This window comes from Rhodococcus sp. T7 (assembly GCF_009872365.1).
Taxonomy (GTDB): Bacteria; Actinomycetota; Actinomycetes; order Mycobacteriales; family Mycobacteriaceae; genus Rhodococcus_F.
Genome location: NZ_WXYH01000099.1, coordinates 1 through 53108, shown reverse-complemented (window position 1 = coordinate 53108; position 53108 = coordinate 1). Strand labels below are relative to the sequence as shown.

The 53108-nt window shown below is 67.8% G+C and carries 63 protein-coding genes, 5 pseudogenes and 1 riboswitch (1 of these 69 running past the window's edge); of the genes and pseudogenes, 33 read left to right on the top strand and 35 right to left on the bottom strand.

What is annotated here, in order from left to right:
- Positions 1–603 carry the 5' portion of a TioE family transcriptional regulator gene (locus tag MLGJGCBP_RS12165; RefSeq protein WP_160095840.1) on the bottom strand. The gene continues 147 nt to the left of window position 1, outside the view, so only the first 603 of its 750 coding nucleotides appear in the window; it begins with the start codon at positions 601–603; the stop codon falls past the left edge of the window.
- 77 nt (positions 604–680) lie between these two features.
- Between MLGJGCBP_RS12165 and MLGJGCBP_RS12160 the strand changes: the two genes are divergently transcribed.
- Positions 681–1163: a DUF6194 family protein gene (locus MLGJGCBP_RS12160; RefSeq protein ID WP_160095838.1), complete on the top strand. Its 483-nt coding sequence runs from the start codon at positions 681–683 to the stop codon at positions 1161–1163.
- Here the strand turns inward: MLGJGCBP_RS12160 and MLGJGCBP_RS12155 are convergent.
- The gene (locus MLGJGCBP_RS12155; RefSeq protein ID WP_236581046.1) at positions 1154–1438 is read right to left on the bottom strand and encodes a hypothetical protein; all 285 of its coding nucleotides are present in this window, start codon (positions 1436–1438) and stop codon (positions 1154–1156) included. The two genes, MLGJGCBP_RS12160 and MLGJGCBP_RS12155, sit on opposite strands and share 10 nt — an antisense overlap.
- A gap of 309 nt (positions 1439–1747) precedes the next feature.
- On the opposite strand from MLGJGCBP_RS12155, the gene MLGJGCBP_RS12150 reads away from it, so the two are divergent.
- Positions 1748–2557, top strand: a complete 810-nt coding sequence (locus tag MLGJGCBP_RS12150) for an alpha/beta fold hydrolase (RefSeq protein ID WP_160095834.1) — start codon at positions 1748–1750, stop codon at positions 2555–2557.
- A 14-nt stretch (positions 2558–2571) separates the two neighbouring features.
- Here the strand turns inward: MLGJGCBP_RS12150 and MLGJGCBP_RS12145 are convergent, their stop codons facing one another.
- Positions 2572–3606: a Gfo/Idh/MocA family oxidoreductase gene (locus MLGJGCBP_RS12145; protein ID WP_160095832.1), complete on the bottom strand. Its 1035-nt coding sequence runs from the start codon at positions 3604–3606 to the stop codon at positions 2572–2574.
- A 128-nt stretch (positions 3607–3734) separates the two neighbouring features.
- Here MLGJGCBP_RS12145 and MLGJGCBP_RS12140 point away from each other — a divergent pair, with 128 nt between their 5' ends.
- The 3 genes from MLGJGCBP_RS12140 to MLGJGCBP_RS12130 all read left to right on the top strand — a co-directional run bounded on the left by MLGJGCBP_RS12140 (position 3735) and on the right by MLGJGCBP_RS12130 (position 5598).
- On the top strand, positions 3735–4322 hold the full coding sequence (locus MLGJGCBP_RS12140) for a hypothetical protein (protein WP_160095830.1): 588 nt from the start codon (positions 3735–3737) through the stop codon (positions 4320–4322).
- Positions 4319–4840: a hypothetical protein gene (locus tag MLGJGCBP_RS12135; protein ID WP_160095828.1), complete on the top strand. Its 522-nt coding sequence runs from the start codon at positions 4319–4321 to the stop codon at positions 4838–4840. Before MLGJGCBP_RS12140 ends, MLGJGCBP_RS12135 begins: the two co-directional genes overlap by 4 nt.
- A gap of 95 nt (positions 4841–4935) precedes the next feature.
- Positions 4936–5598, top strand: a complete 663-nt coding sequence (locus MLGJGCBP_RS12130; RefSeq protein ID WP_236581045.1) for a class I SAM-dependent methyltransferase — start codon at positions 4936–4938, stop codon at positions 5596–5598.
- A 21-nt stretch (positions 5599–5619) separates the two neighbouring features.
- Here MLGJGCBP_RS12130 and MLGJGCBP_RS12125 read toward each other — a convergent pair whose 3' ends face one another.
- Positions 5620–5940 carry a hypothetical protein gene (locus MLGJGCBP_RS12125; protein ID WP_160095826.1) on the bottom strand — a complete coding sequence of 107 codons (321 nt, stop codon included), beginning with the start codon at positions 5938–5940 and terminating at the stop codon, positions 5620–5622.
- Positions 5941–6169: 229 nt separating this feature from the next.
- Between MLGJGCBP_RS12125 and MLGJGCBP_RS12120 the strand changes: the two genes are divergently transcribed.
- Genes MLGJGCBP_RS12120 through MLGJGCBP_RS12110 form a run of 3 tightly spaced genes read left to right on the top strand, consistent with a single transcriptional unit; the run spans position 6170 to position 8178 of the window.
- Positions 6170–6877 (top strand): SDR family NAD(P)-dependent oxidoreductase, encoded by a 708-nt coding sequence (locus MLGJGCBP_RS12120; RefSeq protein ID WP_160095824.1) that lies wholly within the window; start codon positions 6170–6172, stop codon positions 6875–6877.
- Positions 6874–7932 (top strand): S-adenosylmethionine:tRNA ribosyltransferase-isomerase, encoded by a 1059-nt coding sequence (locus MLGJGCBP_RS12115; protein ID WP_160095822.1) that lies wholly within the window; start codon positions 6874–6876, stop codon positions 7930–7932. The genes MLGJGCBP_RS12120 and MLGJGCBP_RS12115 overlap by 4 nt, the downstream gene beginning before the upstream one ends.
- A 51-nt stretch (positions 7933–7983) precedes the next feature.
- On the top strand, positions 7984–8178 hold the full coding sequence (locus MLGJGCBP_RS12110) for a CsbD family protein (RefSeq protein WP_087557497.1): 195 nt from the start codon (positions 7984–7986) through the stop codon (positions 8176–8178).
- 25 nt (positions 8179–8203) lie between these two features.
- On the opposite strand, the gene MLGJGCBP_RS12105 is transcribed toward MLGJGCBP_RS12110, so the two are convergent.
- The 12 genes and pseudogenes from MLGJGCBP_RS12105 to MLGJGCBP_RS51675 all read right to left on the bottom strand — a co-directional run.
- Complete coding sequence (locus MLGJGCBP_RS12105; RefSeq protein WP_143543055.1) at positions 8204–8536, bottom strand: gas vesicle protein K; 333 nt, start codon at positions 8534–8536, stop codon at positions 8204–8206.
- Positions 8529–8738 (bottom strand): gas vesicle protein, encoded by a 210-nt coding sequence (locus MLGJGCBP_RS12100; RefSeq protein WP_087557496.1) that lies wholly within the window; start codon positions 8736–8738, stop codon positions 8529–8531. The genes MLGJGCBP_RS12105 and MLGJGCBP_RS12100 overlap by 8 nt, the downstream gene beginning before the upstream one ends.
- A gap of 3 nt (positions 8739–8741) precedes the next feature.
- Complete coding sequence (locus MLGJGCBP_RS12095; protein WP_160095820.1) at positions 8742–9521, bottom strand: GvpL/GvpF family gas vesicle protein; 780 nt, start codon at positions 9519–9521, stop codon at positions 8742–8744.
- Positions 9508–9915, bottom strand: a complete 408-nt coding sequence (locus MLGJGCBP_RS12090) for a gas vesicle protein (RefSeq protein WP_087557494.1) — start codon at positions 9913–9915, stop codon at positions 9508–9510. The genes MLGJGCBP_RS12095 and MLGJGCBP_RS12090 overlap by 14 nt, the downstream gene beginning before the upstream one ends.
- Entirely contained in the window at positions 9912–10202 is a 291-nt protein-coding gene (gvpO, locus tag MLGJGCBP_RS12085) for a gas vesicle protein GvpO (protein WP_087557493.1), read from the bottom strand. The genes MLGJGCBP_RS12090 and gvpO overlap by 4 nt, the downstream gene beginning before the upstream one ends.
- Before the next feature lie 6 nt (positions 10203–10208).
- A complete protein-coding gene (locus MLGJGCBP_RS12080; RefSeq protein ID WP_087557492.1) occupies positions 10209–10460 on the bottom strand; it encodes a gas vesicle protein GvpG in 252 nt (83 codons plus the stop codon).
- A gap of 3 nt (positions 10461–10463) precedes the next feature.
- The gene (locus tag MLGJGCBP_RS12075; RefSeq protein WP_160095818.1) at positions 10464–11252 is read right to left on the bottom strand and encodes a GvpL/GvpF family gas vesicle protein; all 789 of its coding nucleotides are present in this window, start codon (positions 11250–11252) and stop codon (positions 10464–10466) included.
- Positions 11252–11662: a gas vesicle protein GvpJ gene (gene gvpJ / locus MLGJGCBP_RS12070; protein ID WP_087557490.1), complete on the bottom strand. Its 411-nt coding sequence runs from the start codon at positions 11660–11662 to the stop codon at positions 11252–11254. Before gvpJ ends, MLGJGCBP_RS12075 begins: the two co-directional genes overlap by 1 nt.
- Entirely contained in the window at positions 11659–12840 is a 1182-nt protein-coding gene (locus tag MLGJGCBP_RS12065; RefSeq protein WP_160095816.1) for an SRPBCC family protein, read from the bottom strand. The genes gvpJ and MLGJGCBP_RS12065 overlap by 4 nt, the downstream gene beginning before the upstream one ends.
- 5 nt (positions 12841–12845) lie before the next feature.
- Positions 12846–13565 carry a hypothetical protein gene (locus MLGJGCBP_RS12060; RefSeq protein WP_087557489.1) on the bottom strand — a complete coding sequence of 240 codons (720 nt, stop codon included), beginning with the start codon at positions 13563–13565 and terminating at the stop codon, positions 12846–12848.
- A 290-nt stretch (positions 13566–13855) separates the two neighbouring features.
- The gene (locus MLGJGCBP_RS51680; protein ID WP_236581044.1) at positions 13856–14542 is read right to left on the bottom strand and encodes a hypothetical protein; all 687 of its coding nucleotides are present in this window, start codon (positions 14540–14542) and stop codon (positions 13856–13858) included.
- Positions 14543–14611: 69 nt separating this feature from the next.
- Positions 14612–15007: pseudogene (locus MLGJGCBP_RS51675) on the bottom strand (cupin domain-containing protein); the annotation flags it as partial.
- Positions 15008–15192: 185 nt separating this feature from the next.
- On the opposite strand from MLGJGCBP_RS51675, the gene MLGJGCBP_RS12050 reads away from it, so the two are divergent.
- The 7 genes from MLGJGCBP_RS12050 (at position 15193) to MLGJGCBP_RS12020 (ending at position 21400) form a co-directional block, all read left to right on the top strand.
- Entirely contained in the window at positions 15193–16497 is a 1305-nt protein-coding gene (locus tag MLGJGCBP_RS12050) for a serine hydrolase domain-containing protein (RefSeq protein WP_442972093.1), read from the top strand.
- A gap of 41 nt (positions 16498–16538) precedes the next feature.
- The gene (locus MLGJGCBP_RS12045) at positions 16539–17588 is read left to right on the top strand and encodes a sigma-70 family RNA polymerase sigma factor (protein WP_160095814.1); all 1050 of its coding nucleotides are present in this window, start codon (positions 16539–16541) and stop codon (positions 17586–17588) included.
- Between the two features lie 102 nt (positions 17589–17690).
- Positions 17691–18209 (top strand): toxin-antitoxin system HicB family antitoxin, encoded by a 519-nt coding sequence (locus MLGJGCBP_RS12040; protein ID WP_160095812.1) that lies wholly within the window; start codon positions 17691–17693, stop codon positions 18207–18209.
- A 51-nt stretch (positions 18210–18260) separates the two neighbouring features.
- Positions 18261–19139, top strand: a complete 879-nt coding sequence (locus tag MLGJGCBP_RS12035) for a DUF4097 family beta strand repeat-containing protein (protein ID WP_160095810.1) — start codon at positions 18261–18263, stop codon at positions 19137–19139.
- Positions 19139–20101 (top strand): ATP-binding cassette domain-containing protein, encoded by a 963-nt coding sequence (locus MLGJGCBP_RS12030; RefSeq protein ID WP_160095808.1) that lies wholly within the window; start codon positions 19139–19141, stop codon positions 20099–20101. Before MLGJGCBP_RS12035 ends, MLGJGCBP_RS12030 begins: the two co-directional genes overlap by 1 nt.
- On the top strand, positions 20098–20886 hold the full coding sequence (locus tag MLGJGCBP_RS12025; protein WP_160095806.1) for an ABC transporter permease: 789 nt from the start codon (positions 20098–20100) through the stop codon (positions 20884–20886). Before MLGJGCBP_RS12030 ends, MLGJGCBP_RS12025 begins: the two co-directional genes overlap by 4 nt.
- 127 nt (positions 20887–21013) lie before the next feature.
- On the top strand, positions 21014–21400 hold the full coding sequence (locus tag MLGJGCBP_RS12020) for a hypothetical protein (protein ID WP_087557484.1): 387 nt from the start codon (positions 21014–21016) through the stop codon (positions 21398–21400).
- Positions 21401–21411: 11 nt separating this feature from the next.
- Here the strand turns inward: MLGJGCBP_RS12020 and MLGJGCBP_RS12015 are convergent, their stop codons facing one another.
- Entirely contained in the window at positions 21412–22239 is an 828-nt protein-coding gene (locus MLGJGCBP_RS12015) for an LLM class F420-dependent oxidoreductase (protein WP_236581043.1), read from the bottom strand.
- A 118-nt stretch (positions 22240–22357) separates the two neighbouring features.
- On the opposite strand from MLGJGCBP_RS12015, the gene MLGJGCBP_RS12010 reads away from it, so the two are divergent.
- Entirely contained in the window at positions 22358–22876 is a 519-nt protein-coding gene (locus MLGJGCBP_RS12010; RefSeq protein ID WP_160095804.1) for a DoxX family protein, read from the top strand.
- A 106-nt stretch (positions 22877–22982) separates the two neighbouring features.
- Here the strand turns inward: MLGJGCBP_RS12010 and MLGJGCBP_RS12005 are convergent, their stop codons facing one another.
- The 3 genes from MLGJGCBP_RS12005 to MLGJGCBP_RS11995 all read right to left on the bottom strand — a co-directional run bounded on the left by MLGJGCBP_RS12005 (position 22983) and on the right by MLGJGCBP_RS11995 (position 25632).
- Positions 22983–23300 (bottom strand): chorismate mutase, encoded by a 318-nt coding sequence (locus MLGJGCBP_RS12005; RefSeq protein WP_160095802.1) that lies wholly within the window; start codon positions 23298–23300, stop codon positions 22983–22985.
- A 137-nt stretch (positions 23301–23437) separates the two neighbouring features.
- Positions 23438–24838 carry a phenylacetate--CoA ligase family protein gene (locus tag MLGJGCBP_RS12000; RefSeq protein WP_160095800.1) on the bottom strand — a complete coding sequence of 467 codons (1401 nt, stop codon included), beginning with the start codon at positions 24836–24838 and terminating at the stop codon, positions 23438–23440.
- Positions 24839–24918: 80 nt separating this feature from the next.
- Positions 24919–25632, bottom strand: coding sequence for a hypothetical protein (locus MLGJGCBP_RS11995; RefSeq protein ID WP_160095798.1), 714 nt, complete (start codon positions 25630–25632; stop codon positions 24919–24921).
- Positions 25633–25766: 134 nt separating this feature from the next.
- On the opposite strand from MLGJGCBP_RS11995, the gene MLGJGCBP_RS11990 reads away from it, so the two are divergent.
- Positions 25767–26360, top strand: a complete 594-nt coding sequence (locus tag MLGJGCBP_RS11990) for a hypothetical protein (RefSeq protein WP_160095796.1) — start codon at positions 25767–25769, stop codon at positions 26358–26360.
- The gene (locus tag MLGJGCBP_RS11985; protein ID WP_160095794.1) at positions 26357–26551 is read left to right on the top strand and encodes a hypothetical protein; all 195 of its coding nucleotides are present in this window, start codon (positions 26357–26359) and stop codon (positions 26549–26551) included. The genes MLGJGCBP_RS11990 and MLGJGCBP_RS11985 overlap by 4 nt, the downstream gene beginning before the upstream one ends.
- A 44-nt stretch (positions 26552–26595) precedes the next feature.
- On the opposite strand, the gene MLGJGCBP_RS11980 is transcribed toward MLGJGCBP_RS11985, so the two are convergent.
- Positions 26596–27267 (bottom strand): MurR/RpiR family transcriptional regulator, encoded by a 672-nt coding sequence (locus MLGJGCBP_RS11980; protein ID WP_160095792.1) that lies wholly within the window; start codon positions 27265–27267, stop codon positions 26596–26598.
- 356 nt (positions 27268–27623) lie between these two features.
- Between MLGJGCBP_RS11980 and MLGJGCBP_RS54280 the strand changes: the two genes are divergently transcribed.
- From MLGJGCBP_RS54280 to MLGJGCBP_RS11965, 3 genes are all read left to right on the top strand, one after another.
- Positions 27624–28349, top strand: a complete 726-nt coding sequence (locus tag MLGJGCBP_RS54280; RefSeq protein WP_160095790.1) for a transglycosylase family protein — start codon at positions 27624–27626, stop codon at positions 28347–28349.
- Between the two features lie 67 nt (positions 28350–28416).
- Positions 28417–28704, top strand: coding sequence for a hypothetical protein (locus tag MLGJGCBP_RS11970; protein ID WP_087557478.1), 288 nt, complete (start codon positions 28417–28419; stop codon positions 28702–28704).
- A 130-nt stretch (positions 28705–28834) separates the two neighbouring features.
- Positions 28835–29671 (top strand): HpcH/HpaI aldolase/citrate lyase family protein, encoded by an 837-nt coding sequence (locus MLGJGCBP_RS11965; protein ID WP_160095788.1) that lies wholly within the window; start codon positions 28835–28837, stop codon positions 29669–29671.
- Here the strand turns inward: MLGJGCBP_RS11965 and MLGJGCBP_RS54275 are convergent.
- Together MLGJGCBP_RS54275 and MLGJGCBP_RS54270 are read right to left on the bottom strand one after the other, a co-directional pair.
- Positions 29668–29910: a hypothetical protein gene (locus MLGJGCBP_RS54275; protein ID WP_236581042.1), complete on the bottom strand. Its 243-nt coding sequence runs from the start codon at positions 29908–29910 to the stop codon at positions 29668–29670. The two genes, MLGJGCBP_RS11965 and MLGJGCBP_RS54275, sit on opposite strands and share 4 nt — an antisense overlap.
- Positions 29911–29932: 22 nt before the next feature.
- A pseudogene (locus MLGJGCBP_RS54270) lies at positions 29933–30352 on the bottom strand (MFS transporter); the annotation flags it as partial.
- A gap of 12 nt (positions 30353–30364) precedes the next feature.
- Here MLGJGCBP_RS54270 and MLGJGCBP_RS53725 point away from each other — a divergent pair.
- Positions 30365–30591, top strand: a pseudogene (locus tag MLGJGCBP_RS53725) (MerR family DNA-binding transcriptional regulator).
- 14 nt (positions 30592–30605) lie between these two features.
- On the opposite strand, the gene MLGJGCBP_RS11950 reads toward MLGJGCBP_RS53725, so the two are convergent.
- Positions 30606–30800 carry a hypothetical protein gene (locus MLGJGCBP_RS11950; protein WP_087557476.1) on the bottom strand — a complete coding sequence of 65 codons (195 nt, stop codon included), beginning with the start codon at positions 30798–30800 and terminating at the stop codon, positions 30606–30608.
- 220 nt (positions 30801–31020) lie between these two features.
- On the opposite strand from MLGJGCBP_RS11950, the gene MLGJGCBP_RS11945 reads away from it, so the two are divergent.
- Both MLGJGCBP_RS11945 and MLGJGCBP_RS11940 read left to right on the top strand, forming a co-directional pair.
- Complete coding sequence (locus MLGJGCBP_RS11945) at positions 31021–31374, top strand: serine recombinase (protein ID WP_087557475.1); 354 nt, start codon at positions 31021–31023, stop codon at positions 31372–31374.
- A gap of 70 nt (positions 31375–31444) precedes the next feature.
- Entirely contained in the window at positions 31445–32272 is an 828-nt protein-coding gene (locus MLGJGCBP_RS11940) for an alpha/beta fold hydrolase (RefSeq protein WP_160095786.1), read from the top strand.
- On the opposite strand, the gene bla is transcribed toward MLGJGCBP_RS11940, so the two are convergent.
- The gene (gene bla / locus MLGJGCBP_RS11935) at positions 32247–33218 is read right to left on the bottom strand and encodes a class A beta-lactamase (protein ID WP_160095784.1); all 972 of its coding nucleotides are present in this window, start codon (positions 33216–33218) and stop codon (positions 32247–32249) included. The genes MLGJGCBP_RS11940 and bla overlap by 26 nt on opposite strands.
- 147 nt (positions 33219–33365) lie before the next feature.
- Between bla and MLGJGCBP_RS11930 the strand changes: the two genes are divergently transcribed.
- Together MLGJGCBP_RS11930 and MLGJGCBP_RS11925 are read left to right on the top strand one after the other, a co-directional pair.
- On the top strand, positions 33366–34259 hold the full coding sequence (locus tag MLGJGCBP_RS11930; protein ID WP_160095782.1) for a LysR family transcriptional regulator: 894 nt from the start codon (positions 33366–33368) through the stop codon (positions 34257–34259).
- Positions 34256–35161 (top strand): serine hydrolase, encoded by a 906-nt coding sequence (locus MLGJGCBP_RS11925; protein WP_087557472.1) that lies wholly within the window; start codon positions 34256–34258, stop codon positions 35159–35161. The genes MLGJGCBP_RS11930 and MLGJGCBP_RS11925 overlap by 4 nt, the downstream gene beginning before the upstream one ends.
- Positions 35162–35180: 19 nt before the next feature.
- Here the strand turns inward: MLGJGCBP_RS11925 and MLGJGCBP_RS11920 are convergent, their stop codons facing one another.
- Genes MLGJGCBP_RS11920 through cobG form a run of 3 tightly spaced genes read right to left on the bottom strand, consistent with a single transcriptional unit; the run spans position 35181 to position 38464 of the window.
- Positions 35181–36683, bottom strand: a complete 1503-nt coding sequence (locus MLGJGCBP_RS11920) for a precorrin-2 C(20)-methyltransferase (RefSeq protein WP_160095780.1) — start codon at positions 36681–36683, stop codon at positions 35181–35183.
- The gene (locus MLGJGCBP_RS11915) at positions 36680–37306 is read right to left on the bottom strand and encodes a precorrin-8X methylmutase (protein ID WP_095864132.1); all 627 of its coding nucleotides are present in this window, start codon (positions 37304–37306) and stop codon (positions 36680–36682) included. Before MLGJGCBP_RS11915 ends, MLGJGCBP_RS11920 begins: the two co-directional genes overlap by 4 nt.
- A gap of 24 nt (positions 37307–37330) precedes the next feature.
- Positions 37331–38464 (bottom strand): precorrin-3B synthase, encoded by a 1134-nt coding sequence (gene cobG / locus MLGJGCBP_RS11910; RefSeq protein WP_160095778.1) that lies wholly within the window; start codon positions 38462–38464, stop codon positions 37331–37333.
- A 6-nt stretch (positions 38465–38470) separates the two neighbouring features.
- Positions 38471–38613: riboswitch (cobalamin riboswitch) on the top strand.
- A gap of 56 nt (positions 38614–38669) precedes the next feature.
- Between cobG and cobN the strand changes: the two genes are divergently transcribed.
- The 3 genes from cobN to MLGJGCBP_RS11895 are packed head-to-tail and all read left to right on the top strand — an operon-like array spanning position 38670 to position 43144.
- Positions 38670–42272 (top strand): cobaltochelatase subunit CobN, encoded by a 3603-nt coding sequence (gene cobN, locus MLGJGCBP_RS11905; protein WP_160095776.1) that lies wholly within the window; start codon positions 38670–38672, stop codon positions 42270–42272.
- Between the two features lie 17 nt (positions 42273–42289).
- Positions 42290–42685, top strand: coding sequence for a PPOX class F420-dependent oxidoreductase (locus tag MLGJGCBP_RS11900; RefSeq protein ID WP_160095774.1), 396 nt, complete (start codon positions 42290–42292; stop codon positions 42683–42685).
- A gap of 21 nt (positions 42686–42706) precedes the next feature.
- Positions 42707–43144 carry a TIGR03618 family F420-dependent PPOX class oxidoreductase gene (locus MLGJGCBP_RS11895; RefSeq protein ID WP_160095772.1) on the top strand — a complete coding sequence of 146 codons (438 nt, stop codon included), beginning with the start codon at positions 42707–42709 and terminating at the stop codon, positions 43142–43144.
- 22 nt (positions 43145–43166) lie between these two features.
- Here MLGJGCBP_RS11895 and MLGJGCBP_RS11890 read toward each other — a convergent pair whose 3' ends face one another.
- Positions 43167–43751 (bottom strand): TetR/AcrR family transcriptional regulator, encoded by a 585-nt coding sequence (locus MLGJGCBP_RS11890; RefSeq protein ID WP_160095770.1) that lies wholly within the window; start codon positions 43749–43751, stop codon positions 43167–43169.
- A gap of 80 nt (positions 43752–43831) precedes the next feature.
- Between MLGJGCBP_RS11890 and MLGJGCBP_RS11885 the strand changes: the two genes are divergently transcribed.
- Positions 43832–45019 carry a DUF418 domain-containing protein gene (locus MLGJGCBP_RS11885; protein WP_160095768.1) on the top strand — a complete coding sequence of 396 codons (1188 nt, stop codon included), beginning with the start codon at positions 43832–43834 and terminating at the stop codon, positions 45017–45019.
- Here the strand turns inward: MLGJGCBP_RS11885 and MLGJGCBP_RS11880 are convergent.
- From MLGJGCBP_RS11880 to MLGJGCBP_RS11860, 5 genes and pseudogenes are all read right to left on the bottom strand, one after another.
- Positions 44988–45335, bottom strand: coding sequence for an ANTAR domain-containing protein (locus tag MLGJGCBP_RS11880; protein WP_160095766.1), 348 nt, complete (start codon positions 45333–45335; stop codon positions 44988–44990). The two genes, MLGJGCBP_RS11885 and MLGJGCBP_RS11880, sit on opposite strands and share 32 nt — an antisense overlap.
- The gene (locus MLGJGCBP_RS11875) at positions 45332–45538 is read right to left on the bottom strand and encodes a hypothetical protein (protein WP_087557464.1); all 207 of its coding nucleotides are present in this window, start codon (positions 45536–45538) and stop codon (positions 45332–45334) included. The genes MLGJGCBP_RS11880 and MLGJGCBP_RS11875 overlap by 4 nt, the downstream gene beginning before the upstream one ends.
- A 219-nt stretch (positions 45539–45757) precedes the next feature.
- Entirely contained in the window at positions 45758–47119 is a 1362-nt protein-coding gene (locus tag MLGJGCBP_RS11870) for a metallopeptidase TldD-related protein (RefSeq protein WP_160095764.1), read from the bottom strand.
- Positions 47116–48635, bottom strand: a pseudogene (locus tag MLGJGCBP_RS11865) (TldD/PmbA family protein). The gene MLGJGCBP_RS11870 and the pseudogene MLGJGCBP_RS11865 overlap by 4 nt, the downstream one beginning before the upstream one ends.
- Positions 48636–48657: 22 nt before the next feature.
- Entirely contained in the window at positions 48658–49425 is a 768-nt protein-coding gene (locus tag MLGJGCBP_RS11860) for a TSUP family transporter (protein ID WP_160095762.1), read from the bottom strand.
- Between the two features lie 46 nt (positions 49426–49471).
- Here MLGJGCBP_RS11860 and MLGJGCBP_RS11855 point away from each other — a divergent pair, with 46 nt between their 5' ends.
- From MLGJGCBP_RS11855 to MLGJGCBP_RS11845, 3 genes are all read left to right on the top strand, one after another.
- Positions 49472–50635 (top strand): sensor histidine kinase, encoded by a 1164-nt coding sequence (locus tag MLGJGCBP_RS11855; RefSeq protein WP_160095760.1) that lies wholly within the window; start codon positions 49472–49474, stop codon positions 50633–50635.
- 152 nt (positions 50636–50787) lie between these two features.
- Positions 50788–51774, top strand: coding sequence for a glycoside hydrolase family 43 protein (locus MLGJGCBP_RS11850; RefSeq protein WP_160095758.1), 987 nt, complete (start codon positions 50788–50790; stop codon positions 51772–51774).
- A 268-nt stretch (positions 51775–52042) separates the two neighbouring features.
- The gene (locus MLGJGCBP_RS11845) at positions 52043–52483 is read left to right on the top strand and encodes a VOC family protein (protein WP_160095756.1); all 441 of its coding nucleotides are present in this window, start codon (positions 52043–52045) and stop codon (positions 52481–52483) included.
- 252 nt (positions 52484–52735) lie between these two features.
- On the opposite strand, the pseudogene MLGJGCBP_RS11840 reads toward MLGJGCBP_RS11845, so the two are convergent.
- Positions 52736–53108 (bottom strand): annotated as a pseudogene (locus MLGJGCBP_RS11840) (alpha/beta hydrolase); the annotation flags it as partial.

Genomic DNA, 53108 nt, shown 5'->3' with positions numbered 1-53108 from the left:
GCCGATGTCGCCCGATCCGGGTGGGCGCCGCAGTTGTGCCATCACGGCGCGGAGGGGTGCGATGCGGTAACCGGCTTTGCGTAACTGGTGCACGATGCGGGCGTCGCGGACCTGGGACGGGGAGTATCGGCGCGCTCCTGTGGGTGCGTTCCGATCAGGGATGACGAGTCCCTCTGTGTCCCAGTGTCGCAACGTGGACGAGCGGACGCCGAGCGCGGCGGCGAGTTCGGCCACGCCCATCCAGTCGGATGCCCGCACGTCGTCGATCGGCTCGGTGGAGATCAGCGCGGCAGCCTTCTTCGCCAGCGCGAGTTCGGCGCGTTCGGTGTGGAGCCGGGCGTGTGCGGCGTCGAGGAGAGCGACCGTCGTCGAGGCCGGGCACGTGTGCACGCTGCGAACGATCCGTTTGGCGTCGACCGGACCGGCGGCGACGGCGAGTTCTCGATAGGCCAGCGCGCACTGCGCATGCACCTCGGTGTAGATCCGGTATCCGGTGGCTGTGCGTGTGGCGGGAGGCAGCACACCGTCGCGTTCGAGGTTGCGGATCTGCTGGACGGAGCACCCCGCACGGCGGGCCACGTCCACGGTCCGGAAATCCTGCATGTGGAGACTCGACCCCCTGTTTCTCCTGCACGTGCTCTACAAGGTCTCCACCCGGACTTCAATGAAACGCTGGAAGCATGACGATAGACGACATCATCGACTTCGTGGAAGGTCTCGAGGACGTCCTCACCCTCAGGCCGGTCCCGGGCGACGGCTCGCCGGAGGTCAGCTGGGGCGACACCTTCTTCTACTACTCGCCGGATGGGGTCGTACCGACGACGACCCAGCCGTTCGCCACGATCGTCACGAAGAACTATCCGGGTGACGAAGATTCGCGGCTCGACCGTTCGGGGGCCTTCCGGGTGAACATCCACGCCGGGAAGGAGGCGTTCATCGCGGCGGTCGGCCACGCACCGCGGGAACAAGGAACCCCTGACGTCGACGCCGGCGCGCCCGACACGGTCATCGCTCACCCCGTCTACGGCTCCGCGGCCTGGCTGGCAGTGGTTAATCCCGGTCCCCGCACCAGTGGGCTCACCCGCGAGTTACTGTGCACGGCATACACCCTCGCCCGTTCGCGGTACGAACGAAAAGCGGATGCCGCGCGACGTCACATCTGATGAATTTGGCTGCTGTTCCACCCGACGAGGAGTTCGTCGAGCGTCATGCCCTGGTCTCTGCGCTCTTGCCGTTGGTCGCGTTGCCGATCATGGCGGGGGCCGTCACCGTTGTCGCCGCGGTCGCCGGGGATGGTCGGCGCGGAGACTGTCGTTGCGGGGAGTTCGGTCGCCGCCGCGATGGTGGTGGCCGCTCCGACAGGGATGACCGCGAGTGCAGCGGTGGCAGCGACGGTGACGAGCCGATTCCGCAGCGGGATTCGACGGAGAGTGTTCACTGCGCCCGAACGATTCGACGCGGGGGAAGCCTCGTGGGGAAGTGAGGTGTGCATTTCTGGTGTCCTGTCCGAATGCGTGGACCCGACGTCCACGGCTAGTCGAATGGTGTCCGCGACGGCCCGGAACGTTACACCCGGCGGTCCAGGAATTCTGCAGACGTCGCGGGCCCACACCGCCTCGCTGAACTCCACACAGAAGTCCTTGTGCAGTGGAGAAGTTCTCCATGGATTGCTCCTTCGCGCTGTACTACCGTCGCAGTGACGCAGGCGGGCACCGTGCCGCCTGGCAGGAGGGCGACGGGAGACGCAGTGCCATCCATCGAATCCGGCGGAGCTCGAATCGACTACACCGTGCACGGTGACGGCGGCCGGTCGTCGTCGAACGTGATCTTGCTGGCAGGGTTCAAAGCGCCCGCCACCTCGTGGCGCTATCAGATCGCGTCGCTGATCCGGTCCGGCCACCGCGTCGTCGCCGTGGATCTTCCGGGCCACGGGACCGCTCCGGCAATGCCGCACGGAACGACGATGCAGTCACGGGCCGACCACGTGCACGCGCTCCTCGACGAACTCGACCTGCAGGATGCGGCGATGATCGGTGGTTCGATGGGTGGGAACACGATCTGGTCGTATGTCGACACGTACGGCACGGGGCGGCTTCGCGCCGCGGTCGTGGTCGATCAGACCCCGACGATGCTCAACACACCGGACTGGGAATACGGGTTCTACGGTTACGGACCGGACGAGGTAGACACGTACTTTGCGGACGGAATTCCCTCGACCGGCCACGGCACCCCGATCTGGAAGCGCGGGATGCGATTGGTCCGCTTCGTCGCCGCGATGGGCCGCGTCGACTGGAAACTGTCGCAACCGGAACTCGCTCTGTTGAACGACCACGCGAAACGCGATTGGCGTCCGGCAATCCGCTCGAGCGACCTTCCCGTGCTTTTCGTCGCCGGTTCCGAGAGCGAATTCTGGCCGTCGGCACACGCGGAGGCGGCCGCGGCACTGGCGCCGAAGGGAACGTCGATCGTCGTCCCGCGTGCGGGCCACGCGACGAACATGGAGCGACCGGATCCGGTCAACGCGGCTGTCGCCGAGTTCCTCTCCTCGGCACGCTGAGCGGCGCGCAGCGGTCAGTCGACGGGTGGCACGACGACCGTGCGGCCGGTTTCGGCGGCCTCGCGTGCCGCCGCCAGCACTGCGATGGTGCCGAGTGCGGTGCGAGCCGGAACCGGTTGCGGACCGGTACCGGCAACTGCAGCCGCGAATTCGGTGTAGTAGTCCTGATACGCACCCCGCTCCGACGGGATCGTTTCCGGACCTTCCGCTGTGTGCAGGACACCCCACCGCTCCGGTCGTTCGAGACCCCACCCGGCGGGATCGTCGACGGGCCGCGTCCCGGCGAACAGGGCCTGCGCCTGGACGTCCGTTCCGTCCGCCACATAGCTGCCGACATTCCCGAACGCGCGCAGCCGCCGTCCCTCGAGATGGTTGACCTTGGTCGACGAGACGGTCGAATAGACACCACTGCGGTGGGTGATGTTGACAACGAAGCCGGCGTCGGTGCGTCCCTCCGGCCGGTCGACGTAATCGAGGTGTGCGTCGACCCGGTCGGCCGGACCGAACAACCACAGCACCTGGTCGACGACGTGTGCGCCGATGTCCCGCAACAACCCACCGGTCGGGCCGGCTTCGAGGGTGTCGGCACCGTCCTGGTCGAAATGCGACTCGACCCGCCAGATGTCGCCGAGTCGCGGCAGCACCGACTTCAGCGTGCGGATGTCGGCGTCGTAGCGACGGTTGTGAAAAACACTGAGCAGTACCCCGGCTTCGTCGCCTGCGGCGATCAACTCGCGGGCCGTCGCGATATCCGGCGCGAACGGCTTGTCCGCGACCACGTGCACACCCCGCCCGACCGCCTCGAGCGCGAGCTCGCGTCGCGTCTGCGGTGGAGTGGTGATCGTGACGGCGTCGACACCGGAATCGACGAGTTCGCCGAGGCTCGCGAACACCGGCACGCCGGGGAAGTCGGCGGCAGCCTGGGCGGCGCGCTTGGCGGACCGGGTCACGATGCCCCCCAGTGTGATTCCCTCGGCTGCTTCGACGAACGGCGCGTGGAAATACCGGCCACCGAGGCCGTACCCGACAATTCCTATCTTTACGGTCATGCCGCGAGTATATGTTAAGACATTCGAACATTCTACTGACGCGATATCGACTCAGGGGGCGCCATGGTGGTGCCGTTTTCGAATGAGCCGTCGGGGTACACGGTCGAGGAACGAGGAGGTCTGAGGAGATGCCTGTTTGGGGATGGATCTTGATCGCGGTGCTCGTCGTGATCGCGGTGCTGGCGATCATCGCTTCCCGCTCGATCAGCAGTCGCAAGAGGACGGAACGGCTGAAAGGACGGTTCGGCCCCGAATACGAGCGGACGGTCGGTGAGGTGGGCGACCAAAGCGCCGCCGAGAAGGAGCTCGCCGCCCGCGAACGAAAGCGGGAGAAGCTCGACATCGTCGCGTTGCCACCGGAGGCGCGAGCGAAGTACGCCGATTCGTGGCGGACGGTTCAGATCGAGTTCGTCGACAACCCGTCGAGTGCGGTCGCCGCTGCGGACCGGCTCGTGATCCACGTCATGCGCGAACGTGGTTACCCGATCGACGACTTCGATCAGCGCGCGGCCGACATTTCGGTGGACCACCCGAAGGTCGTCGAGAACTACCGCACGGCGCACGGCATCTATCTCGCGCAGGAGCAGGGCGAGATCGGTACGGAGCAACAGCGGGAGGCGTTCGTGCACTACCGCGAGCTTTTCGAGAAGTTGCTCGAGACGGATGGGAACAAAGACGAGCCGAACAAGGACAAGCCGAAGGAGACACGCGCATGACAACCCCACACGGGCAACCCGAGGGCACCAGCCCGACCGGGAGTGTCGAAACGTCAGCCGAGGCCCCCGCCTCGGCGGCCAAGGGAACCGGATCACCCACGGGAACAACCGAATCTGCTCCCGAGGCTGCCGCTGCGCCGGCTGAGGCGGCCCGGCGGCCTGCGGAGGTCCCGGACTCGGCGGGGGAAGCCCGATCCGCGTCGGCCGAGGGATCCCAACCGCCCGCTCAGAACGCCGACACGTCGGGCGGGCAGGCACTTTTCGCCGAGGACGAACTTTCGGTACTTCGCCTGCGCTGGGACGAGGTTCAGTCGGGCTTCGTCGACGATCCCCGAGAGTGCGTACAGAAGGCCGACGGCCTCGTCTCCGACGTCGTCGACCGGATCACGACCGGATTCTCGGAGGCGCGTTCGCGGCTCGAGGAGCAATGGGCCCGAGGTGAAGAGGGCTCCACGGAGGACCTCCGCCTCGCGCTGAAACGCTATCGCGAGTTCTTCCAGCGGCTGCTCGAACTCTGAGCGAAAGGACGAGCGGCGACAGGAGGAACGGCCGACTTTCACGCATTGCCGTGCCATGATGGGTTGGCCCGATCGGATGCGGGAAGGGGACGACGGTGCCGGAGCGATCAGGGCCTCTCGCCGACGATCCGTTCGGCGGTCGGGAACCCACGAGTCACGAGCTGATGACGGGGCTGCCCTGGGATGCGTCGTATCACGAGGGCCGTGCGCCCTGGGATATCGACGGGCCCCAGCCGGCGGTCGTGCGGGTGGCATCCGAGGGTGGATTCGCCGGAGCGGTCCTCGACGCGGGCTGCGGAACCGGCGAGAACGCTCTTCACGTCGCCGCGCTGGGACTGTCGGTTGTGGGCGTGGACGTGGCCGAGACGGCGCTGGCGATCGCCCGGGCGAAGGCCGGGGATCGTCGAATCGAGATCGAGTTCACCGCCGCCGACGCGCTCCGGCTGGAAACGCTTGGACGCAGGTTCGCGACAGTGCTGGACTGCGGGCTGTTCCACACGTTCGACGCCGGAGAGCGGCCGGGCTACGTGGCGAGTGTGGCCTCGGTGACCGAACGCGACGGGACCCTGTACGTGCTGTGCTTCCGTGACGACGGCCCCGATACCGGCCCGCACCCCGTCACCCGGGAGGAGTTGAGCGCGGCGTTCAACCCTGGCGCCGGATGGAACATCACCGCTATCGAACCGGACCGGATTCATACGCGATTCCACGGTGACGACGGCGCGCCGGCCTGGCTCGCGACCGTCACGCGGATCTAGGCAGCGCTTTCGGGGTTGCCGTTATTCGGCGGTGCCGGTCGGGAAGTACACCGACCCGTCACTACCGACGCAGCCGCCCTGGACCGGGCCGGGTCCGAAATAGGTGCCGTTGACCGAACCGGCGCCACCGGAGGAATTCGATCCGACGCCGGCTCCCGCGACGCCGACCGCCCCGCAGGTGTAGCCGTTCGAGTCGCCCGGCTCGCTCTCCACCTGAACCTGGGTGCCGGGAGTCGTCGGATCCCCGTGCAGGTTCGGTGCGGCGGCCGCGATACCGGGTGCGGCGAAGGCGGCGAATGCAGCGGCCGCTGCGATCGCCGAGCGCACTGCGACTGTGTTCATACGAAGTCACTCTCGATTCGGTCGGCGCCCGGGTTCGGCTCGCGAGCTTCCAGGCGGGTCGTGGCACGTGGCGCATTCGTCTCACGGTAGGGACTCATTATCGTCCGTTCCACCCCAGAATCCCACCCCCCTCGGTGCGGGCAGCACATCGTCGGCGGCAGCCCTTGACATCAAGTGGACTTCAGGTTTCAGGATGGTGCCAGATGTCACTGGAGGCAAGGAGTCTGCGATGAACGGCACCAAACGGGCGCTGATCACTGGGGGATCGGCAGGATTGGGTCGGGCGAGCGCGCTTGCGCTCGCGGAGCGCGGCTGGGAGGTGATCGTCACCGGACGGCGGGTCGAACCGCTCGATCGGGTCGCCTCGCGGGGGAGCACCATCACTGCCATCCCCGGTGACGTGACGGATCCGCGACATCGTGAGCGTCTCGCCGAGGTGATCGCGGCGCGGGGGCGACTGGACCTGCTCGTCAACAATGCCAGCGCGCTCGGTCCCAGCCCGATGCCCGCCCTGACCCGGTACCCGGAGGATGAACTGGCCCAGGTCTTCGCGACGAACGTGCTGGCGCCGATCGCGTTGATCACCGCGCTGATCGGGCAGGTGCGGGCCGCGGACGGCGCCGTGATCAACATTTCGTCGGACGCCGCGGTCGAGGCCTATGCGGGCTGGGGCGGTTATGGTGCGGCGAAGGTGGCGCTCGACCACGCGACCGCGGTACTGGCGGTCGAGGAGCCAGATCTCGCGATCTACGCGTTCGATCCCGGCGACATGCGCACGGCGATGCACCAGGCGGCGTTCCCCGGCGAGGACATCTCGGATCGGCCCGAGCCGGAAACGGTGGTCCCGGCCCTGTTGAGGCTGCTCGAGACGCGCCCATCCAGCGGCCGGTACCGTGCATCCGACTTTACGGCCGCCGACACGGGAGTGTCGTCGTGACCCGGGCGGGCAGTCACTCGGTGACCGAATTCCGGTTCGTCCTGCCCCAGCGATTGGAGGCGAGCGGCCCGCCGGAGGATCGGGGCCTGCTGCGCGACTCGGTGAAGCTGCTCGTGTCCGATCGGGGCACGCTGGTGCACAGCACTTTTCACGAACTGCCGCGCTTTCTTCGGCCTGGTGACGTGGTGGTAGTGAACGCGTCGGCGACGCTGGCCGCGGCAGTGGACGGCACCGTCGACACGGTGGGACCGGTGGTCGTGCACTTCTCCACCGAACTCGAGGGCGCGGACTGGGCGGTCGAGGTGCGAGCGCCGGGCCCGGTATCGGGAGCCCTCGACTCGCTCGAGGAGGGCACGCGGATCGGGCTTTCGCGCGGCGCCGTTGCGACACTCCGGGAGCCCTGGCCCCGTGGTTCGACCCGGCTGTGGCGTGCCTCGGTCGACGGCGTCGCGGACGTAGTGACGGAACTGCTCGCCACCGCGGGCCGTCCGATCACGTACGCGTACGTCCACGAGCGGTGGCCGCTGTCCTACTACCAGACGATCTTCGGCCGCACCGGTGGGAGCGCCGAGATGGCCAGCGCCGCGCGACCGTTCACGCATCCGATGGTCACCGATCTCGCGACCTCGGGGGTGGTGACGGCGCCGATCCTGTTGCACACGGGTGTGTCCTCGCCCGAGCGTGGGGAGCCGCCGATCCCCGAGCGGTACGAGGTGCCGGAGCACACGGCGCGACTGATCAATGATCGCCGCGCTGCCGGCGGCCGTGTGATCGCGGTCGGCACCACGGTGACCAGGGCACTCGAGACCCAGGCAACGCCGGACGGGCTGGCGGTGGCGGGCGTGGGCTGGACGAACCTGGTACTGAGCGCGGCGCGGCCGGCCCGCGTGGTGGACGGGCTGATCACGGGGTGGCACGCGCCGGGGGCCTCCCACCTGATGCTGCTCGAATCGGTGGTGGGCGCGGCGGCGGTCCGACGCGCCTACGACGAGGCGCTCGCACGCGGATATCTGTGGCACGAGTTCGGGGACAGCGCGCTGTTGCTGCGTGATTGAAACCGGTGACGCTGGGCAATCGGGAGTGACAGCAGAGGACAGGACGGCGTCATGAATATGGGAAAGAAGATCCGGCACAAGGTCGAAACCGCCGAGGGCGCCGCCAAGAAAGCGGTCGGCAGGGCCACTGGCAACGCCCACCTCGAAGCAGAGGGGAGTAAAGAACAGGCCAGTGGCAACGCCAAACAGATGGGCGACAAGGTCAAGGACGCGGGAAAGAAGATCAAGAACGCCCTCAAACACTGATATTGCCGACGCTCGGTGAGTCCGGCTACTCGTTCGACAGCAGTGGCCCCAGCGGTCCGAGGTCGATGTTCAGGTCCTCGGGTGTGAGATCGAAATGATCACGCAACTCCGCCATGCGCTCCTCGAGCAACATCAGCGTCGTGCCGATGCGTTCGATCTGGTCGTCGCTGAGATCGCCGTGCTCGACTCGGCGCAGCGCCTGCCGTTCCATCAACTGCCGTAGTAGCTCCACGATCGTCAGGACGAGGGTGACCAGGCCCTTCTCGACTGATTCGGGATCCGCGTCGATCCGCTGCGGCAGTACCCGGCGACCGATGTCGCTCGGGGCATCCGAATCGACGGGTTCGGGCTCAGCCATCGTCGGAATCCTGCTCGGCCAGATCCGGGACGAGTGCGCTCACCGACGCGATGAGCGTGCGCAGGGAGATGCGGACCATGTCGACGTCGGCGAGTGACAGCGTGATCTCACCGGTGATGACGACACCACCGCCCAGCACCCGGTCGAGTAGATCGACGAGCGCGATGCGGCGGGTGTCGTCCGCGGGAACCAACTCGCTCATGGCTCACCCGTCGATTCCGGCGAACGAATACGGCGGCCACGGTCCGGTCAATTCCAGTGTGATACCCGGACGTTCGGCGTCGAGTGCTCTGACGAGTGCCGCGAAACCCTCCACGCGTTCGTTGTCGACGAGGTAGGTGCCGTTGAGGATCATCCAGGCCCGCTTGCCGGTGAGCACTGGATCGGTGATCTGCCGGCGTACCCCGTCGACGGCCTCGTCCAGGAGGGCGGAGTGAATTTCTCCCGCGTGGCCGGCCGCCTTGCGTTCGACGTCCTGCTGCGCGCTCAACTCCGCACGACGGCGCAGTAGATACGCGGTTCCCTTCCCTGTCGCGCCGGCCGAGGACGGCTCCTCCTTCACGTTTTGCGACAGGATCTTCGCGTCTCCGTAGCCCTTGACGCCCCATTCGCTCCGCCCGGTCACCCGGCGCAACGTCGCATCGAACTCTTCCCGGCGTTCCGTGAGTAGGCGGCGGACGCGGTCGTCGTCGAGGTAGAGCGTCGCCAACCGCAATGGAACGGTGGGTCCGCTGCGCAAGACGGCCGCGACGACGGCGTCGTGTGCTCTCGCGGTTGCGGCCAGCCAGTCGAGGTCCTCGAGTTTGCGTTGCAGGGGTTCCTGCCCGAATTCGCCGAGGCTCACGGTCCCCACCACCGCGACCAGACCCGACGACGTCACCGTCCGGACCGGTTCACCGGCCACACCGGTGACCCCGTCGAGTTGCGCATCGCCGATACTGTCGGTGGTGATGCTGTAGAGCCAGACACCGTCATCCGCTGTCATCGTCGCGCTCCTGACGCCTCGCCTCCACCTCGACCGTGTCGGCGGCCTCGACCGCGGGGCGAACCGACCTGTCGGACTCGAGTTCGGCGATCCGCTCCCGCAACTTCCGGTTCTCGAGTTCGATGTCGCTGTTCTTGCCGGTCAGCCAGGGGTCGTTCTCCCACCAGTTGATCCCCACCTCCTTCGCGGTTTCCAGTGAGGCAATCACCAGTCGCACCTTGATGGTGAGCAGTTCGATGTCGAGGAGGTTGACCTGGATGTCGCCGGCGATCACGAGACCCTTGTCGAGTACCCGCTCCAGAATCTCGCCGAGATTCGTCGACTGGTGCCCGCCGCCGAATCCGCCGCCCGAACTCTGCGGAAGGTTGCTCGCACCGCCGCCGGCGACCGTCATGACTGCGCGCTCCCGCTGTCACCGACACCGCGGCTGTAGCGGCGGGTTCTGCGGTAGGACAACAGTTCTCCATCCAGGTCCAGTACCACCTCGTACAACGCGAGCATGTCCGTCGACGACGGGATCCGCCGATCCTCGACCACCTCCACCTCCACCGCCCAGCCGTCGTCGGTGGGCATGACCGATGTGGCACCGAGCGGCTTCTTGCCGGTCAACTTCGCTATGTCACGCGTTGCGATCTCGGCGATCTCCGGCGCAGGCAACGGAGGTGGCTCCTCTTCTGCCATCGACTATCACTCCTTCTCCGGGCTGCTGGGCCGTGCCGATCCGGTCATGCGGTCGAGGATCGCCTGCTGTGCCTCTTCCTCCTCCTCGGCGGAGATCTCACCGGCTGCGCGGGCGTCCTCCAACTCCTCGAGCGCGCGCCGCGCGCTCGCGGGATTGTGGAGTTCTTCCTCGACCTGTCGCTGGATCAACTCGGCCAGCGAGATCACCCCACGGACGGGAGCGAGCGGCAACGTGGCGATGAACGACAGCACACCCATCGGTCAGCCCTCCGGCTTCTGCGTCACCACGAAGTCGTAGGCGGCGAGAGGTCCGAGCAGGCGCATCTCGACCCGGCCGTCCCACTGCTCGGCCAGGTCTCCCACCGCCTTCTCGAGCTCTTCCTGTCGGGCGACCTCGACGAGGACCGCTACCTGCGCGGCCTCCTCCTCATGGGTCGGTTCCCGGACGTTGACCGAGTCGGACAACGACTCGAGCGCTTCCACCACCGTGCGCGTGTCTTCGTCCCGTTTGGCCTCGATGCCGTTGCTGATGATCTCGCCCAGCGCCATCCGGGCGTCGCGGGTGGTCTCCTCCGGCTGATTGCGGATCGCGTCGACCAGTTCGCCCGCTTGCTGGTTCTCCTCGATTATTTCGCGGAGGATCGCTTCCTCGACGTACCGCCCCTTCACGACGTACTGCGCTCGACCCTCGAGTTCCTTCAACGCTGCGGCGAACTCCTCGGCGTGTGCCTCGAGCAGTTCCTTCTCGACGGCCTCCTCATCGGTCATGACCGCCCCGAAACGAAGCGGTAGTACCGGTGCCACACCCGACGTACCGTCCAGCAGGTGTGCATGCGCCTGGAGATCCTGGGGTTTTCCGAGTGGCCGGTCCACCGAGATCTCGCTGACCAGCGCCGCGATATCGCCGTGCGTGACGATGGCGACCGGGCCGTCACACACGCCGACCGCGTCCTCTTCGGCTTCCACGTCCGCGGGCACGATGCCGTACACGTAGATGCCGCTCGTGCGCGGCTCGTCGGACGCGTCGTTGGACTCTTTCGACTTAGACATCACTTGTCCCCTCGACTGGACTTGCGCGAAACCCGCTCGCGCTCAGGCTCTTCCTGACCGCCACCGAGGAAGTCGCCGAGTTTCTCACCCGCCGACTCGATCGCGCCCTTGGTCTTCGATTTGGCACCACCCTCGGTGACGTCGCCGACCAGGTCCGTGAGACCCTTCGGCTCACCACTGCCGATCTCGAGCCGGTTCACGGCCTCCGCAAACCGCAGATAGGTGTCGACGCTGGCGACGACGACGCGAGCGTCGATGGTCAGCAATTCGATACCGACCAATGACACCCGCACGTACGCATCGATAACCAGGCCCTTGTCGAGGATGGTGTCGATGACGTCCGCGAGGCTGCTGGAGCTGGGGCCGCCGCTGACTCCACCGCCGCCACCCGCCGGTTGTATCGCCGTCATTGCCGCGCTCCTTGCCGCGAACTTGCGGACTTCTTTGCCGCAGTCTTACGCGGGCGGCCCCGCCGTTTCGGGGCTGCCTTGGTCTCGGCGGCCGCAGCGGTCTTGCGTGGGCGACCTCGGCGCGCCCGCGGGGGTGCTTCCTCTTCTTCCTCTTCCTCTTCCTCCTCCTCGCCGGTGTCGTCTTCGTCGGTGTCCTCCGACTCGTCTTCGTCTGTTTCCTCAGGTTCTTCCTGCTCGGACTCGTCCCGCACTGGTTCCTCGTCTTCGCTTTCCTCGCCTTCGGCTTCGTCCGTTTCCTCGGGCTCTTCCTGCTCGGACTCGTCCTGCTCGTTTTCGTCGGGCTCGACCACCTCGCCGTCCCGGATCTCCCCGCGCCAGCCGACCACCTCGTCGGGGTGGAGAACCGACTGCGTCATGACGTGGCGGCCGAAGTGCTTCAACTCCAGTCGCGCTCGTCGTCCTTGCGCGCGCCACAGGTTGCCCGTCTTCTCGAACAGACCCTTCGGGTGATACTCGAGAATGAGAACGATGCGGGTGAGATCGGGAGTCACCTCGTGGAACGTCACCGCGCCATCGACATAACCCTTAGCACCCTTCGAGTGCCACACGATCCTCTCGTCGGGAACCTGCTCGATGATCGACGCCTCCCACGTTCGATGCGACAGGAACACCTGTGCCTTCCACTCGAGCTTCTCGTCCGCTTCCTGCTCCACCCGCTCGACCTTCTTCATGAAGGAGGGGAAGTCGGCGAATTGGGTCCATTGGTTGTAGGCGAGCTGGACCGGGACCCCGACATCGAGCGTTTCGACGATGTTGGTCAGCTTGAGCTTCTTGCCTTTGCTGCCGCCACCACCGGTGACGGCCTCCTTGACGTCGGAAGCGGTGTCCTTGACTTTTTCCTTGGCGCTCTGCAAGCCACCGCTCACCGCAGACTTGATCGGTGATTCACCCTCGGCCAGTTTCTCGGAACCGGTCACGGCGGCGAGCAGCCCTCCGCCGCCACCCTCGGCGTAGTCGGTGAGCCTGCCCGAAGCGTTCTGCACCTTGTCGGAGACCGACGTGAGCGCTTTCTCCGTCACCGTGCCGACCAGCTTCTGCAATGCGTCCTGCAGCACACCCGACGACCCGCCACCGTCTCCCGGTGCGGCTTCACTCAGTTTTTTTGCAGCGTTCGTCATCGTGCTCACCGTCCGCCGCGCCGGACGGGCGCGGAATCAGTCGTGGCTTTGGCCCGGGTCCTGCGGCCGCGGGTCGGGGCTTCCTCGTCGTCCTCTTCGTCCTCGTCGGATTTCGCGCTGCGCGACCTGCTCGTCGGCCGTGAGCTGCCGTTGCTGGACGCGCGCCGACGTGCGGCGGGTCGCTTGCGTCGAGCGGGTTCCTCCTCGTCGGAGGCTTCGTCCTCGTCGGGTTCTGGTTCCTGGTAGTCCTCGTCTTCCTCGGCGTACTGTTCGTCCGGCTCTTCGTCGACTTCGGATTCGTCGTACTCCTCGTCCTTGGACCGACCGCGTCGCTTGCGACCGAGTTTTCCGAGACTGCTGAGTTTGCCGACCGAATTACCGACACCACCCACAGTGTCGTCGACCGTGTCGCCCACGTCGCTGACCGCTTCGCCGCCGCCGGACAGAATCCGGTTGTTGAGCTGGTTGATGCGCTGGCTTGCGGCGGTGACCGCCGCGGCCTTCGCAGCGCTGACCAGCTCTTGTCGAACCGAATCGCTGATCTTGGCGAATTCGGGGGAGTTCGCGAGCACCTTCGTGCCGCGTTCCAATAAATCGCGTGGCCCGCCGGGGAAGCGTCCGGTTGCACCCGCAGCCGCGAGCATCAGTGCCATTTTCATCCTGTGTGTTCGGCCCAGCATGTAACCCGCGCCGACGGCCAACGCCACCTGACCTTTGGTTTTCATCGTCGAACCCCTTTACCGAGTAGTCGCCGGCGCACCTCTCGCCAACTTCGGCAATGTGTCGCAGGACCGTCCTCGGTAATGTGTCGCAATACCGTGCGCGGTAAGGGGGCGCCGTCTCCCGACTACCCCAGCGGCAGGACGCTCAACCAGCGGCAGAAAAGTCGGTTCGGCCGACCTGCCGCGGCGAACGCTTCCCACAAATCCCGGCGGGCGGAGACGAGATCGACGCATCGCTGTGGTTTTTCGAGAGTGATTCAGCTGCAATGCTTTCCGTGTGCAAGGTAGGAATGTCACCGGCTGGCGGCTCGTACCGCCGCGACGATCACCGCGACGAGGAGCGCCAGCAGAAGAATTACGAGTAGTACCGGTCCGAGCAGAAGTGCGACGAGGAGAAGGAGAACAAGGCCGACCTTGGCTTTGCCGCTCAAACCGGACATCAGCGCTTTGATCGCGGCCCACACCGGATTCTTACCCGTCAGCGCGGCGCGAATGCCCTCGAGTCCGGCGCCGGCCCCGGCGTTGCTGTGTATTACCTCGTGGACGAGCGACGCCAGCCATTTCTTGAATTTCTGCCGGAGATTCTGCGCCTCCTTCTCGCCGCGGTCCCGCAGTGCGTCGACGAGGCGGCCAACCTGGTCCTGCAGCCACTCGGTGACGTCCCCGAAGTCCGGTGCGACCGGATCGGGCAGGCGCTTGCTGCCGGAGCCGGAGGATCCGGTGTGGGCCGGTCCGCGGGACCCCGTGTCCCGGGGACGCTTCCGGGCCGTCGGCTTCGTGACGGGTTCGGTGCGGGTATCCCTACGCGTCGGCCGGGCCGTCGTCGTGGTCCGTCGGGGAAGGCCGTGCCGCGACCCAGCCGAAGTCGATGTCGACGTTGCCGGCCGCCTGGGCGGGAGTGGTTGTCTTCGCGGCAGCCGTCCAGGGGGTGCGTCGGCGAGCGCCGTCGACCCTGTCGTCGTCCTCTCTCGTGCGCCCATATACCCCAATTACCCTCGGAGAATTTCTTGAAACCGGAGCGGGAACGGCGGCAATTCGGGAACGACGGGTTACCCTTCCCCGCGTTCGTCGAGCGGGTTTTTGCGCGTGACGATGAGCGGGTCGGCGGGGGTGAACGGAAGTTTGGCAGATCGTCGATGTGCGTGTCGAACGTGGCGGCAAAGACTTCGCGGGAGTGCGCGCTGACCGACGTCCCCGTGCTCGAGATACCGCGGCGCACATAACCTATTTCGCCGCCGACGGCACCACGGGATCGCCGATTCGGGCCGCCAGGGCGCGGTCCGCGGTGTTGCGTCGGAGAGCGGCGAAATCGGAGGCGTCGAAATCGTAGGTGTTGCCGAGCCGACCGTGAAGGTCGAAACACGCTGCCGGTGTCGAGTACGGAGACGAGCGACGTTCCGGACAGGGCAATACGTGAGTTCATTCGCGTTGGCGTGCCAGTGCGGAAGCGCTGAGTTGTTCCGGTGATCGCGACGGAGTGGGTGGTCTCGCGGGCTAGGATTCGAAGAGGCCTGCCAGCTGGTACCGCCCATCGGCGCGGTATCCGAACCATGGCGCCGAGGCGGTGATGGCGACGATGAGGGATTTCCCGGCGGAATACATGCGGGGCCGGAGAACTGGAGTGGGTCGGTTGCGCGCACGACGCGCCACCCGTCTCGCTGTGTTCACGGCGTGCGGCGCACTCGTGATCGCGGGGTGCTCACCCACGTCCGAGCCGACGACCGCCGAGAATGCTTCATCGCCTGCCGCGGCGACGGCGACGGCTGCTTCGGGTTCGGCGCTCAATTCCATCGATCCGGCCGCATTTCAGGCGGCGGTCGATGCGGCCGCCGAGGAGTTGATGATCCCCGGCGCGGTGGTGCAGCTCCGCACCCCGCAGGGAACCTTCGACGCGGTGGTCGGCACCACGGAACTGGGCGCGGGTACACCGCCGGATGCGCAGACGCATTTCCGGATCGCATCGAACACCAAAACCTTGACGGCGGCGCTGACGGTCCTACTGGCGCAGGACGGCAAACTCCGGTTCAGCGACCCGGTGTCCACCTACGTTGCCGACGTGCCCCACGGCGAGAACATCACCATCGCGCAGCTGTTGACGATGCGTAGCGGGCTGTACAACTACACGAATGCGCCCGAGCTGGCGGCGACTTTGGACAGCGACCCGGCGAAGGCCTGGACGCCTCGAGAGGTCCTGGACATCGCGTTCAGCCGGCCGCCGGACTTTCCACCCGGCACGTCGTACGAATACAGCAACACCAACTATGCGTTGCTGGGTTTGATCGCCGAGAAGGTCGGCGGTCGCCCGCTGGCCGAGCAGTTCCAGGAACGGTTGCTCGGGCCGCTCGGGCTGAATCAGACCTCTCTTCCCGCCGCCGACGATACGGCGATCCCGGACCGGTATTCGCACGGTTACATGTACGGCGGATCGGCCTACGCCCTGTTGGACGAGCCGTATCCCGCCGACATGCAGACCGCCGCGAGGGCGGGGACACTGCAGCCCGTCGACTACACCAACCAGAATTCGTCCTACGCCACCGCCGCCGGCGGTGCCATCTCCACGGCGGACAACCTGGCCACATGGATCCGGGCGCTGGTCTCCGGCGAGGTATTGAATCCGGAATACCAGCAACAGTGGCGGGACAGTTTGCAACCCGAGGACCCGGACGCACCCGACGGGCAGCAATACGGTTACGGGATCAGCTACCAGCGTTTCGGGCCGAACGCGTCGATGTATTACCACGGCGGTGAGCTGCCGGGCTTCAACTCGTTCATCGGGTACGACCCGGACAACGACGTCACGCTCGTGATCTGGGCGAATCTGACTCTGTCGCCCGAGGGCAAAACCACCGCGAACGCGTTGCTGCCCACCGTTCTCGACGAGATCTACGCAGGAATGTCGCTGGCGCCCACACCCGCTCCTACCCCCACCAGGTGATGCGCGGTGCACGGGTTGCGGGTGGGGCAGAATCATCGTTCGTGAGCGACAACTCCGTTCGAACACCGCACGCGTCGGCAGAAGCCGAGAATCCCGACCTGGCCAGGGCCCGGGACGGAGACGACGCCGCGTTCACGCGCCTGGTCGGACCGTTGCGCCGCGAACTGCACGCCCACTGTTATCGCATGCTCGGCTCCAGCCACGATGCCGACGACGCCCTGCAGGACGCCCTATTGCGGGCCTGGCGCGGATTCGCGAAATTCGAGGGCCGCAGCGCGCTGCGCTCCTGGCTGTACACCGTCGCGACGCGCACCTGCCTGGACGCCGTCGAATCGCGTGGTAAGCGGGCCCTCCCCGTCGACCTCGGTCCCTCCAGTGAATGCGCCGTCGTCGGCGACGTCCCGCTCACCGAGGTGGCGTGGCTGGGTCCGTACGCCGATGCGGGACTGGCCGCCGGTGCGGCGGGGCCGGCCGCGCGCTACGAGCAGCGCGAGGCCGTCGAACTGGCATTCGTTGCGGCACTACAACATCTGCCGGGCAATCAGCGGGCCGCCCTCCTGCTCTTCGAGGTCCTGGGGTTCTCCGCCGCCGAGATCGCCGCCGCCATGGACACTACGACGGCGTCGGTGAACAGCGCGCTGCAGCGGGCCCGGGCGATCGTCGCGGCGAAGATTCCGTCGGTGACCCAGTCGCAAACGTTGCGCGAGATCGACGACGCGCGTCTGCGTGCCCTGGTCGCCGGGTACTCCACCGCGCTGGAACGCGGTGATGCCGATGCTCTGGTCGCTCTCCTGACGGAGGACGTCACCTGGTCGATGCCGCCGATGGCGCACTGGTATCGCGGTCTGGCCGCGGTCACGGATTTCGCGGTCCGGGTCCCGCTCACGGGATGCGGTTCGTGGCGCCACCTGCCGGTCGGTGCCAACGGCCAGCCCGCCGTGGCCTTCTACCTGTGGGACGAGGACGCCGGCACCCACCTCCGCTGGTCGATCACGGTGCTGACCCTGCGCGGCACCAAGATCGCGGAACTGACCTCGTTCATCGGTCCGGAGCACTTCGAGCCGTTCGGTCTGCCCGAATTCTTGCCGTGACCTGCGCTCACGGTGACGGATTGCACCGCCGTGACGCCACGATGGCACATCGATCCCCAGCGAAGTCTTGCGATGGTGCCATTGTGATGCCATGATGGCACCATGGATCTCACACCCTATGTCGCATCCCTCCGTCACGAATTGGCCGTAGCCGCCGAGGCCGGGGGAGAGGACGCCCGCGCCCTCGCCGAGCGGCTCACCGCCCCACTGGAGTCCGGGGTCCGGCTCGCACTACTCGACGCGTTGTCGGCGGCCGCCTGTGAAATCACCCGCGACCTCGCGCCGGGTTCGGTGGATCTCCGACTCCGCGGACGTGAGCCCACGTTCGTCGTCACTCCCGCGCCCGCCGAGCAGTCGTTCGAGGAGCCGGCCGCATTCGGTCCGGACGTGACGCCGCCGCGAATCGCGGAAGTGGAAGACGGAGCCATGACCCGGATCAATCTTCGTCTCTCGCAAGACCTCAAGGACCGCGTCGAGGAGGCCGCTCGGGAGGCAGGACTGTCGGTGAACGCCTGGCTCGTCCGGTCCGCGGCCGCGGGGTTGGAGTCCGACGGCGGCAGTGGTCGCTCCGAACGGCGTGCCCCACGCGGCAACGACCGTTTCACGGGCTGGGTGCGCTGACCCGACCCGCCCGTCCTTTCATTCGCCATCACCACATTCCGGAGGACAACCATGCCCACATTCAGCACCCCGGCGCCGATCTCGGCCACGGTCGAACTCGTCGTCGGCGACGCACGGATCACGGCGAGCGACCGCGACGACACGGTCGTGGACGTGCGCCCCAGCGACGGTTCGCGGGAATCGGACGTTCGCGCCGCCGAGCAGACCCGCGTCGAGTACTCCTCAGGGAGGCTGCTGGTCAAGGCGCCGAAGCAGCGCGGTCTCGGCCTGTTCGGCAAGGCCGGTTCCGTCGACGTCACCATCGCGCTGCCGACCGGCTCCGAGTTCGAGGGCGACGCGTCGGTGGCGACATTCCGCGGCGCGGGACGGCTCGGTGCGTGCCGGGTCAAGACTTCGGCGGGGGACGTCCAACTCGGCGACACCGGCCCGCTCGACGTGCACACCGGGGCCGGCACGGTCACCGTGGGCCACGTCGCGGGAGATGCGGACGTGAGCACGGGGTCGGGAAAACTCCGCGTCGGTGCGATCGACGGCAGCGCCGTGATCAAGAACTCCAACGGCGACAACTGGATCGGCGCGATCGGCGGCGGACTGCGGGTGAAGACGGCGAACGGCGACATCTCCGTCGACGACGCCCGCGCCGACCTTGCCGCGGCAACCGCCAACGGCGACATCCGCATCGGGCAGGTGACGCAGGGCGCGGCGTCGCTGGAAACCGGCCACGGCCGAATCGAGATCGGAATCCGCTCCGGGACCGCTGCCCGGCTCGACGCGCACACGTCCTTCGGGAAGGTCCAGAACCATCTGGACTCCGTCGACCGGCCGGAATCGACGGACGACAAAGTCGAGGTGCGTGCCCGTACCGGGTTCGGCGACATCGTGATTCGCCGCCCCGATTCCCAGAAGTCGACCAGTCGAAAGGCAGAGTGATGACAGCATCGATCACCACCCGGTCCGCGATCACCACCACCGGGCTACGAAAGTCTTACGGCGACAATGTCGTCCTCGACGGCATCGACCTCGACATCGGCGAGGGAACGATCTTCTCGCTGCTCGGGCCCAACGGCGCAGGCAAGACCACCATGGTCCAGATTCTGTCCACGCTCATCGCCCCCGACGGCGGCGACGTCAGGATCGCGGGTCACGATCTCGCCCGTGAGCCCGATGCGGTGCGGTCCACCATCGGTGTGACCGGCCAGTTCTCCGCGGTGGACAACCTCCTCACGGGTCGCGAGAACCTGATGCTGATGGCCGATCTGCACCACCTGCGCCGCGACGCGGGTCGCGCCCGGGCCACGGAACTGCTTGCCCGTTTCGATCTCGTCGAGGCGGGAGCGAAGCCGGCCGGAAGTTACTCCGGTGGCATGCGCCGCCGTCTCGACCTCGCGATGACCCTCGTCGGCGATCCCCGGATCATCTTCCTCGACGAGCCGACGACCGGTCTCGATCCGCGCAGCCGCCGCGCCATGTGGCAGATCATACGAGAACTCGTCGCCGACGGAGTCACGATCTTCCTCACCACCCAGTACCTGGAGGAAGCAGATCGGCTCGCCGACCGGATCGCACTCCTCGACGGCGGCAGGCTGGTCGCGGAGGGAACGCCGGAGCAGCTGAAGAGGCTCGTTCCGGGCGGCCACATCACCCTGCAGTTGCCCGGGGTGCGCGAACTCGACGCGGCCTCCCGGCTCCTCGGGGACGTGACCCGGAACGAGGAATCGCTCACGTTGCAGGTTCCCGGCGACGGCAGCGTGCAATCGCTGCGCGCACTGCTCGACCGGCTCGATCACGCGTCGATCAGCGTCGAGAATCTGACCGTGCACACTCCCGATCTCGACGACGTCTTCCTCGCGCTCACCGAGCGTGCCGCAACCCGGAAAGAGAGCCTGCGATGACGACCATGGGTTACGCGCTGAGCGATTCGGCAACAATGCTGCGCCGCAACCTCCGGCACATGATCCGGTACCCGTCGGTGACGGTGCTCCTCGTCGGGATGCCGATCGTTCTTCTCCTGCTCTTCGTGTACGTCTTCGGCGGCACGCTGGGGGCGGGACTCGGCGATCCCGACGGCGGACGCGGCGCCTATATCAATTACGTAGCACCGGGAATTCTCTTGATGACCGTGGCCGGCGCCGCCCAGGGCACCGCGATCTCGGTCGCCACCGACATGACCGAGGGCATCATCGCCCGGTTCCGGACGATGGCCATCGCACGGGTGTCCGTGCTGACCGGGCACGTCGTCGGCAGCATGATCCAGACACTGATCAGCCTCGTGCTGGTCGTCGGTGTCGCCGTGCTCATCGGTTTCCGGCCCACCGCCGGGCTCGGCGAGTGGATCGCGGCGACGGCGGTGCTCGCGATGTTCACGTTCGCACTCACCTGGCTGTCCGTCGCGTTCGGGCTGGTGTCCAGGAGCGTCGAAACGGCGAGCAACCTCCCGATGGTGCTGATACTGCTGCCCTTCCTCGGCAGTGGATTCGTCCCCACCGACTCGATGCCCGCCGGTCTGCGGTGGTTCGCCGAGTACCAGCCGTTCAGCCCCGTCATCGAGACCATCCGCGGGCTGTTGCTCGGCGGTCCCGTCGGCAGCAGCGCCGTGCTCGCGGTCGGCTGGAGCGCCGGTATCGCGCTGTTCGGCTACCTCTGGGCGAAAAGACTGTTCAACCGGCGCGTGAACTGACGGCTTTCACCCGTGCCGGCGGGCCCTCACCGCGGTACTCTTCCGATGCCGCGGTTTCGCCACCGATGATGCAGCCGCAGGTTACAGTCGGAACCGGTTTTTCCTTCTTCAGCAGGGTGGGATCGCGATGAACTTGATCAAGAAATCGGCAGCATCGGTCCTCGTCGCAGCGACGGTGACACTCGGAGCAGGCACGGCGCACGCCGACCCCGTCGTACCGAACACGGGAACGCCCGCACTGGCGATCCCCGGCCGGCACGAGGTCGACAAGCAGCAGGCCCTCGAGAACATGCTCAACGAACTCGGCGTCGGCTGGGCCAACGGGGGAGCGGCCGGCACGGCGATCGGCGCGCTCATGGGTCTCGGCGTCGGATGTGTCTCGATGTTCCCCGGCAGTCTCGCCGGGTGCATCATCGGTACGCCGATCGGTGCGATCACCGGTGCAATAGTCGGTATGGGCCAGGGCAACCCCAGGGCGGCGCAGGCCATCCAGGAGTACATCAACACGCCGTGAGTCGTTGTCCGTCAACTCTGTTCGCGGAGTCGACGGATCACGGGGGCGAACACCTCCAGATACGGTTCGTGGACGATGACGTACGAGAAGCCGTAACGCTCCCGGTGGCCCCGGAGTTGCTCGGCCATCTCGTCCACGGTTCCCACGAGGACGTACGGGGTGCCGAGGACGTCGTCCACCGAGATGGTGCCGCCGAGCCGGTCCGCGATCTCGGTCGCCGTGGCCCGGCGGTCGTCCGTCTCGACGACCGATTGGACGAGCAGATGCCACTCGATGTCCTCGGCTCTCGCACCGGCATGGTTCCGTACGAAGCGAATTCGCTCGGCCGCCTCGTCCGCGGTGGCGAGGCGGAATGTGCCCGGGGGCCGGCCCGGAATCTGAAACGTCCCCGCGACGCCGACGATGTCGGCGTGGGCGGCCGCGATCCGCAGCACCCGGTCGCCGGTACCGCCGATGATCAGGGGCGGACCCGAGCCGCCGAATCCGCGCCGCTGCAACGGTCGTGGCACGGTGCGGCCTTCGGGTAGCTCGTCGAAGTCCGTGGTGAAGGACGTGCGCAGGCCGTCGACCATCTCCGACAACTGCTCGACCCGGCCGCCGAACGGCTGCCATTCGATACCCGCGGCGTCGAACTCCCACTTCATGTGCCCGGCACCGAGACCGATCTCGAGCCGTCCGTCGGTGAGGATGTCCGTCGTCGCGATCTCGCGAGCGAGGAGGGCGGCGTTCCAGAACGGTGCGTTGAGCACCAGGGTTCCCACACGAAGCCGCGTGGCGCCCGCGACGGCCACCAGCAACGGGAACGGTGCCGGGGCGCCGAGATGGTCGGCGGCGAACACGGCAACTTCAGCGCCGCGAGTGTGATGCTTGCCATACCTGAGCCGTTTTCCCACGTGGCCGCGTCGAATCGCCCTGCAAGTACAACGCTTAGGGCAGGCATGCCTTATCTTCTGCGAGGTGACAAACACGAGCTCACGCCTTCAAGGCGCCACTGTCGACTATGCCATCGAGGCGTTCCGCGTGGTTATCGGCTTCCTCTTCTTCTGCCATGGAACGTCGACGTTGTTCGCGTGGCCGACCGCACCTCACAGCGGGCACACCGCAGCGGTAGGCGCCTGGCCGAGCTGGTGGGGTGCCGTGATTCAACTCGTCTGCGGCGCCGCGTTGTTCCTCGGCCTCGGGACGCGAATCGCGGCGTTCCTCGCTTCGGGTTCGATGGCGTACGCCTACTTCTGGAGCCATCAGCCGGACGGTGCCCTCCCCATCCAGAACAACGGTGAACTCTCGGCCATCTTCTGCTGGGCACTGTTCCTGATGATCTTCCTCGGCGGCGGTGCGCTCTCCCTCGATCGCCTCTTTACTCGTGGCGGGCGCACGGTGCAGGCCGACGACAGCGACACCGCCGGCGAATCCGGACCCACCGACGAGTTGCGGGAAGTGAACGCCGGAAGAACGTCTCGTGAGCCCGGGCGATGACCGTCATCTCCCGGATCGCCTGAACAGGCGAACAGTGCCCAGCGTCGCGAAGACTGCTGGGCACTGCTCTCGCGATCGGTGTCGACCGAGGTGAGTGTCGGTACGACTACCGTGTTCGGTACGTCGACGAAAAGGGCGGCCGCGCCAGCCGGAGCAGTTCCAGCGCCAGCAGCGAACCCCGGGGGCCCAATTCGTCCTGATAGCGGCGGATCACGTCGGTCTCCCCACCGAGCGCGACCATCGGTGCACCGGACTCGACCCGGGTGCGGGCCGCGAGCTGTGCGAGAACGAGGCGGCGATTCACCGCATCCAGGATCTCCGCATCGAGGCGAGCGATCTCGGCGTGAACGCGATTCAGATCCGTGCCGTCGGAGACTGCGTCTGCGGCGTCTTCGGTGACTGCCCCGGAATCACTGTCCGTCATCGTTGCTCCTCGACTGGGTGACCGTGTAAGACAATCGTCGGACGGGAGCGTCCGCAACGACAGACACCCTGGGGTGAGGATCGGCGACCCCTGTCCGGGCGGGGCCGACCGAGTGGGTGCCGCGAACCGATTCCGCGTTACCGCAGTGCGATGAACCGCTGCAATTTCCCGCTCGCCTGATGACGCCGCAGGTGGTCGACGACGTCGATTCGGACCTGCGGATCGGACAATCCTTGCCGGCGCAACGCCGCGGCGACAGCCGATGTCAGCCGGGCCACGTCGGGGTCGCCGACCGCGAAGATTTCCGCACCGTCGGCGGTCTGCCTGACCTGATACTCGGAAACGCGCGGATCTGCGCCGAGGACGTATCGAAATGTGCTCGCGGGCACCGTCTTCGTCCCGTATCGGAAATCGTCGTCGCGCCGCCCGCCGATGTCGGCGACACGCATGAACGCACTTCCGCACGGGCAGGTGCCGGGCAGCAATGTGACCTGATCACCGAGGTCGTAGCGGATGAAGGGAAACGTCCGGTTGGCGAGGCCCGTGGCGAGCGTTCGCGCCGCGGGCGCATCGGCGGCGACCGGCGTGCCACTGTCGTCGACACGTTCGAGCACGACCTCGTCCTCGCACACGTGCAGACCCTCGCCATGTCCGCAACCCACGGCCTGCACTCCGATCTCCGTCGACCCCCAGAGGTTGTGGATCGGCGCCGACCAGGCTTCGCCGATGGCCTGCCGATCCTCGTCCAGCAGCGGCTCGGAGTTGGTGCTCACCCGGACGGGGCGAACCTGCAGATCACCGGCCAGTGTGGCGCGGGCGAGTCGTCCGATCACCGACGCATATCCGACCAGGTGCGTGGGCTGGGCGGCGGCCACCGCGGCGACGATCTCGCCGAACGGTGCACCTGCCGGGATCACGACGGTCTCCATTCCCGGTGCGGTCGGCACATCGAACAGTGGGGTGCTCGCATGTGGTGGGATGCCGGCGGCCAGCACGGCGAGCCGGGAAGGAGTCCACACGGGTGCCCGCCGTTCCTCCCGCGCCTGAACCCGCCAGGCCAGGCAGGCGGCCGACACGTAGAACTGCCAGTCCCAGACATACACGCCGCGGACCCCACTCGACCCACCCGAGCTGAAGATCTGTTCGTCGCCCGGAGTGTACGAAAACCATTGCTGCCCGGCCAGAATCCGCTCGGCACGCTCGCGGTCGAGGTCGCGAGTGGTGACGATCGTATCCCACTCGTCCTGTGCGTCCTGCTTGGTCATCATCGGCAGCGACGCCAGGTCGGCGACCGTGGCCGTCGACGGATCGAGACCGCGCAGTCGCCGGGCGTGAAACGGCGACCGCTCGCGGGCGTGCGAGAGGAGGGCCCGCAGTCGGGCGGTCCGGTAGCGCTCGATCTGCTCTCGCGGCCAATCCAGGCGTCCCGTGTGGTCCTCGAGGGCCGCCTGAACCGCATTCACCTGGCCGGCGCGCACACGTGCGTACGCTGTGTGCCCCGTGTCGTCCGGAGCATCTCCGGGTACCGATCGGGACATGACGCCCTCCGCATCAGGATGGTCCGGCGCACCACTGCCGTCCGTGCGTATTCGAGTCTTGCACAGCGGGGTGCCGACCGTCAGGAGGTGTGAATCTTCCGCAGGAGTCGCTTCATCGTGCGAGCGTCCCGCCACCCGAACGACGTGCGGTCCGCGGCCCGCCGTTGGAGACTGTCGACGATGCGGGCCGGAACGGCGACCCGGTGCCGCACCGCACTGTCCACGACCTCGAGAATCGCGCGCTGAGGCCGGTCGTCCTCGAGTGCGAAGCCCGCTTCGTGCAGAGCGTCGGGAGGCAGTGCCGGACGCAACGCGGAGAGCACCTCGTATGCGAACGCGTGGAAATCCTCGCGGCCGAAGGCGTCGGTGAACGTGACCGTGGCGATCGACCCGAGAAGTTCGCTCTCGCGGGCCAGGCGGGGGAGTTGTCGTTCCCAGTCGGGCGCGGCCGTGATTCCGGCTCCGGCGATCACGCCGACGGCACCGAGTGCGCGAACGTGTTCGAGCCACCCGTCCGGCGGCACGACGACGCCGTCGAAGAGGACGTCCGTGCCGTCCTCGATCACCAGTGTGCGTCCGTCGACGGAGCGCAACGACAGCACGGCCGACGTCAACCCGTCGACACCGTCGAACACGGGGCTGGGATCCCGCCACCCGCGCCCAGCAAGGTTCTGCAACAACGTATGCCGGGTTCCGGGCTGGACGTCGTAGTCCAGCGCCACCATCGGTGTGCCCCGTCGGTCCGCTGCGGGTGCGTGGTAGATGGCGACGGCGTCCACTGTTGGTTCCCCCATGGAGCGTTACGATGCCACAGAAAAAGTCCGACTGGAAGGTTTTGTCCTCCGTGTGTCGGCGCGCCGTGTCCCATTCTCTGCGCGAACGCTGCGTCGCGATTGCGGTGCGGCGACGACTTTGGAAACCTCGGAGGATGGGAGGCTTCGTCTGGCAGCGCGCGGCCGCTGTCACCAGCCTGGCCTTCGTGGTCGCCGGCCTCGCAGTCCTCGCGGGTCGCCGGCGCGACGCGCCGACCAGCACCTACGGCCTGCTCGTCGTCGCGGTCGGTCTCGGGTCGCTCGTCCAGCACGGGCCCGACCCGCCGTGGCAGGGATACGCGCACGACATCCCGATCGCGACGCTTCTCGCGTACATCGCCGTCGACGCCGCGACCGATCGGTTCGGGCGTCGGCTGTCGCCGGGGTGGTGGCTCGTTGTTCCGCTCCTGATGATTCCCACCGTGGCTGCCGGCCCGACGGCGTCGACGATCGTGCAGGCACTGCTCGCCGCGGTGGCCGTGGGACTCGCGCTGGAACGCGCCCGCGTCCGACCGCAGTTGCGGCGGACGACTATCGTCGCGGCACTGTTCCTCGCGTCCGGCGCTCTGCTCGGTGCCGTGGACGACAGTCTTCTGCCGGGCCACGCGCTGTGGCACGTGCTCGCCGCCGCCGGATTGTGGCGGCTGGCGCCCACGATCGGGCGAAGTACTACCCCGGGTCCGCGACACTGTGGGAGTTGGTGCGGTTGACCGACAAGACCCGCCACACTCGCGCCCATTCGATCTCGCAGACCGCGCCGTTGACAATGCGCGGCACCGCGGCGGCGGACCGCGCCAATCGGGTCGCCCTCGCTCGTCGCGGCGATCCTGCCGCGGACCGCGCACCGCAATTCGGTCCCGCGGCAGGACACGACGTCGCTCACGTCGCGCCCGAAGAGTGACGACATCGTGATCCCCGGGGTGGTGCCCGCGCTCTCCGTCGACGTCACTTCGATATCGGACGGCAGCACGGGGAGGATGCCGGATCCGGATGACCTGTCCGCCAGCCGATCCCGACGTACGTGCTCACCGCCGTCGGCGCTCGCAAAGCCATGGTCGGACACAGCGCCGGACAGTAGGTTCGCGTCCGAGAGAAATTTTGTGACAACTGGCTGATCCGCGCCGAGAACTGCTGCCCCAGGAAGTCGAGCGGCGCCTCCACGCTGCGACCCGCGGCGGTGAACCGCAACGGGGAATCCTGGATCGATGGGGACGAGAAACCGTTGCCCACCAGCAGAATCCGACGTGCCCGCGCGATCAGGTCCACGACGGCGGCGAACCCGGCGGGAATCGATGTCACACGGGTCAGTTCGAGCCGAAGATGTTGGAATCCACGGAAACCCAGTCGCTGGCACGCCCGAACCACCGTCGCCGGCGACGTTCCCGACGCCGCCGCCAGTTCCGCCGTCGACAACTCGACCACCGCCGCGGGCTCGGCGAATACGGCCCGCGCGACCCGCTGCTCCCCGGGGCCCAGAGTGGCCAGGCCGGTGCGCAACCGCGCCGGGGTGGCGCTCGAGCGCCACGGATCGGCTGAGCCATGCGGCATGTCGGCACTGTCCTGTTCGTCCCCGCGCCGGCGGACTCCGGCGGTGTCGGGATCGTCAGGGGTAGTCACTGCACCGCCACCTCCGACGGACGGGAGGGTCCGTTCACCGCACCGTCATTCGGCATTTGCACGCGCGTTCAACAGATGTCGGAATTGTCACGACATGGCTTCGAAACGGTATCGAAACCTCAGAACCACACAATTTTCACTCGCGTTTCTCAATAGTCGAACATCCGTACCTTGTTCATGCCGTGTGAATTTCGGGAGGAGGCCACGTTCGGGGGCCCGCCGCTGCAGATCTGCCGACGCGGGTTCGTGATCCCGACACCTTCGAGGCGCGGGACGAGGCACCGAAAGGATGGCCGGCGATCGACGTGAAGTCGCCGGCACGCCGCGTCCGCCGGCGCGGAGAGGATTGAGCCAGCATGACCACTCGCAACATGGAGAAACGCACCTTCGGCTGGATCGCCCTGATCGGCGCGGCCGCCACCGTTCTACTGGGGCTGGGCGCGGGAACCGCGTTCGGCGCGCCGCACGACTGGGAAGAAGTCGCGGAGTGCGAAAGCGGCGGAGACTGGACCACCGACACCGGAAACGGGTTCTACGGCGGCCTGCAGTTCACGCCGGAGACCTGGAAGGCGAACGGCGGGAAGGGCGACCCCTCGGAAGCCAGTGAGGCCGAGCAGATCCGGGTCGCCGAGAACGTCCTGAAAACCCAAGGCCCCGGCGCGTGGCCGGTGTGCGGCCAGTATCTGAAGAAGGGTGGTACAGCGCCCGTCGAGGTACCCCCCGTCACCAAGGCGCCTGCACCGGCAATCGAGACTCCCGACCCCGTCAAGACGCCGGACGTCGTCAAGACTCCCGACCCCGTCAAGACGCCGGACATCGTCAAGACTCCCGACCCCGTCAAGACGCCCGGCCTCGTGGAGACGCCGGATGTCGTCGAGACGCCGGACGCTGTCGAAACACCCGATCTCGCGGAGACTCCCGACGTCGTCGAGACGCCCGCACCGGTCGAAGCGCCTGCGACAGGCGAGGATCCCGCCACGGTGAAGGCGGCCGCCCAGGAGGCACTGGACCGAGCCCGCGCGCTCGCCGCGCAGAACGGGTCGAGTGAGGAGTTCGAGGAGAGGGCCGCAGCACCGCGGTAACGTCCGACGCTTCTTGTGCGAACTAACCACACGGAACTGTTGTGTCGTCGCCTACGAAGGAGCTCTCGTGCAGAAGAAGTCCGCTCGGCGTGCTGCAGCATTGGCCGGGATCCTGGCCGCACCTCTCGTCCTCGGAGCCACCGTCGGCGCCGGTTCCGCGAGCGCCGAACCATGGCATGTCGGACCCGTCTACCGTGCCGAGACGTCCGGCGAAGGCGCGGAGTACTTCTGCGGGAAGGCCGCGGCGCTCGAACAGACGTCCGGAGTCGTGATCGTGCCGTGCACGTTCGACTCGGCCACCGCCGTCTGGTACCGCGTCGTCTTCAACCCCGCCAACTGGGGCTTCGACTTCTGAGGCGGACCGCACAGGTCGGCGCCGCACCTGACGAAGCGGTGCCCGGACACGTCCACCGCACTCCGCTTCGTCGAGTGTGCCGGCGCGCGGTGAAGCGCAGACTCCTCGGTATGGTCGAGGAAAGAACAGCATGAGCATCGAGACAGCCCAGCGCAGCGAGATCGACCTGGCGATGGCGAGAAGTTGGCTTCTGGTCCCCGCGGTCGGGAGCGAGGTTCTCGCCGCGGCGGCCGCCTCGGGCGCCGACGCGCTGATCATCGACCTCGAGGACGGCTTGCCGTTCGCCGCGAAGGACGAGGGGCGTGCCGTCGCCGCCGCGTGGCTCGAACGGAACCCGGGCTGGGTCCGGATCAACGACGCAACCACCGCGCACTGGCAGCGCGACCTCGACGCGATCCGCGGCCTGCCCGGGCTGCGCGGGCTGATGCTGTCGAAAACCGAAGGGCCCGGACAGGTGCGGGACACCGCCGCCGAGATCCCCGGTGTCCCCGTGGTCGCCCTCATCGAATCGGCGGAGGCCGTGGTGGCCGTGGACGACATCGCGCGCACCGGTCCCGTCGCCCGACTCGCGTTCGGGATCGGCGACTACTGCCGCGACACCGGCGCCGGACGTACGCCGATGGCGTTGGCGTACGCCCGGTCCCGGCTCGTCAATGCCAGCCGGGCTGCCCGGATCGCGGCTCCGATCGACGGGCCGACGCTGGCGCAGCGCGCCGAGATCGTCCGGGAAGACACTCGACATTCCCGAGAGATGGGGATGACGGGGAAACTGACCCTCGTGAACGAGCAGGTACCCGTAATCAACACCGCGTTGGCGCCGGACTCGGACGACATCTCCTGGGCCGAGTCGACGATCGAGCGACTGGGGTCGGACGGCAGCCGTGTCACGCACGGTGGGCATCCGCCGCAACTCGCCCGCGCCCACGACATCCTCCGTCGCGCGGACCACTTCGCGGCGCGGGCCTAGGACGGGTCGGCGCTGTCCCGGTCGGGTTGCCGGGTCGCGCGGTAGGCGGTGAACACGCCGGCCGTCGCGATGACGCCGAGACCGAGGAACAGCAGTTGCGCCGAGGTGAGGGTCGAGGGTGCGCCGAGATTGACCAGCACACCGGCGACCGCGGACCCGACGGCCATTGCGATCAACTCGACCGTGTTGAGCCCGGCCGCCGCCTTGGCGCCCTCCTGAGCGTCGTCGGTGCTCTGCATGGCGGCGACCATCAGGCGCGACGAACGCGAGCCGCCAGTGGCCGAGCTGGGCGAACAGCCCGCCGATCGCCGGTCCGGCGAGAGTTCCCACGCCCCACATCGCCGACACCAATGCGGTCGCGCCGGCCCACAGACGTTCGGGCAACGCCTCGCGCAGTACGGCGTAACTCAGACCGGCGAGAAGGCCCCCACCGATCCCCTGCACTGCACGTCCGACGAGCAGCACCTCCATCGACGGGCCGATCGCGCAGACCATCGTGCCCGCGAAGAACGGCGCCAGAGCGAACAGATACGCACCGAGCGCCCCGCGGTGTGCGAGGAGGCGACTCACGGTCATCGACGAGATCACCGACGCCACCATGAAGACGGTCGCGCTCCAGGCATACAGCGATTCGCGACCGAGTTCGCCGATGGCGGTGGGCAGCAGACTCGTCGTCAGGAAGGGGAAGATGCGATGTCTTTGGAACCGAAGGACCTGCTGCCGGTGGGGGAGGTGTCCCGCCGCACCGGGTGTGGCCGTGTCGGCGCTCCACTACTACGAGCAACTCGGGCTGATCTCGTCGACGCGAACACGAACTCACCGGATGCATCGGGTGCGGGTATCTGTCGATGAAGGCGTGCTGTTTGCTCAACCCCGAAGACGAACTCGCCGTACAGGGTTCGGGTCCGAACCGGCTCTGATGATGCCGGGTCGGTCAGAGGTATTCGTGGCGGTGTCCGCATTCGAGGCCGTCGGGGGCCGATCGTGAGCATCGATTCATGCAGTGGAAGACCCGGTACCGTTTGCCCGGAGGCAGCGACGCGAATCCGGCGTGGGCGTCCTTGATTTCGTATCCGATCGGACCGTGGCAGGACGAACAGGTCTTGGTCGCGTCGGTTCCGGTCTCCATTCATCCATCGTAGGGCGGCTGACGGGCGGGCACGGCGAAATTCACGTCCCGCCTCGAGGTGCGGCATCGGCGTCCCGACCATACCGGGGACAGCGGGAAAGTCCACCGGAGTCTATTCGTGAGATCACAAGAAGCGCAGTAAAGCTCACGAACTTGCTTATTCCCTGCCGGTGGCTATGGTGCATGCAGGCATCAACGCCATCTACCGGAGGACTGAAATGTGAATGCAGCTACCGATCGTCAATGGGCGGTTCGTGACGCTGTTCTGCGTTGGCTTCTCGCGAAGGCGACCGAAGGGTATCGGAGTCCGATTCTGGACGCGGACGCTGTCGGTGAGACCGTGGGCTGGGCGCCGTCGCCCTTGACCCGGGACGACGTGGCCGACGCGTCGAATCATCTCTACAAAGAAGGGTATGTGACGGGCGTGCCGGTGATGGGTATCGGGATTCCGCGCCCGATGCTGACGGTGGCCGGTCGGCGGGTCGCCGAGGGCGGAAGGTCGCTGCGCCCAGTCGATTGCCGCCACGATGTCGACGGCGGGCAGTCGGTACTCGAAAGCGGCCTCGTGCATTAGCCATAGGTGAGTGGCACGGTGTGCGTCCGTACACCGTGCCACTCACGTGCGGGGATGGCACACTGCGGGTGTGGAGCTTTCGCAGACCGTCGAATGGCGCGGCAGATCGGTGGCGTGGGACAGGTTCGGGAACGGCCCCGCCGTGGTGATGTGCCACGGGACGCCGTGGTCTTCGCAGCTGTGGTGGCCGTTCGCACGCGCACTCGCCGCCGAGTTCTCGGTCTACCTGTGGGACATGCCCGGGTACGGGCAGTCGTCGAAGGACGGCGCCCACGACGTCGATCTCGGCGTCCAGGGGAAACTGCTCGCCGACCTCGTCCGGCATTGGAACCTCGACGCACCTCATGTCGTCGCGCACGACTACGGGGGCGCCGTCTCGCTCCGCGCCCATCTTCTGCACGGCGCGCGGTACGCCTCGCTGGCCCTGATAGACGTGGTGGCGCTGCGGCCGTGGGGATCCGACTACTTCCGGCTCGTCGCGGACAACGCCGACGTCTTCGCTGCGCAACCGGCGTCCGTGCACCGAGGTGCCCTCGAGGCGTACGTCGCGGGCGCATCCCACCGCGGCCTGACCCCGGCTCAGATGGCCGTGCTGACCACGCCGTGGCTGTCGGAGGAGGGTCAGGTCGCGTTCTACCGGCAGATCGCCCAGGCCGACGAGCGTTACACCGACGAGGTCCAGGACCGGTACGCGTCGATCGACCTTCCCGTTGCGGTCGTGTGGGGCAGAGACGATGCGTGGATCCCCGTCGACCGGGCCGAGGAACTGGCGCGCCTCATCCCCGGTGCGACACTCGAGGTCATCGACGGCGCCGGGCACCTGATCCAGTTCGACGCTCCCGTCGAACTGGCGGTGTCTCTGCACAGGTGGCTCACGGCGCAGTCAAACCCTCGATGACGGCGGCGGTCGTGTCGGCGATCGCCTGGTTGTTTCCCTGCGCGCCTTCCTGATTCGTGAGGCTGTCGGTGAGGACGGCGAGGACGACGGGGGAGCCGTCCGGGCTCCAGGCGACGCCGGCGTCGTTGGCGGTCCCGAACCCGCCGCCACCGGTCTTGTCGGCGGCGGTCCATCCGGGCGGCAGACCGGCACGCATCCGCTTGTCCGAAGTCTTGCTCGCCCGCATCCAGTCCAGCAGCTGATCGCGGCTCGCTGCGTCGAGCGCATCGTCCAGGAGCAGCGCCCGGAAACCCTGGGCGAGGCCGGTCGGTGTCGTCGTGTCCCGGGGATCGCCGCGGAATGCGGTGTTGAGTTCGGTCTCCCACCGATCCAGTCGTGTGCTCTCGTCGCCGAGGTCGCGGGCGAGTGCGGTGATCGCCTGCGGGCCGCCGATCTCGCGGAGCAGATAGTTTCCGGCGGTGTTGTCGCTCCGGGTCAGCGCCGCTTCGGCAATCTGCCCCAACGTCATCGGGGTGCCCACGGCAGCGGCGGTGACCGGCGAGTTCTCGACGAGATCGCCGGGTTCGATCACCACAGTCTTGTCGAGGGACGTCGACCCGTCCTCGATCTTGCGCAGGACCGCGGCGGACGCGTAGGCCTTGAACGTCGAACACATGGCGAACCGTTCGTCGCCCCGGTGGCTGTAGACCGCGCCGGTCGCGGGATCGACGGCCGTCACGCCGATCCGCGTGGCGTACTGCGCCTCCAGTGCCTCGATTTTCGCGTCGAGGGACTGGCGATCCGGCGCCGCCACCACCTCCGACGTCGCGGGTGGGGTCTGCTCCGCGGTGGCCGTGCACGCCCCGACCAGCAGCGGCAGAGCCACTGCCAGGGCAACGGCGCCGCGACGACCGGTGCGCCGAGGCTTCGGATGATTGGGCTTTGGGTGATGTCGATGTCTGGGCATGGATCCAATGTGGGGTGCCCCTGCCCATAGCGCAAAGACGACTCGACCTTCGCCGCGAGTCGGGTGCGCTATCACTCCAGTTCAGGGGGGCGTTTTGTGTGCGCGAAGTGGCGGTGTCGCCCGAACCGGGCGGTCGGAACTGGTTCAATGGGCGCCATGGATCTGCTTCGCCATCTGAGTTTCTTTGTCGCCGTTGCCGAAGAGGGACACTTCGGGAATGCCGCGTCGCGACTCGGCATGACGCAGCCGCCGCTGTCGCAGGGGGTCCGCCGGCTCGAACAGAGACTCGGCACGGAGTTGATTCAGCGCAGTGCCCGCGGCGTCGGACTCACCGACGCCGGACGCCAATTGCTCCCGCGTGCGCGGCTTCTCGTGGACGACGCGACCCGATTCGAGGACGAGGCGCACCGCATCGCGGGTGGTCGCGACGCGGTGGTGCGATGGGGTGTCCCGCACTCGGTGGCCGACGCCGTGGTGGTGCGGTGTGTCCGTGCGCTACGCGACGCCGACGCCACGCACCCTACCCGGGTGGAGACGACCACGGCGCCCACCACCGAACTCGTGGACGCCCTCCGTGCGGGCAGCCTCGACGTCGCCGTGGTCGAACACCCGGCCCTGCTGACGGGGCTCGACAGCGGCCCGGTGATCAAGCTGCGGCGGTGGGTGGTGGTGCCCGACGACCACCCGGTGGCAACCGCAAAGAAGGCGCAGGTCCGGATGCTGCGGGGGCTGATGCTGGCCACCGGTCCGCGCTCGGACAATCCGCCGGCCCACGACCTGTTCGTCGACCTGTGGCGGGTCCGGGGTCTGGACCCGGACATCGTGATCGCCTCGGGGCAGCGGGAACTCCTCACGCGCGTGTCCGCCGGCGGGCACTTCGGGGTGACGGCGACGCCGCCCACGGCGATGCCGGGTGTGGCCTGGGTCGATCTGCTGCGCGACGACCTCTCGCTGCGCGTGCGCATCGTCTGGCGCTCCGGGGCCGACGTCGCACCGTCTGCCGCGGCCCTCGACCGGGTGCTGGTCAGGGCCGATCGATGACATCGGCGGAGAAGCGGATCCGGGACGTCTTCGCCGACGCCGGGTGCACCGGATGGTTGCACGCCCGCCGCGTCGGAACCCCGGTCGACGACGCAACCGACATCGCAGTCGGCGCGGACGACCTCGTCGTGCTCGCGTCCGTCTACAAACTTCCGCTGCTCGTGGCCCTGTGCCGCGCTTTCGAATCCGGGGAGTTGTCGCCGACCGCGACCGTCCGGGTCAATCCGGCCGACTGCACCCCGGGACCGACCGGAGTGTCGACGTTCCGCGACCCGGTGGTGCTGAGCTGGCGGGATCTGGCGCTGTCGATGATGACCGTGTCCGACAACGCGGCCGCCGACCTGGTTCTCGGGCAGGTGGGACTCGAGAGCGTCGAGCGGGCACTGTCGGAATTGGGTTTGACGAGCACCCGCATCATCGGCGGCACCGCCGATGCTCACCGCAGCCTGGTCATCGACGCCCACGCGCACACCACCGCCGAAGCATTCGCGGCGCTGGCCGACAACGACGAGGCGTGGACGGTGTCCGCATACGACCCGTCGTACGCGAGCGCGACGACCCCGCGGGAGATGACGTCTCTTCTCGACGCGATCTGGGCCGGACGGGCGGTGCCCGGGGCGCAGGGCGAGTTCGTCCGGCACGTGATGTCCGCGCAGATCTGGCAGCACCGCATCCGTTCCGGGTTTCCGCACTCCGGGGTGGACGTCGCCGGGAAGACCGGCACCATCGGCGCCATCCGCAACGAGGTGGCAGTCGTGACGTTTCCCGGGGAGATTCCCGTCGCCGTCGCCGTCTTCACCCGTGCCGCCCGCACGGACCCGGTGCTACCGGTGGTCGATGCCGCGATCGGGCACGCCGCCCGGATCGCGGTGACCGAACTCCGCTCCGGCAGCGTCGCATGATGGCTGCCCCGGTGCCAGCTCAGCCCGGATAGCGCCGGGGCGTGAAGACCCTCGTCCCGTGTTCGTTCTCGACGACGGTCGTCATGGAGGAGCCCACGATGAGCAGGCACCGCATGTCGATCTCGGCGGGGTCGAGGTCGGCGAGGCGCACGACCCGCACCGATTCCTGCGCGCCCGCCACGTCGCGGCCGATGATCACCGGGGTGTCGGGGGAGCGGTGCTCGAGCACGAGGTCGCGCATCGCGGCGACCTGCCAGGTGCGTGACTTCGACGCCGGGTTGTAGACGGCGAAGGCCATGTCGGCGCTCGCGACCGCCGAGATACGTTGCGCCACAACATCCCACGGCTTGAGCCGGTCGGACAGGGACAGCACGGCGTAGTCGTGTCCGAGGGGTGCGCCGACCCGGCTGGCCACGGCGTTCGCGGCGGTCATGCCGGGCAGCACGCGGACGGGGACGCCCCGCCACTGTTCCTCGGCGGCCACTTCCAGCACCGCCGCGGCCATCGCGAACACACCGGGGTCGCCCGAGGACACGACGGCGACGCGGGCCCCGTTCTTGGCGAGGTCGAGCGCCATCGCGGCGCGTTCGGCCTCGACCCGGTTGTCGCTGGAGTGCCGGCGCTGGCCCGGACGTTCGGGGACCCGGTCGATGTACGGCCCGTATCCGACGAGGTCGGTGGCCAGCGACAGTTCGTGCTGCACTTCGGGGGTCGTCCAGGCCTGATCGCCGGGGCCGAGCCCGACGACGACGAGTTCGCCCTGTGGCGGCTGGTCGTCGCGGCGGGCGTTCGACGGACTGGGCACGATGGCGATCGAGAAGTAGGGCACGTCGCTGTCCGACACGTCGTCCGCGTGGTCGATCTTCTGCCGGGTCGTGCTGGCCCGCTCGACGTACCATGTCTCGTCGATGCGACCGGAGTCTTTCAACGCCTGCCGCACGGCCGGGTAGGTGCGTCCGAGTTTCAGGATCGCGGCGGCGTCGGTCTCCCGCAGGCGCCGCGTCAGCTCACCGCGCGGCAGGGTGCCGGGCAGGACGGTGAGGATTTCCTCGCCCTCGACGAGCGGCATCGCCAGTGCGGCCGAGGCGGCGCTGATCGACGTCACGCCGGGAATCACCTCCGCCTCGAAGCGCGGTGCCAGCCTCTTGTGCATGTGCATGTAGGAGCTGTAGAACAGCGGGTCGCCCGCCGCGAGGAGCGCCACCGAACGGCCGGCCTCGAGGTGCGCGGCGAGCCGCTGCGACGCTTCCTCGTAGAACTCGTCCATCGCCCCCTGGTATCCGCCCGGGTGGTCGACGGTCTCGGTGGTGACCGGGTAGACGAGGTGTTCCTCGATCTGACCCTCACGCAGGTACGGGGCCGCGACCGCGCGGGAGATGCTCTTGCCGTGCCGGGCGCTGTGGAACGCCACCACGTCGGCCTCGGCGATGACCCGCGCGGCCTTGACCGTCACCAGTTCCGGGTCGCCCGGTCCGATGCCGACGCCCCACAGCTTGCCGGTCGACCGCTCTTCGGAACTCATTCGACTTCGCTCGCAATCGCATTCAGCGCCGCAGCCGTGATGGCACTGCCACCGCGGCGGCCGCGGACCACCAGATAGTCGAGTCCGCTCGGGTGCTCGATCAATGCTTCCTTCGACTCCGCCGCACCGATGAAACCGACCGGGCCGCCCACGATAGCGGCAGGCCGGGGTGCACCGGATTCGATCATGTCCAGCAGGTAGAACAGGGCGGTCGGGGCGTTGCCGATCGCGACGACGGCGCCCTCGAGCTTGCTGCCCCACAATTCGAGCGCGGCCGCCGAGCGGGTGTTCCCGATCTGCTCCGCCAGCACCGGAACCCGGGGGTCGCGCAGGGTGCAGATCACCTCGTTGTCCGCCGGGAGACGCTTGCGGGTCACGCCGGCAGCGACCATCTGCGCGTCGCACAGGATGGGGGCGCCGTCCGCCAGCGCCGCGCGGGCGGCCTTCACGACGCCGGGGGTGAACGCGACGTCGTCCACGAGATCGACCTGACCGCTCGCGTGGATCATGCGGACCACGGCCTGTGAGACGTCCTCGGGAAAGGCACTGAGATCCGCTTCGGCGCGGATCGTGGCGAAGGACTGGCGGTAGATCTCCGCGCCGTCTCGGATGTACTCGATCATCCGCTCACGATAGAGGCTCCGGGTTCACCGCTCCTCCACCCGGTAACCCGTCTCGGTGGCGACGACGTCGGCGACCTCGCCCTTGGGGCGGCCGCAGCACCGCTCGCAGCCCGACCAGTGCTGTCGGCCTTCCACCGGGAGTTCGCCGCTCGCGACGGCGTCCCGCGCGTCGGTCCGGACATCGGCGAGGGCCTTCTCGCATCCGGGTTGCCCGGTGCAGGCGCTGACGTTCAGCCACGGGGAGTTCTCGTCGAAGATCAGGCCCATCGGGGCGAGGACCCGGACCACCTGCTCGGCTGACCACTCGTCCAGATCGCACAGCAGCACCGTTTTCCACGGCGTGACGATCACCGGCTTCTCGACCGCGGCGAGAAACTCCGCCAGCCGGGCGTCGAGGACCCCGAACGCGAGACCGCCGCCGAGGGTCACGTTGCCGTCCGGCTGGTCGAGCCACCCGATCGGAGGCCGGTGCTCGTCGAACCCGGGCACCGGGTCGGCGGTCGGTGCGAGCGTCAACGCCGACAGCGTCCGCTCGACCCCGTCGACGATCTCGGACAGCCGCCAGTGCCGATCGCGCAGCTCCAGGAAGACGCGGGCGGCGTCGACGAGCACCGACACCGAATCCGCTGTCGGGATCCGGGCCCCGCTGTCGCGACCGGCGAGGATCAGTGCGACCTCCGACCCATCGACCGCGTGGACCCCGAAATCGCCGCCGAGCGCCGAGACGTCGCCCCGCCCGTCGTCGAGCGTGAACAGGGTGCGGCCGGGCAGGTCCGCCAACGCGGAGTCGGCGCACAACGTCCGGTCGAGGACACCGACCAGTTCGCGCAGGTCCGTGAGGCCACCGATCCGGCCGGTCAGCGGCGAGACGAGGATGTTCCGGACCCGTTCGTGTGTCTCCGAGGGCAGCAGGCCCGCGTCGGCGAGGCGCCGGGCGAACTCCAGCGGGTCGCGGACCGCCCGCAGTTGCGCATTGCCGCGGGACGTCAGTTCGATCTCGCCGTTCCCGAGGTCGCGCGCCGATTCCGCGAGGGTCTGCAGCTGCGCGGACGTCAGCACGCCGCCGGGGAGGCGGACCCGGGCGAGCGCACCGTCGGCCGCCTGGTGGACCTGCAAAGCGCCGGGGCATGCATCGGGGCGGGAACGGGAGTCGACCATGGTCCCAGGTTACGTCCGGCCCCGGGTAGCATCACCAGCACTTGCGACAGCAGGAGAGGAAGCCGGTGAGAATCCGGCGCGGTCGCGCCACTGTGAGCTCGCCGAAACCGGTGGGCGAGCCAGACCCTCACCTGCCGTCCTCCGACCTCCGGTTCCGCACAGAACCACCGCCACGGGGCGCGACACCCCCAGGAAGGCTCCACACGTGATCCTGCTGCTCTCCACCTCCGACACCGACCTGCTCAGCGCACGTGCCAGTGGGGCGGACTACCGCTGGGCCAACCCGGCACGGCTGCTGGTCGACGAGGATCTGCCGGGGCTGCTCGCCGGCGCCGACCTGGTCGTGGTGCGCATCCTGGGCGGCAAGCGGGCGTGGGAAGAGGGACTCGACGCGGTGCTGGCCAGCGGACTGCCCGTGGTGGTCCTCGGCGGCGAGCACGCCCCGGACGCCGAGTTGATGGAGTGCTCGACGGTCGCGGCCGGTGTCTCGGCGGAGGCGCACAACTATCTCGCCGAGGGCGGCGCCGACAACCTCGCCCAACTGCACCACTTCCTGTCGGACACCGTGCTGCTGACCGGGCACGGTTTCGAGGCGCCGGTCCACCTGCCGAGCTGGGGTGTCGCGCCGTTCGCCCCCGACGCCGACGCGGCCCGCCCCACGATCGCCGTTCTCTACTACCGCGCCCAGCACCTGGCCGGGAACACCCGCTACATCGAGGCCCTGTGCGACGCCGTCGACGCGGCGGGCGGCACTCCGCTGCCGATCTTCTGCGCGTCGCTGCGCACCGCCGAACCGGAGTTGCTGACGACGCTGCGCCGCGCAGACGCGATGGTGGTCACCGTGCTCGCCGCAGGCGGCACCAAGCCGGCGGGCGTCTCGGCCGGCGGCGACGACGAGGCGTGGGACGTCGCCGCGCTGGCCGCGCTGGACGTGCCGATCCTGCAGGGGCTCTGCCTGACCAGCAGCCGTGAGTCGTGGGAGTCCAACGACGACGGACTGTCCCCGCTCGACGTGGCCACCCAGGTCGCTGTCCCCGAGTTCGACGGCCGGCTGATCACGGTGCCGTTCTCGTTCAAGGAGATCGACGCCGACGGCCTGTCCACCTACGTTCCCGACGCCGAGCGCGCCTCCCGGGTGGCGGGCATCGCCGTCCGGCACGCCCGGCTCCGGCACATCCCCGCGCCCGAGCGCCGGATCGCCCTAATGCTGTCGGCGTACCCGACGAAGCACGCCCGCATCGGCAACGCCGTCGGTCTCGACACCCCGGCCAGCGCGATCAGGTTGCTCACCGAGATGCGGGCCGCCTGCTACGACCTGGGCCCCGTGGACGGGCCGGACTCCGTGCCCGGCCTCGCAGCCCAGGACGGCGACGCGCTCATCCACGCCCTCATCGCCGCAGGCGGCCAGGACCCGGACTGGCTGACCGCGGAGCAACTGGAGGGGAACCCGATCCGGATCTCCGCCGCGCGCTATCGCGAGTGGTTCTCGGCGCTGCCCGCCGAACTGCGCGAGGGCGTCGAGGAACACTGGGGACCCGCGCCGGGCGAACTGTACGTCGACCGCTCGCAGGACCCCGCTGGCGAAATCGTCATCGCTGCAATGCAGTTCGGAAACCTCGTGCTGATGGTGCAGCCGCCGCGCGGATTCGGGGAGAAGCCGGTCGCGATCTACCACGACCCGGACCTGCCGCCGAGCCACCACTACCTCGCCGCGTACCGGTGGATCGCGGCGGACGCCGCGGCCGGCGGTTTCGGCGCCGACGCCGTCGTCCATCTCGGCAAGCACGGAAACCTCGAATGGCTGCCCGGCAAGACGCTCGGCATGTCCGCGTCGTGCGGCACCGACGCCGCGCTCGGCGACCTGCCCCTGATCTACCCGTTCCTCGTCAACGACCCCGGCGAGGGCACGCAGGCCAAGCGCCGCGCCCACGCGACCCTCGTCGATCACCTGATCCCGCCGATGGCCCGCGCCGAGAGTTACGGCGACATCTCGCGGCTCGAGCAACTCCTCGACGAGCACTCGAACATCTCCGCACTCGACCCGTCCAAGCTGCCCGCCATTCGCCAGCAGATCTGGACGCTGATGCGTGCCGCGAAGATGGACCACGACCTCGGACTCGAGGAACGTCCCGACGAGGACGTGTTCGACGACATGCTGCTGCACGTCGACGGCTGGCTGTGCGAGATCAAGGACGTCCAGATCCGGGACGGCCTCCACGTGCTCGGTGCGGCGCCCCGGGACGACGCCGAGGTCGAACTGGTGCTCGCCATGCTGCGCGCCCGGCAGATGTGGGGCGGCGAGCAGAACGTCCCCGGACTCCGTGAGGCACTCGGCCTCAGCGAGGACGGCGACGAATCCCGCATCCGCGTGGACGAGATCGAGCAGCAGGCGCACGCGCTGGTGCAGGGCATGCACGACGCCGACTGGAACCCGGACACCGCCGACACCCTCACCGAAGACGCCACGGTCGCGAAGATCCTGCGCTTCGCCGCCACCGAGGTGGTGCCCCGGCTGCGGGAGACGGACAACGAGATCGCTCAGGTGCTGCACGCGCTCGACGGCGGTTTCATCGCCGCCGGGCCGAGCGGGTCGCCACTGCGCGGGCTGATCAATGTGCTCCCGACAGGCCGGAACTTCTACTCCGTCGACCCGAAGGCCGTGCCGTCCCGGCTCGCCTGGGAGACCGGTCAGGCGATGGCCGAATCGTTGCTGGACCGCTACAAGTCCGATCACGGCGAGTGGCCGCGGTCGGTGGGTCTGTCCGTGTGGGGCACGTCCGCGATGCGCACGTCCGGAGACGACATCGCCGAGGTCTTCGCGCTGCTCGGCGTGCGACCGGTGTGGGACGAGGCGAGCCGGCGCGTGGTGAACCTCGAGGTGATCGACCTCGACGAACTGGGCCGTCCGCGCATCGACGTCACGGTCCGGATCAGCGGCTTCTTCCGGGACGCGTTCCCGCACGTCCTGGCGCTGCTCGACGACGCCGTCCGGCTCGTCGCCGCACTGGACGAACCGGCCGAGAGCAACTTCGTGCGCGCCCACGCGCAGGCGGATCTCGCCGAGCACGGCGACGAACGGCGCGCGACCACCCGCATCTTCGGGTCCAAGCCGGGCACCTACGGGGCCGGACTGCTCCAGCTGATCGACTCCAAGAGCTGGCGCGGCGACGCCGACCTCGCCGACGTGTACACCACGTGGGGTGGGTTCGCGTACGGCCGCGGACTGGACGGCGCACCCGCCGCCGACGACATGCGGACGGCCTACCGGCGAATCACCGTGGCGGCCAAGAACACCGACACCCGCGAACACGACATCGCGGACGCCGACGACTACTTCCAGTACCACGGCGGGATGGTCGCGACCGTGCGGGCGCTCACCGGGAAGTCGCCCGAGGCGTACATCGGCGACAGCACCCGGCCCGAGTCGGTGCGCACCCGGACCCTGTCGGAGGAGACGTCCCGCGTCTTCCGGGCCCGGGTCGTGAACCCGCGGTGGCTCGAGGCGATGCGCCGCCACGGCTACAAGGGTGCGTTCGAGATGGCGGCGACCGTCGACTACCTGTTCGGATACGACGCCACCACCAACGTCGTCGCCGACTGGATGTACGAGAAACTCGCCGAGTCGTACGTGCTGGACGAGCAGAACCGCAAGTTCATGGAACAGTCCAATCCGTGGGCCCTGCACGGCATCGCCGAACGCCTCCTCGAAGCGGCCGAGCGGGACATGTGGGAGCACCCCGAGCAGGAGACCCTCGACGGCCTGCGGCAGGTGTACCTCGAAACCGAAGGCGAACTCGAAGGGGACTGACCGGCTTCCGGGCTAGCATGGGCCGGGTGACCACAGAATTCGATCGGGTGTCGTCCGCGAAGTATGTCCTGCTCACCACGTTTCGGAAAGACGGCACCCCGGTGGCGACGCCACTGTGGGCCGCCGCCGACGGTGACCGTCTGCTGATGTGGACGGTCACCGACTCCTACAAGGTCAAACGCATCCGCCGCAATCCGGAGGTGACGGTGGCCGCGTGCGACGCGCGCGGCAAGCCGAAGGGCCCCGAGGTGCCCGCCCGCGCCGTCATCCTCGACGCCGCGGACACCGACCACACCCGGGACGTGATCGCCCGCAAGTACGGCATCCTCGGCTGGCTCACGATGAAAGGCAGCCTCCTGCGCCGAGGGAAGTCCGGCACCATCGGACTCGCCGTCACGGCCGACGACCGGTAGGAACCGCAGTAGTCTCGGTGGATGACGACTCTCGAGGAAGCTGTAGCGCTGGCACGGGACGACAACGGTCTGGCGGTGGTCGCCACCCTTCGCGCGAATGGAACCATTCAGGGTTCGATGGTCAACGTCGGCCTGCTCGAGCACCCGGCCACGGGCGAACCGGTTCTGGGATTCGTGACCTACGGAAAGGTGAAATTGAACAACCTGCGGTCTCGCCCTCAGGTCGCGACAACTTTCCGGGATGGGTGGCAGTGGGCGACCGTCGAGGGAACAGCCGAGATAGCCGGTCCCGACGACCCCCAGCCGTGGCTCGACGACGAGAGACTGCGGCTTCTGCGTCGGGAGGTGTTCGTCGCCGCCGGAGGCACGCACGACGACTGGGACGAATACGACCGGGTGATGGCAGAGCAGGGTCGGGCGGTCGTCTTCGTCCGGGTCGATCGGGTCTACAGCAACTGACAACCTGCGAGGCACGAACCCCTCAGGCGAGGCTGCGGAGATGCTCGGCGATCATGCGCTGCGCCGTGTCGGGAGTGTCGGTGTCGCCGAGCAGAACGTGCATCGCCACACCGTCGACGAGTGCGTGTAGACGCATCGCCTCCGCTTCCACGTCGATGTCCGTCGCGACGAGACCGTGCCGCGCGAGACCCGTCAGGATCGCGGCGCACGCACCGCGGAGTTGTCGCTGGGCGTCGAGGGCGATGTCCTTCAGCAGGGGGTGGGCGGGGCTCTCGGCGACGAGTGCCAGGTTCACTTCCATTTCGCAGCGTCGGCGATCGTCGAGGGGGAGTACCTCGTCCAGCACGGCAAGCGCACGCTGCCACGGGTCGTCGATCGAGGCATGGGCTTGTGCGCGTTCGCGGACCCGGGTGGCGACCAGACGCATCGAATAGGCGAGAAGTTCGGCCTTGCTGGCGAACACGTGCCGCAGTGATCCGCTGGAGATGCCGGCCTCGGCGGCCACGTCGCGGACGGACACGGCGCCGATGCCGTCGCGTTGGATCACCCGCCACAGAGCCTCGGCGATGTCCTGCTGCCGTCGGTCGTGGTCGATGAGCTTCGGCACCCCGCCATGTTAACACGGTCGTGTTAGCATCAACTTTTGTTGGCACGATCGTACTAACAAGTACTGGAGGGGCTGAACGGATGACGTCGCAACCATCGAGTTCCCACCGCTACGCCGCGCTCGACGTCATGCGCGGAGCGGCGATCCTGGGCACGCTCGCCACCAACATCTGGATCTTCACCAACGTCGAGGGGTTGGTCGGATACATCAACGGCACCGGAAGGGCCACCGGGGGATGGGCTCCGGTGCAGGCGGTGCTGCAGCAATTCGCGCAGGGCAAGTTCCTCGGCCTGCTCACCGTGATGTTCGGCATCGGGCTGGTCATCCAGCAGCGGTCCGCCCAGCGGCGCGGTCAGCGATGGCCGGGCGGATACCCCTGGCGCGCAGCGCTACTGATGCTCGACGGAGCACTGCACTTCCTGCTGTTCACCGAGTTCGACGTCCTGACCGGCTACGCCCTCACCGGACTGATCGTCGCCTTCATCCTCACCACGGGCATCCGCGCGCAACGAACGTGGATCGTGTGCGCGGTGGCCGTCCACGCGGCGATGCTCGCCCTCGTCGTCGCGGCGCTGTCCTCGGCGCCTGCGCGGGAACCGCAGCCGCTGTCACCGAATCCCTATGCGGACGGCAGTTTCTGGGACCTCGTCGCCTTCCGCGCCGACAATCTGGTGCTGTTCCGGCTCGAGGTGCTGTTCATCCTGCCGCTGTCGATCGCACTGTTCCTCGTCGGCGCGCACCTCTATGGTGCGCGCTTCCTCGACCCGGACCGCGGCACGCTGCGTCGCCGGCTGATTGTCGCGGGCCTCGCGATCGCCCTTCCGCTCGACCTCGCGCTCGGACTGTTCGGTGGAGACGCGGGTCTGATCCTCGGCAGGTACGGGACCGCGCCGATCGTGGCATTGGGATTACTCGCCGCGATCGCGCACCGCTACGCCGAGGGACGCACACCCGGAGCACCCGGCCGGGCAATCTCGGGCGTCGGCCGCACCGCGCTCAGTTGCTATGTGCTGCAGAATATTCTGTGCTCGATTGTCTGCTACGGCTGGGGATTCGGTCTCGCGGCCCGGTTGGACGGCACCACCGTGGTTCCGGCGACGGTCGCGCTGTTCACTGCCGTCTCGGCGACCCTGATCGTTGTGTCACACCTGTGGTTGCGGCGATTCGATCGTGGGCCGCTCGAATGGCTCACACATCGGGGTTACCAGCGTCTCACCCGGGCGGACCGGTGCGGCGTCATCGCGCCAGCAGCGTCGTCCATTCCTTGAACGCGAGGGCGTACGCCGGTGCCGGCGTCGTCACGGACGGGCACGGCTGGCGCCGAGTCGCCAATTCCACCAGCGACTTCGCCGCCCGCAACACGCTGACGTGGTGGTGGCGGGAGACGTCGAGCAATTCCTCGAACGCCTCGGCGTCGCCGTATCCGCGGGTGGCGATGAGGATTCCCTTCGCGGTGGCGAGGACCTCGCGTCCGTCCGGGTGGCGGTGCGGAATCGAATGTGCAGCCGGTGCGGCCTCGAGTACGTCGTTCGACACTGTGATCTCCTGGATTGGGAAACTTCGCTGAATGCTCGGCGCGGTCATACCGCCGCCACCATCAGCGCCGTGGCGAGGACGACGATCAGTCCCCCCGTCGCGGCGGCGAGAACTGAACCGGTGATGATGCCTATGCCGGTGGCGCAGACGAGGCAGACGAATGTCGTCAGTGCCACGTCGGCGAGCGCGAACCGTCTCGTGAGCTTGGTGTGGCCGTGGAGTGCTTCGCGTATGCGGGTATCGGAGTGCATGAAACCTCCTATTGAGACGTGCAAGGGACGGACTCAGGGCGTGCGCCGACCACGCGGCGATGCGGTGAGTTTCGGTCCCGTTCTCTGGAGACCTGAATATGACATCCGCGGCCAAACGTCTCTGGAGTGAGAAATCTCATATGCGTGATGTCTGCAGCATTTATAACGGAAACCTCACGGGCTGTCACCTAGACGAGCGTCCGCATAGAAATTGCACCCTCAGAGCGCCTTGCTGACCGACGACATGTGGAAGTCCGGCACCCGCAGCGACGGCATCGCCGTCCGGGTGAACCAGTCCTTCCACTCGCGGGGCAGGGTCCGCTCGGTGGCGCCGGCCTGCGTGACCCTCCGCAGCAGGTCCAGGGGGCTCTCGTTGAATCGGAAGTTGTTCACGGCGCCCGTGACCTTCCCGTTCTCGACGAGGTAGACGCCGTCCCGCGTCAAGCCCGTGAGCAGCAGCGTGGCAGGGTCGACCTCCCGGATGTACCAGAGGGTGGTCAGCAGCAGTCCGCGTTCGGTCTCGGCCACCATCTGGTCGAGCGACACCGAACCGCCGGCGTCGAGGATCAGGTTGTCGCCGGGCACGGTCGCCTCGGCGCCGAACTCCTTCGCCGCCGCCCGCGGGTATGCGAGCGCACCGACTGTGCCGTCGCGGATCCAGTCGACCCGGCCCGCGTCCATCCCGTTGTCGAAGACGGACACCGATTCGGACGACGACCCGGCGATCACGAACGGCGCATATTCCAGGCCGAGCGCGGCGGGATCGGAATAGAGGGTGAGGGGGAGTGCACTGAGCTGTTCGCCGATGCGGGTTCCACCGGGCGCCGACAGGGCGGAATGGCCCTCTTCAGCGGCCCTGCCCTCCATGGTCCACATGAGGTAGATCATGAGGTCCGCGACCGCGGACGGCGGCAGGATCGTCTCGTACCGGCCCGCGGGCAACTCCACGCGGTTGCCGGCCCAGTCCAGACGCGTCGACAGGTCCTCGAGCAACTTCACTCCGGCCACATCGGTGAAGTCCTTGGTGCTGGTGCCCACCCAGGCGCTGGCGTCGCCGCGTTTGCCGTTGATCTCGACCGACCCGGTCGGCTGGACGAATCGGCGCCGGATCCCCGTCGACGTGCCCAGCCACGTGGTGTGCAGCTGATGGTGCGCGAAACCGTAGAGCTGGTCGTCGCCGTCGAAGCCCATGCTCAGATCCTGGGCGAGTTGTTCGAACGCGCCGATTTCGGTGCGCTGCGCCGAATCCTCCCAGTGCTCGTCGGTGCCGGTTCCGGCGAGCAGCGGCATCGAATCGGACGCGGGTGTGGCTGCGCGGGCGGAGATTTCGGCGGATCGGACCACCCCGTCGATGTCGGCGACGTCGACGGACGCGGAGGTGACGATCCCGACCCTGGCGTCCTGCCCGGACCGGACGATGGAGATGACCGTCCAACTGCGTGAGGTGGACACGCCGTTGGTGGTCATCGAGTTGCCCGCCCACCGCAGCGACGCCTCGCTGGCATCGGTGACGATCACGATGGTTTCGTCCACGGTGGCCCGGGCGAGGACCTGCTCGACGAGTTGCTGCGGTGCGATCATCGGCCGCCTTCCGTCCGGGTGTTCAGTACGTTGACGCCGCGGAACAATGCCGACGGGCAGCCGTGGCTGACGGCCGCGACCTGACCGGGCTGCGCCTTCCCGCAGTTGAACGCGCCGCCGAGCTGCCACGTCGACCGGCCGCCGACGGCGTCCATCGAACCCCAGAAGTCGGTGGTCGTCGCCTGATAGGCGACGTCGCGGAATTGCCCGTCGAGCTTGCCGCCGCGGATGCGGTAGAACCGCTGGCCGGTGAACTGGAAGTTGTAGCGCTGCATGTCGATCGACCAGGACTTGTCGCCGACCACGTAGATGCCGTCCTCCACCCCGGAGATCAGGTCCTCGGTGCTGCGGTCGGTGTCGGGATCGGGCTGCAACGACACGTTCGCCATCCGCTGGATCGGGACGTGGTGCGGCGAGTCGGCGTACGAGCAGCCGTTCGACCGCGCCAGCCCGAGCCGGGGCGCGAACGCCCGGTCGAGTTGGTAGCCGACGAGAATCCCGTCGGCGATCAGGTCCCAGGACTGCGTCTCGACGCCGTCGTCGTCGTACCCGACCGTGGCGAGGCCGTGCCGCTCGGTCCGGTCGGCGGTCACCCGCATGATCGGTGTCCCGTAGCGCAGCGTGCCGAGCTTGTCGGGCGTGGCGAACGACGTGCCGGCGTAGGCGGCCTCATAGCCGATGGCCCGGTCGTATTCGGTGGCGTGCCCGATGGACTCGTGGATCGTCAACCACAGGTTGGTCGGGTCGATCACCAGATCGGTGGGGCCGGCCACCACGCTGGGGGCCTTCACCTTCTCGGCGAGCAGGTCCGGGATGCGGGCGAGTTCGTCGGTCCAGTTCCACACGCCGTCTCCGGCGACGTATTCCCATCCGCGGCCGACGGGGGGAGCGAGGGTGCGCATCGTCTCGAACACGCCGGCCGACTGGTCGACGGTGGTCGCTTCGAGTTGCGGATGCAACCGCACCCGTTGCTGCACGATGGAGGACCCGGCGAGATCGGCGTAGAACGTCTGCTCCTTCACCTGCAGGCATCCCGCGGTGACGTGGTCGACGCCGTCCGACGCGAGCAGTCGGCGGGAGTATTCGCCGAGCAGCGAGATCTTCTCCGATGCGGGGATTTCGAACGGATCGACGTCGTAGTCGGACACCCAGTGCACGTCCGAGTACACCGCCTCGTCCGCGAGTTCGACGGTTTCCCGGTTCAGCCCGCGCAATGCCCGGGCGACGGCGACGGCCTGTTCCGCGGTGGCGGCGGCGGTCGCGGGGGTCAGCTCGGCGTGCGAGGCGAAACCCCACGTGCCGTCGACGACGAACGCACCGCGAACCCGAGTTCGTCCGTGTCGACCGCCGATTGCACTTCGCCGTCGCGCAGCCGCAAGGACTGGCTGGTCAGTCGGTGTACCCGCAGATCGGCGTGCGACGCACCCGCCGCACGGGCGGCGGCGAGTGCCGCGTCCGCCAGCGAACGCAGCGGAAGGGCAAGGAATTCCGGATCAACCTGTCGTGGAGCCGTCACCTGGACCACCGTAGTCGGTCGATCACCCGAATTGCTGCCAACCCAACCGGATCACCATCGCGATCACCACGACCAGCAGCGTGATCCGGACGAAACCGGCACCCTTGCTCAGTGCCATCCGCGAACCGGTGATCGCGCCGATCACGTTGCAGACCGCCATGCTCAGGCCGAGCGCCCACAGCACGTGGCCGGTGGCGGCGAAGAAGACCAGCGCACCGAGATTCGATCCGAGATTGATCACCTTCGCCATCGCGGCGCTGCGCACGAATTCGGTGCCGAGGAACGTCGCGAAGCTGATGATGAGGAACGTCCCGGTGCCCGGCCCGAACAGGCCGTCGTAGAAACCGAGGAGCCCGGCGGAGAACAGGACGACGGCAACGACCTTCCGCCGGGTCGGGGGATCCTTCGCCAGCGTGGTCCCGAGTTGCGGACGGATGGTCACGAACACGGCGACCCCGACGAGCACCGCCATGATGAGCGGGATGAAGACGTCCTTGTCGATGCGCGACACCGTCGCGGCGCCGAGTGCGGACGTCACCGCCGCGAGAACACCTGCGGGAACCAGTAGCCGCCAGTTCATGGGGATGCGGCGCGCGAACGTGACGACGGCGGCGGACGTGCCAGTGAACGCGGTGAGCTTGTTGGTGGCCAGCGCCGCCTGCGGCGTCAGCTGCGGTGCGACGAGAAACAGTGCGGGAATGAGGATCAGCCCGCCGCCGCCGACGACGGCGTCCACCCACCCGGCGGCCGTCGCGGCGGTGAGAAGAAGCGCCCAGTCACCCACATTCATGGTGCCGACTCAACCACACCCGTCGCGAGGTACTTACGCTGTGGACATGAGGAGGTTCAGTCTGTGGCTGCGGGGCAAGCCGACGGTTGCGGACTCGATGTTGGCGGCGATCCTGTTCACCCTCGAGGTGTTCGTGTTCACCGCGTCGGGAGACCGCTCGCCCTGGGTGCAGCTGGTCATGGGTTTCCTGCTGTGCCTGCCGATCGCGTGGCGCCGCAGGTATCCGCGGGCGGCGGCAGGCGCGGTGCTGGTGATGTCCATCACGATCACCTTCATCAGTTATTCCATCGGCGACCTGGACGCCGAGCACCCCGGCCTGCTGGCGCTCGCCGTCTCCCTGTACACGCTCGTCGCGTACGTCGACCGCCGCACCGCCGCGGTGTACGCGGCGGGTCTGGTCGTCGACTCCGTCCTGTCGATCTGGTTGCTGGAGCAGCAATTGCTGGCGGCCGGACTGTTTTCGGTCCTTGTCTTCGCGCTGTCCTGGATCACCGCGGAATTCCTCGGCGCCCGCCGCGCCTACGACGAGGAGGTCGCCGCTCGCCTCGTCGTCGCCGACTACGACCGGGATCGCCGCGCCGAGGACGCGGTGGCCGCCGAGCGGACCCGGATCGCCCGGGAACTACACGACGTGGTCGCGCACGCGGTGAGCGTGATGATCGTGCAGGCCGACGGTGCGTCGTACGCCCTGAAGAGCAACCCAGACATCGCGAAGCAGGCACTGACCAACATCGCGAGCACCGGGCGGGAGGCGCTGGCGGAACTGCGGCGCACCGTGTCGCTGCTCCGCACCGAACCGGCGGCCGACGACATGCCCCAGCACGGCACGGCCGGCCTCGCCCGGGTGGTCGACATGATGCGCAGCGCCGGCCTGCCCGTGGAACTGGAGCTGACGGGGGAGTTGGACGACGTCAGCCCGGCAGTCAGCCTCGGCGTCCACCGACTCGTCCAGGAATCGCTGACCAACGTTCTCCGGCACGCCGGAGAACGCCCCCGAGCCAAGGTGCGGGTGCGGCGCCGCGAGACGGACGTCCTCGTCGAGATCACCGACAACGGCAACTCGTCCGGGCAGTTCTCGCTCGGATCGGGCAACGGATTGCTAGGGATGCGGGAGCGGGTCGCCGTCCTGCACGGCACGCTCGAGGCGGGACGGCAGACCGACGGGAGTTGGCGGGTCACCGCGGAGTTGCCGCTCGAACTGGAGGACTGAGCGGCCGTCATAATCTGCGCGTACCGCTGTGATTTCTCGCGGTTCGCGGCGAGCGTCTCTGCGGCGACTCGCCGCAGCCATGATCAGGCCCGCCGCGACCACAATCTGTCCCAACGCGTGCGGCCAAAGTTACGCATGGTGCGCCTGCTGTCATGGATACTGCACCGGTGATGCTGACCAGACGAACCTGCTTCTCGGCCGTATCGATGGTGATGCTCGCTGTCGCGGGACTGCTGGTCGCGGCCCCGGGGAGCAGCGCCGCCGCGCCGCCCGGCTGGCGATACACAATGGTGGCGTTCAGCAACGTCAGCGACCGCGACATGGATGTATACGAGTCGGGGGACGGCACGGAGTTCCAACCCGTCGGACTGTCGGCGTATCGGCCTCCGTCAGGGCTTGTGCGTGATCCGAGCATCTTCCGGAACACAGACGGGTTGTATTACGTCACCTATACAACAGGCGGTGGGGCGAATATCGGCTTCGCGCGCAGTAGTGACCGCATCAACTGGACACCCCTGGGGAACTATCCGGTCCCGTTCTGCTGCGCGTTCATGCCAGGTACGGGGGACGGCACGGGTTCTGCGAGCCCGCCCGGCTTCTCGGGGTCGGCCGGGTTCAAGGACGGACCGTCGCTGTCGCCATTCGTCACCAAAGCCTGGGCGCCCGAATGGTTCGTGGACGGCGACCGAGTCAACGTCATCCTGTCGCTGTCGACCGGTGGAGGATTCGTGCCATATCTGATGACGGCACTGGAACCATCGCTCAGGTTGTGGAGCCCGCCTGTTCCGCTCGCCGGGATCGGCGCGGACCACATCGACACCACCGTGGTCAAGGTGGGATCGACCTACCATGCGTTTACCAAGAACGAGACGAAGAAGGTCGTCGAGCACGCGGTCGCGACGTCGGTGACGGGACCCTATTCATTCGTCCCGCCCGGAAATTGGGGCTCGCTGGTGGAGGGCCCAGCCCTGGTTCAATTGCCGAACGACGCCTGGCGGATCTATCTCGACGCCTACACCGAAGGAAAGTATCTCTACTCCGACAGCACGGATGGGTTGCGCACGTGGTCGCCCGTGCAAGAGCTTCCGGGGCTGTCCGGGACAGCGCGCCACTTCGGCGTGATGACAGAGCCTGCGTGACGACGACACGGTGACGGTCACGTCGTCGGCACAGGAAATCCAGCTCTATATCGATGGCGTGCCACTTCTTTCACGACCACATCGGTCACCAGTCATCGAGACGACGTGAGCTCCTACGTCGTCCTGCGGGTCCAGGCGACCATGGGTTTCGGCAAGAGTGGCGGCCGGCGGCAATCGGTGGCGGGTCCACTGTCGGGACTCACTGTCGAGATCCGAGCCCCGGCTCCGTCCCAGCATCGAATCGGCTCAACATTGGAGGATGGATCCCATGGCACACGTACAACGTTTCGACCACATCGGCATAACCGTCGCGGACCTCGACTCGGCAACGGCGTTCTTCGTTGGACTGGGCCTCGAGGTAGAGGGCACCGGATCCGTGGAGGGCGAGTTCGTGGAGACCGTCTGCGGCATTCCCGGCGCACATTGTGAGATCGTGATGCTGCGGCCACCCGACGGTGGATCCCGGCTGGAGCTCTCGGCCTTCGTCACTCCCGATCACGTGCCCGGATCGCCAACAGCGATGGCCAACGAGCTTGGACTGCGCAACGTGTCCTTCGAGGTCGGCGACCTCCAGGAGGCCGTCGACGCGGTGGCTGCGGACGGGTACGGGCTCGTCGGCGGCATCGGCGAGTACGAGAACAGCGTGCGGATGGCCTACGTGCGTGGGCCAGAGGGGATTATCGTGTCCCTGTTCGAGCAGATCGGCTGACGCGCTGCGCGCTACCCGCGTGTGTCAATCAGGTGACCCCGACGGAATCCGGTGAGCCTGGGGATCCGCCGGCGACTGGCCCGAGACTCGGATCGTCAGCGGTGACACGGCCGAGGAGATCGCCGAGCTCGAGGCCTAGCCCGGTAAAGGAGGATCGGACCCTCCCTGTCGAGAAGGGCCGAGGCCAATCTCGAATGAGCGGCATCCTGGCCGGCAGCTCCGATCGTGTGCTGCCGGCCTGTCGGGTCTGCCCTACTCGAGGTGCCGGGCGAAGAACCGGTTCCCGTCATCGCCCTCGAACTGGGGGACGCCGGTGTGCCCGCCCATATTGGCGTGCAGTGTCTTCTCCGTGGAGCCGAAGGCGTCGAACAGGTCCAGAGCCATTTGCCGGTCGTTTCCTTCGTCGTCCCATTGCAGTAGGACCTGCAGCGGAATGGTGACCTGCCGGGCCTCCTCGAACATGCTGCGGGGCACGAAACTCCCGGCGAACAGGAGGGCGGCCGTGATGCGCGGCTCGACCACTGCCAGCCGGATGCCGATGGCGATCACCCCTCCCGAGTACCCGACCGGACCGCCGATTTCGGGCAGCGAAAGCAGGGCGTCCAGGGTGGCTCGCCATTCCGGG

Bases quoted from the DNA above. Each gene is read 5' to 3' on its own strand.
- MLGJGCBP_RS12025 (WP_160095806.1), top strand. From the start codon at position 20,098: ATGACGACCATGGGTTACGCGCTGAGCGATTCGGCAACAATGCTGCGC.
- MLGJGCBP_RS12145 (WP_160095832.1), bottom strand. From the start codon at position 3,606: ATGACCGTAAAGATAGGAATTGTCGGGTACGGCCTCGGTGGCCGGTAT.
- MLGJGCBP_RS12090 (WP_087557494.1), bottom strand. From the start codon at position 9,915: ATGACGGTCGCCGGCGGCGGTGCGAGCAACCTTCCGCAGAGTTCGGGC.
- MLGJGCBP_RS11965 (WP_160095788.1), top strand. From the start codon at position 28,835: ATGAGCATCGAGACAGCCCAGCGCAGCGAGATCGACCTGGCGATGGCG.
- gvpO (WP_087557493.1), bottom strand. From the start codon at position 10,202: ATGGCAGAAGAGGAGCCACCTCCGTTGCCTGCGCCGGAGATCGCCGAG.
- cobG (WP_160095778.1), bottom strand. From the start codon at position 38,464: ATGGTCGACTCCCGTTCCCGCCCCGATGCATGCCCCGGCGCTTTGCAG.
- bla (WP_160095784.1), bottom strand. From the start codon at position 33,218: ATGCCCAGACATCGACATCACCCAAAGCCCAATCATCCGAAGCCTCGG.
- MLGJGCBP_RS12160 (WP_160095838.1), top strand. From the start codon at position 681: ATGACGATAGACGACATCATCGACTTCGTGGAAGGTCTCGAGGACGTC.
- MLGJGCBP_RS12135 (WP_160095828.1), top strand. From the start codon at position 4,319: ATGACAACCCCACACGGGCAACCCGAGGGCACCAGCCCGACCGGGAGT.
- MLGJGCBP_RS11885 (WP_160095768.1), top strand. From the start codon at position 43,832: ATGACGTCGCAACCATCGAGTTCCCACCGCTACGCCGCGCTCGACGTC.
- MLGJGCBP_RS11870 (WP_160095764.1), bottom strand. From the start codon at position 47,119: ATGATCGCACCGCAGCAACTCGTCGAGCAGGTCCTCGCCCGGGCCACC.
- MLGJGCBP_RS11990 (WP_160095796.1), top strand. From the start codon at position 25,767: ATGGGAGGCTTCGTCTGGCAGCGCGCGGCCGCTGTCACCAGCCTGGCC.
- MLGJGCBP_RS11895 (WP_160095772.1), top strand. From the start codon at position 42,707: ATGACGACTCTCGAGGAAGCTGTAGCGCTGGCACGGGACGACAACGGT.
- MLGJGCBP_RS12005 (WP_160095802.1), bottom strand. From the start codon at position 23,300: ATGACGGACAGTGATTCCGGGGCAGTCACCGAAGACGCCGCAGACGCA.
- MLGJGCBP_RS12000 (WP_160095800.1), bottom strand. From the start codon at position 24,838: ATGTCCCGATCGGTACCCGGAGATGCTCCGGACGACACGGGGCACACA.
- MLGJGCBP_RS51680 (WP_236581044.1), bottom strand. From the start codon at position 14,542: ATGGGCGCACGAGAGAGGACGACGACAGGGTCGACGGCGCTCGCCGAC.
- MLGJGCBP_RS11880 (WP_160095766.1), bottom strand. From the start codon at position 45,335: ATGACCGCGCCGAGCATTCAGCGAAGTTTCCCAATCCAGGAGATCACA.
- MLGJGCBP_RS11850 (WP_160095758.1), top strand. From the start codon at position 50,788: ATGGATACTGCACCGGTGATGCTGACCAGACGAACCTGCTTCTCGGCC.
- MLGJGCBP_RS11925 (WP_087557472.1), top strand. From the start codon at position 34,256: ATGACATCGGCGGAGAAGCGGATCCGGGACGTCTTCGCCGACGCCGGG.
- MLGJGCBP_RS54275 (WP_236581042.1), bottom strand. From the start codon at position 29,910: ATGCAGAGCACCGACGACGCTCAGGAGGGCGCCAAGGCGGCGGCCGGG.
- MLGJGCBP_RS12140 (WP_160095830.1), top strand. From the start codon at position 3,735: ATGCCTGTTTGGGGATGGATCTTGATCGCGGTGCTCGTCGTGATCGCG.
- MLGJGCBP_RS12120 (WP_160095824.1), top strand. From the start codon at position 6,170: ATGAACGGCACCAAACGGGCGCTGATCACTGGGGGATCGGCAGGATTG.
- MLGJGCBP_RS12080 (WP_087557492.1), bottom strand. From the start codon at position 10,460: ATGGGTGTGCTGTCGTTCATCGCCACGTTGCCGCTCGCTCCCGTCCGT.
- MLGJGCBP_RS12030 (WP_160095808.1), top strand. From the start codon at position 19,139: ATGACAGCATCGATCACCACCCGGTCCGCGATCACCACCACCGGGCTA.
- MLGJGCBP_RS11995 (WP_160095798.1), bottom strand. From the start codon at position 25,632: ATGGGGGAACCAACAGTGGACGCCGTCGCCATCTACCACGCACCCGCA.
- MLGJGCBP_RS11900 (WP_160095774.1), top strand. From the start codon at position 42,290: ATGGGCCGGGTGACCACAGAATTCGATCGGGTGTCGTCCGCGAAGTAT.
- MLGJGCBP_RS11855 (WP_160095760.1), top strand. From the start codon at position 49,472: ATGAGGAGGTTCAGTCTGTGGCTGCGGGGCAAGCCGACGGTTGCGGAC.
- gvpJ (WP_087557490.1), bottom strand. From the start codon at position 11,662: ATGACGGCGATACAACCGGCGGGTGGCGGCGGTGGAGTCAGCGGCGGC.
- MLGJGCBP_RS12065 (WP_160095816.1), bottom strand. From the start codon at position 12,840: ATGACGAACGCTGCAAAAAAACTGAGTGAAGCCGCACCGGGAGACGGT.
- MLGJGCBP_RS11875 (WP_087557464.1), bottom strand. From the start codon at position 45,538: ATGCACTCCGATACCCGCATACGCGAAGCACTCCACGGCCACACCAAG.
- MLGJGCBP_RS11920 (WP_160095780.1), bottom strand. From the start codon at position 36,683: ATGAGTTCCGAAGAGCGGTCGACCGGCAAGCTGTGGGGCGTCGGCATC.
- MLGJGCBP_RS12035 (WP_160095810.1), top strand. From the start codon at position 18,261: ATGCCCACATTCAGCACCCCGGCGCCGATCTCGGCCACGGTCGAACTC.
- MLGJGCBP_RS11915 (WP_095864132.1), bottom strand. From the start codon at position 37,306: ATGATCGAGTACATCCGAGACGGCGCGGAGATCTACCGCCAGTCCTTC.
- MLGJGCBP_RS11930 (WP_160095782.1), top strand. From the start codon at position 33,366: ATGGGCGCCATGGATCTGCTTCGCCATCTGAGTTTCTTTGTCGCCGTT.
- MLGJGCBP_RS11860 (WP_160095762.1), bottom strand. From the start codon at position 49,425: ATGAATGTGGGTGACTGGGCGCTTCTTCTCACCGCCGCGACGGCCGCC.
- MLGJGCBP_RS12110 (WP_087557497.1), top strand. From the start codon at position 7,984: ATGAATATGGGAAAGAAGATCCGGCACAAGGTCGAAACCGCCGAGGGC.
- MLGJGCBP_RS12075 (WP_160095818.1), bottom strand. From the start codon at position 11,252: ATGTCTAAGTCGAAAGAGTCCAACGACGCGTCCGACGAGCCGCGCACG.
- MLGJGCBP_RS54280 (WP_160095790.1), top strand. From the start codon at position 27,624: ATGACCACTCGCAACATGGAGAAACGCACCTTCGGCTGGATCGCCCTG.
- MLGJGCBP_RS11845 (WP_160095756.1), top strand. From the start codon at position 52,043: ATGGCACACGTACAACGTTTCGACCACATCGGCATAACCGTCGCGGAC.
- MLGJGCBP_RS12060 (WP_087557489.1), bottom strand. From the start codon at position 13,565: ATGAAAACCAAAGGTCAGGTGGCGTTGGCCGTCGGCGCGGGTTACATG.
- MLGJGCBP_RS12020 (WP_087557484.1), top strand. From the start codon at position 21,014: ATGAACTTGATCAAGAAATCGGCAGCATCGGTCCTCGTCGCAGCGACG.
- MLGJGCBP_RS12125 (WP_160095826.1), bottom strand. From the start codon at position 5,940: ATGAACACAGTCGCAGTGCGCTCGGCGATCGCAGCGGCCGCTGCATTC.
- MLGJGCBP_RS12095 (WP_160095820.1), bottom strand. From the start codon at position 9,521: ATGACAGCGGATGACGGTGTCTGGCTCTACAGCATCACCACCGACAGT.
- MLGJGCBP_RS12105 (WP_143543055.1), bottom strand. From the start codon at position 8,536: ATGGCTGAGCCCGAACCCGTCGATTCGGATGCCCCGAGCGACATCGGT.
- MLGJGCBP_RS12100 (WP_087557496.1), bottom strand. From the start codon at position 8,738: ATGAGCGAGTTGGTTCCCGCGGACGACACCCGCCGCATCGCGCTCGTC.
- MLGJGCBP_RS11950 (WP_087557476.1), bottom strand. From the start codon at position 30,800: ATGGAGACCGGAACCGACGCGACCAAGACCTGTTCGTCCTGCCACGGT.
- MLGJGCBP_RS12040 (WP_160095812.1), top strand. From the start codon at position 17,691: ATGGATCTCACACCCTATGTCGCATCCCTCCGTCACGAATTGGCCGTA.